This window comes from Flavobacterium sp. UBA7682, assembly GCF_002482945.1.
Taxonomy (GTDB): domain Bacteria; phylum Bacteroidota; class Bacteroidia; order Flavobacteriales; family Flavobacteriaceae; genus Flavobacterium.
On sequence record NZ_DLGY01000006.1, the window covers coordinates 1 to 45,211 of the forward strand.

The 45,211-nt window shown below is 36.3% G+C and carries 32 protein-coding genes; 8 read left to right on the top strand and 24 right to left on the bottom strand.

Annotation, left to right across the window (positions count from 1 at the left end; all coding sequences use genetic code 11):
• From B3C16_RS00865 to recR, 8 genes are all read right to left on the bottom strand, one after another.
• The coding region (locus B3C16_RS00865; RefSeq protein ID WP_291127682.1) for an immunoglobulin domain-containing protein at positions 1 to 1,314 on the bottom strand (1,314 nt) is incomplete at its 3' end.
• 404 nt (positions 1,315 to 1,718) lie between these two features.
• Positions 1,719 to 2,765 carry a dTDP-glucose 4,6-dehydratase gene (gene rfbB / locus B3C16_RS00870; protein ID WP_121312916.1) on the bottom strand — a complete coding sequence of 349 codons (1,047 nt, stop codon included), beginning with the start codon at positions 2,763 to 2,765 and terminating at the stop codon, positions 1,719 to 1,721.
• Positions 2,766 to 2,811: 46 nt separating this feature from the next.
• Positions 2,812 to 4,089, bottom strand: coding sequence for a nucleotide sugar dehydrogenase (locus B3C16_RS00875; protein ID WP_199717105.1), 1,278 nt, complete (start codon positions 4,087 to 4,089; stop codon positions 2,812 to 2,814).
• A gap of 77 nt (positions 4,090 to 4,166) precedes the next feature.
• Entirely contained in the window at positions 4,167 to 5,558 is a 1,392-nt protein-coding gene (locus B3C16_RS00880) for a UDP-glucose 6-dehydrogenase (RefSeq protein ID WP_121312915.1), read from the bottom strand.
• Between the two features lie 15 nt (positions 5,559 to 5,573).
• On the bottom strand, positions 5,574 to 6,593 hold the full coding sequence (locus tag B3C16_RS00885) for an SDR family oxidoreductase (RefSeq protein WP_291127692.1): 1,020 nt from the start codon (positions 6,591 to 6,593) through the stop codon (positions 5,574 to 5,576).
• On the bottom strand, positions 6,557 to 8,953 hold the full coding sequence (locus B3C16_RS00890) for an exopolysaccharide transport family protein (protein ID WP_414655246.1): 2,397 nt from the start codon (positions 8,951 to 8,953) through the stop codon (positions 6,557 to 6,559). Before B3C16_RS00890 ends, B3C16_RS00885 begins: the two co-directional genes overlap by 37 nt.
• An 86-nt stretch (positions 8,954 to 9,039) precedes the next feature.
• Entirely contained in the window at positions 9,040 to 9,828 is a 789-nt protein-coding gene (locus B3C16_RS00895) for a polysaccharide biosynthesis/export family protein (protein ID WP_121312912.1), read from the bottom strand.
• Between the two features lie 77 nt (positions 9,829 to 9,905).
• Positions 9,906 to 10,526: a recombination mediator RecR gene (gene recR, locus B3C16_RS00900; RefSeq protein WP_291127698.1), complete on the bottom strand. Its 621-nt coding sequence runs from the start codon at positions 10,524 to 10,526 to the stop codon at positions 9,906 to 9,908.
• 165 nt (positions 10,527 to 10,691) lie between these two features.
• Between recR and B3C16_RS00905 the strand changes: the two genes are divergently transcribed.
• Entirely contained in the window at positions 10,692 to 12,188 is a 1,497-nt protein-coding gene (locus tag B3C16_RS00905) for a sodium:solute symporter (protein ID WP_291127701.1), read from the top strand.
• 109 nt (positions 12,189 to 12,297) lie between these two features.
• Here the strand turns inward: B3C16_RS00905 and B3C16_RS00910 are convergent, their stop codons facing one another.
• Positions 12,298 to 12,663 (bottom strand): CoA-binding protein, encoded by a 366-nt coding sequence (locus B3C16_RS00910; protein ID WP_121312909.1) that lies wholly within the window; start codon positions 12,661 to 12,663, stop codon positions 12,298 to 12,300.
• An 88-nt stretch (positions 12,664 to 12,751) separates the two neighbouring features.
• Here B3C16_RS00910 and B3C16_RS00915 point away from each other — a divergent pair, with 88 nt between their 5' ends.
• A complete protein-coding gene (locus B3C16_RS00915) occupies positions 12,752 to 13,387 on the top strand; it encodes a MarC family NAAT transporter (RefSeq protein WP_121312908.1) in 636 nt (211 codons plus the stop codon).
• A gap of 78 nt (positions 13,388 to 13,465) precedes the next feature.
• On the opposite strand, the gene ctlX is transcribed toward B3C16_RS00915, so the two are convergent.
• The 9 genes from ctlX to B3C16_RS00960 all read right to left on the bottom strand — a co-directional run bounded on the left by ctlX (position 13,466) and on the right by B3C16_RS00960 (position 27,421).
• The gene (gene ctlX, locus B3C16_RS00920; protein ID WP_291127707.1) at positions 13,466 to 14,401 is read right to left on the bottom strand and encodes a citrulline utilization hydrolase CtlX; all 936 of its coding nucleotides are present in this window, start codon (positions 14,399 to 14,401) and stop codon (positions 13,466 to 13,468) included.
• Between the two features lie 80 nt (positions 14,402 to 14,481).
• Entirely contained in the window at positions 14,482 to 14,850 is a 369-nt protein-coding gene (locus B3C16_RS00925; RefSeq protein ID WP_291127710.1) for a four helix bundle protein, read from the bottom strand.
• 42 nt (positions 14,851 to 14,892) lie between these two features.
• On the bottom strand, positions 14,893 to 15,807 hold the full coding sequence (locus B3C16_RS00930; RefSeq protein WP_121312905.1) for a dimethylarginine dimethylaminohydrolase family protein: 915 nt from the start codon (positions 15,805 to 15,807) through the stop codon (positions 14,893 to 14,895).
• 81 nt (positions 15,808 to 15,888) lie between these two features.
• Positions 15,889 to 17,856, bottom strand: coding sequence for a T9SS type A sorting domain-containing protein (locus B3C16_RS00935; protein ID WP_291127713.1), 1,968 nt, complete (start codon positions 17,854 to 17,856; stop codon positions 15,889 to 15,891).
• 1 nt (position 17,857) lies between these two features.
• Positions 17,858 to 20,047 carry a beta strand repeat-containing protein gene (locus tag B3C16_RS00940; protein ID WP_291127717.1) on the bottom strand — a complete coding sequence of 730 codons (2,190 nt, stop codon included), beginning with the start codon at positions 20,045 to 20,047 and terminating at the stop codon, positions 17,858 to 17,860.
• A gap of 417 nt (positions 20,048 to 20,464) precedes the next feature.
• A complete protein-coding gene (locus tag B3C16_RS00945; RefSeq protein ID WP_121312902.1) occupies positions 20,465 to 21,748 on the bottom strand; it encodes a citrate synthase in 1,284 nt (427 codons plus the stop codon).
• Positions 21,749 to 21,932: 184 nt separating this feature from the next.
• Positions 21,933 to 24,515, bottom strand: coding sequence for a DUF7619 domain-containing protein (locus B3C16_RS00950; RefSeq protein ID WP_291127723.1), 2,583 nt, complete (start codon positions 24,513 to 24,515; stop codon positions 21,933 to 21,935).
• A gap of 109 nt (positions 24,516 to 24,624) precedes the next feature.
• Positions 24,625 to 25,383, bottom strand: a complete 759-nt coding sequence (locus B3C16_RS00955; RefSeq protein WP_121312900.1) for a LytR/AlgR family response regulator transcription factor — start codon at positions 25,381 to 25,383, stop codon at positions 24,625 to 24,627.
• 76 nt (positions 25,384 to 25,459) lie between these two features.
• Complete coding sequence (locus B3C16_RS00960) at positions 25,460 to 27,421, bottom strand: tetratricopeptide repeat-containing sensor histidine kinase (protein WP_291127727.1); 1,962 nt, start codon at positions 27,419 to 27,421, stop codon at positions 25,460 to 25,462.
• Positions 27,422 to 27,674: 253 nt separating this feature from the next.
• On the opposite strand from B3C16_RS00960, the gene B3C16_RS00965 reads away from it, so the two are divergent.
• Both B3C16_RS00965 and B3C16_RS00970 read left to right on the top strand, forming a co-directional pair.
• The gene (locus B3C16_RS00965) at positions 27,675 to 28,403 is read left to right on the top strand and encodes a methyltransferase domain-containing protein (RefSeq protein WP_291127731.1); all 729 of its coding nucleotides are present in this window, start codon (positions 27,675 to 27,677) and stop codon (positions 28,401 to 28,403) included.
• A gap of 2 nt (positions 28,404 to 28,405) precedes the next feature.
• A complete protein-coding gene (locus tag B3C16_RS00970; RefSeq protein ID WP_291127734.1) occupies positions 28,406 to 29,161 on the top strand; it encodes a glycosyltransferase in 756 nt (251 codons plus the stop codon).
• Between the two features lies 1 nt (position 29,162).
• On the opposite strand, the gene B3C16_RS00975 is transcribed toward B3C16_RS00970, so the two are convergent.
• Positions 29,163 to 30,509 carry a glycosyltransferase family 39 protein gene (locus tag B3C16_RS00975; RefSeq protein WP_291127737.1) on the bottom strand — a complete coding sequence of 449 codons (1,347 nt, stop codon included), beginning with the start codon at positions 30,507 to 30,509 and terminating at the stop codon, positions 29,163 to 29,165.
• A 126-nt stretch (positions 30,510 to 30,635) separates the two neighbouring features.
• Positions 30,636 to 31,829, bottom strand: a complete 1,194-nt coding sequence (sucC, locus tag B3C16_RS00980; protein ID WP_121312895.1) for an ADP-forming succinate--CoA ligase subunit beta — start codon at positions 31,827 to 31,829, stop codon at positions 30,636 to 30,638.
• A 184-nt stretch (positions 31,830 to 32,013) separates the two neighbouring features.
• Here sucC and B3C16_RS00985 point away from each other — a divergent pair, with 184 nt between their 5' ends.
• The 4 genes from B3C16_RS00985 (at position 32,014) to B3C16_RS01000 (ending at position 35,204) form a co-directional block, all read left to right on the top strand.
• Positions 32,014 to 32,418: a hypothetical protein gene (locus B3C16_RS00985; protein WP_291127741.1), complete on the top strand. Its 405-nt coding sequence runs from the start codon at positions 32,014 to 32,016 to the stop codon at positions 32,416 to 32,418.
• A gap of 86 nt (positions 32,419 to 32,504) precedes the next feature.
• Positions 32,505 to 33,710 carry a diaminopimelate decarboxylase gene (gene lysA, locus B3C16_RS00990; RefSeq protein WP_291127744.1) on the top strand — a complete coding sequence of 402 codons (1,206 nt, stop codon included), beginning with the start codon at positions 32,505 to 32,507 and terminating at the stop codon, positions 33,708 to 33,710.
• A 111-nt stretch (positions 33,711 to 33,821) separates the two neighbouring features.
• Positions 33,822 to 34,328, top strand: coding sequence for a phosphoglycerate mutase family protein (locus B3C16_RS00995; protein WP_291127747.1), 507 nt, complete (start codon positions 33,822 to 33,824; stop codon positions 34,326 to 34,328).
• 84 nt (positions 34,329 to 34,412) lie between these two features.
• The gene (locus B3C16_RS01000; RefSeq protein WP_121312891.1) at positions 34,413 to 35,204 is read left to right on the top strand and encodes a DUF3667 domain-containing protein; all 792 of its coding nucleotides are present in this window, start codon (positions 34,413 to 34,415) and stop codon (positions 35,202 to 35,204) included.
• Between the two features lie 84 nt (positions 35,205 to 35,288).
• On the opposite strand, the gene pafA is transcribed toward B3C16_RS01000, so the two are convergent.
• The 4 genes from pafA to B3C16_RS01020 form a co-directional block, all read right to left on the bottom strand.
• Positions 35,289 to 36,899 (bottom strand): alkaline phosphatase PafA, encoded by a 1,611-nt coding sequence (pafA, locus tag B3C16_RS01005; RefSeq protein ID WP_291127751.1) that lies wholly within the window; start codon positions 36,897 to 36,899, stop codon positions 35,289 to 35,291.
• 163 nt (positions 36,900 to 37,062) lie between these two features.
• Positions 37,063 to 38,946, bottom strand: coding sequence for an OmpA family protein (locus B3C16_RS01010; RefSeq protein WP_291127755.1), 1,884 nt, complete (start codon positions 38,944 to 38,946; stop codon positions 37,063 to 37,065).
• Between the two features lie 7 nt (positions 38,947 to 38,953).
• Positions 38,954 to 39,919: a PorP/SprF family type IX secretion system membrane protein gene (locus tag B3C16_RS01015; protein WP_291127758.1), complete on the bottom strand. Its 966-nt coding sequence runs from the start codon at positions 39,917 to 39,919 to the stop codon at positions 38,954 to 38,956.
• Between the two features lie 5 nt (positions 39,920 to 39,924).
• Positions 39,925 to 45,066, bottom strand: a complete 5,142-nt coding sequence (locus tag B3C16_RS01020) for a beta strand repeat-containing protein (protein ID WP_291127762.1) — start codon at positions 45,064 to 45,066, stop codon at positions 39,925 to 39,927.
• Positions 45,067 to 45,211: the final 145 nt, after the last annotated feature.

The following is a 45,211-nucleotide window of genomic DNA, read 5'->3' on the forward strand; positions in this document are numbered from 1 at the left end:
CGATAAACAAGTGCCTCCTGTTACCGTGATACTAACACTAACCTGATTACCATTGGCCAAGTTATTCTCATTGGCTGTACTAACAGTATAAGTATTAGAAGCACCATTTTGAACCGATACGCCATTTACCTTAAAATCATAACTGGCAGTGCCGCCACCTAAATTTCCGGCATTGGCCGTGAAAGTAACGCTTGTACCATAAGCAAATGTATTATCGCCATCACTGCTGCTTAAGGAAACTGTTGGGGTTGCTAGTGGTGTTACTGTTACAGTTACTTGAGCACAAGTCGTAGTGTTACAGTTACCCGAATATCTAACATAGTAAATGGTATCAGCTAGCAAACTTGTAGTGTTTAAAGTATCTCCTGTTCCAACTAAGGTACCACCACAAGAACCTGTATACCATTGCGTCACCGCACCGGTTCCTTTTGTCCCTCCGTTTACGGTAAGTGAAGTACTTGAGCCCGCACAAATAGAAGTATTTCCTAAGATTCCAGTTGGCGCAGTCGATAAATCACAAATTGTTACATCACCTGTAGCATAATTAAAACTAACAGACTTACTACCAACTAAATTACTGGTTAATGTTCTCGAGGTATTCCCTCCAAGTTGTCCCGGTAAAAAATCGTAAGTTCCTGCAGCTTGTGTAGTAGACGCAAAAGTAAAAGCAATCGCCCCTGTAGTTATATTGGCCGAATGACCTCCTTTTTGCACAATCAATGTCCCTGATTCAACAGTGGTAGATCCGGTGTAAGAGTTCGTTGCATTAGACAAAGTCACAGTAACATTTTGTTTTACTGTAAATCCACCATTCCCGGATATCGCTCCAGTAAAAGCCACGCTCCTACCACTGTTACCATAAACGTCTATCCAAGACCCCATGTTGTTCATAGTACCGTTGAAGGTCAAATTTCCATCATATACATAAATTTCCAAAGGATCGGCAACATCTCCATCACCTTCAATGTTATTGTTGATAACGTGTGTTGCAGTAGATGTATTTGTAATGGAAGGATTCTGTGTGGTAAAATCAAAAAACCTCACTTTATTTCCAGAAAAAGTATGCGCTGCATTGGCACCGCCCTTGAATAAGAATCGCCATGTGCTAACATCCGAAGTAGATTGCTGAGAAGTTTGATGGTTATTATCCCATTCTTGTTGCCCAAATACTATAGGACTTCCATTTGGAAAATTCCACCAATTATCATTGGTTTGCCAAATGTTGTTAGTAGCCTCAGACCTCCAAGTTTGATAAGTTTGACCAAAAAAAGGAGAACTGATCAAAATCAGTAAAAAGGGTAAAATTCTTTTCATAAAGTAATTTTTAAATTAGTAAAAGTTAAAAATGACAATAACATTCAAATGACTTAAACAAGCCAAAAGGAATTAAGAAGTAGTAGAATTTGGGTCAATAAAACTATAAAATTAACCAATCCAAATTACAAAACTAAATTTAACCATACGAACGAAAACGTTTGCGTGTTAATAAATTGTTGATTTTTAGTTAATATACTACACATTCTAAAAAAAATGCGCCCCTAAATTAACAACTAAACAATTACCCTGTTCAGAGTAAAAAACTACCATACTAAATCATTCTAACCCAATTGCCATTTTAAACTAAAAAGAAACCAATTATTAACCGTTTATCTTCTTGATTAAAAACAAAAAAGCCTTGCAAAAACAAGACTTCATTTTATAAAAACTAAGATTGAACGCTAAGAATACTGCTTCTCATAATACTTCGAATATTCGCCCGAAGTTACATTATGCAACCAAACTTCATTGGCAAGAAACCAATCTATAGTTTGTTCCAAACCTTCTTCAAAAGTAACTGAAGGCTTCCAACCCAATTCCGAATTGATTTTAGAAGCATCAATAGCATACCTCAAATCGTGGCCAGGTCGGTCTTTTACATAAGTAATCAACTTCTCGGAAGTCCCGGAAGCCCTACCTAATTTACCATCCATTTTTTGACAAAGTAATTTCACCAAGTCAATATTTCGCCATTCATTAAAACCACCAATATTGTAGGTCTCGTGATTGCGTCCTTCATGGAAAACCAAGTCAATTGCAATAGCATGATCAATAACATACAACCAATCGCGGGTGTAATTTCCATCACCATAAACAGGCAAAGACTTGTTATTAATAATGTTATTGATAAAAAGCGGGATTAACTTCTCCGGAAAATGATTTGGTCCGTAGTTGTTTGAACAATTCGTAATGACATAAGGCAAACCATAAGTTTCTCCATACGCACGAACAAAATGATCTGAACTTGCTTTAGAAGCCGAGTAAGGAGAATTCGGGTCATAAGGCGTAGTCTCTGTAAACAAACCCGTTGCACCCAAACTGCCATAAACCTCATCGGTACTGACATGGTAAAACCTTTTGTCTTCAAACTTAGCTGCCCAAATGGTTTTTGCGGCATTCAATAAATTCATCGTGCCAAAAACATTGGTTTTAACAAACGCTAAAGGATCAGTTATAGAGCGATCTACATGGGATTCTGCAGCCAAATGAATTACGCCATCAAACTGGTGTTTTTGAAACAAATCATTGATAAAATCTGCATCAACTATATCTCCTTTAATAAAAGTGTAATTAGGTGTTTGCTCGATATCTGCAATATTTTCTAAATTTCCGGCATAAGTCAAGGCATCCAAATTAAATATTTGATACGCCGGATACTTAGTCACAAAACGACGAACTACATGAGAACCAATAAACCCTGCGCCACCCGTTATTAAAATCTTTTTCATTTTTTAAATCGTAATTCGTAATTCGTAATTTATAATTCGTAATTCTTTACAATCTCCCATCTGCCTTTTCATTCAAAACACCTTTGACATCAAACAAAACACCATTGGCTTTTTTCAATTTAGACAAATCAATCGTTACAAATTCTTGATGCGCTACACCCAAAACAATAGCATCAAAAGTATCGGCAGGCAAATCATTTGTCGTTACCAATTGGTACTCATGCTTCACTTCAGAAGGTTTGGCCCAAGGATCAAAAATAGTAACAGCGATACCATAATCTTCCAGAGCATGCACCACATCAACTATCTTCGTATTGCGTACATCGGGACAATTTTCTTTAAAAGTAATGCCTAACATCAACAATTTGGCCCCATTTATAGCAACGCCTTTTTTAATCATTAGCTTAACTACTTGAGAAGCTACATATTCGCCCATACTATCATTCAATCGTCTTCCGGCCAAAATAATTTCGGGATGATAGCCTTTTTCTTGTGCTTTTTGTGCCAAATAATAAGGATCAACTCCAATACAATGTCCACCAACCAATCCCGGTTTGAACGGCAAAAAGTTCCACTTAGTTCCGGCAGCTTCTAAAACGGCATGGGTATCAATTTCCAATAAATTAAAAATTTTAGCCAACTCATTTACAAAAGCAATATTAATATCACGTTGCGAATTCTCAATCACTTTGGCGGCTTCAGCCACTTTTATAGAAGGTGCTAAATGCGTTCCGGCAATAATAACCGACTTGTATAAATCATTTACTTTCTGACCGATTTCCGGTGTAGAACCCGAAGTTACTTTTAGGATTTTCTCTACCGTATGTTCTTTATCACCCGGATTAATTCTTTCCGGAGAATAGCCTGCGAAGAAATCAATATTGAATTTCAAGCCACTCACTCTTTCCAAAACAGGAATACACTCTTCCTCAGTAACTCCCGGATAAACCGTTGATTCATAGATGACGATATCCCCTTTTTTCAATACTTTCCCAACAGTTTCACTCGACTTATAAAGCGGCGTTAAATCGGGACGATTGTTTTTGTCAACCGGCGTAGGAACCGTTACTATATAATAATTGCAATCTTTGATATCGGCAATGTTATTGCTGCAAAAAAGGCCGTTAGCATCATTACTTGAGGTAACAAGAACTGCATTTAAAGTTTCCTTATCTATTTCCAAAGTGGAATCAACCCCGGAGTTCAATTCCTGAATTCTATTTTGATTAATATCAAAACCAACAACCGGATACTTTGTAGCAAACAATCTTGCTAATGGCAAACCCACATATCCTAACCCTATAACAGCAATTTTAATATTCATTATTATATATTTTTTTTGATATCCTCTGTCTCCTATTTTTTATTCTACAAAACCAACAACTGACAATTAACTGACAATTAACTGCCAATAGATTGGTAAACAAATCCAATTGCTCTCAACTTATCAGCATCTAATAGATTTCTACCGTCAAATATAAAGGCAGGCTTCAACATGCTGTCATATATTTTTTCCCAATCGTAATCTTTAAACTCATCCCATTCCGTCAATATCGCTACAGCATGTGAGTTTTCGCAAGCGGTATATGGATTGTCGAAAGTCACAATGTGTTTTTCATTATCAGCAGGTTTTCTGGTATTCAAATAATCTAAATCAGACAACACTTGTTGGTGACCAACTTTAGGATCATAAAGCGCAATATTAGCTTGCTCATTAATCAAATCATCAGCAACATAAATCGCAGCAGATTCTCTGGTATCATTGGTGTCTTTTTTGAACGCCCAACCCAAGAAAGCAATCTTTTTTCCCGATACGGTATTGTACAAAGTTTGCACTATATTTCTGGAAAAACGTCTCTTTTGATGGTCATTCATGATAATGACTTGCTCCCAATAATCAGCCACTTCGTTTAATCCGAAAGCTTTAGAAATATAAACCAAATTCAAAATGTCTTTTTGAAAACAAGAACCGCCAAAACCAACGGAAGCCTTTAAGAATTTAGAACCAATTCTACTATCCATTCCGATAGCTTTGGCTACTTCATTCACGTTAGCCTCTGTTTTTTCACACAATTCCGACATCGCATTAATCGAAGAAACTCTTTGGGCTAAAAAAGCATTAGCCGTTAATTTCGACAATTCCGATGACCAAACATTGGTTTTCAAAATGCGTTCTTTAGGAACCCAATTCGCATAAACAGCTACCAAAGATTCGATTGCTTCTTGTCCTTCCGGCGTAGTTTCACCACCAATTAAAACCCTGTCAGGATTTAATAAATCTTGGACAGCAGTTCCTTCAGCAAGAAATTCGGGATTAGAAAGAATTTGGAACTGAACACCATTTCCGGTATTGTCTAGAATGCTTTTTAAAGCTTCTGCGGTCCTTACCGGTAAAGTAGATTTTTCAACAATAATTTTATCGTTTTTAGCCACTTTAGCAATTTGACGAGCACACAATTCTATATGTTTTAAATCGGCTGCCATTCCCTTTCCTGTACCATAGGTTTTGGTTGGTGTATTTACCGATATAAAAATCAATTCAGCTTCATCAATGGCTTTATCAACCTCGGTAGAAAAGAATAAATTTTTATTTCTGGTATTGGCTACAATTTCGTTCAATCCAGGCTCGTAAATAGGAATATTATTTACATCTTCATCATTCCAAGCCGCAATTCTGGCTTCATTTAAATCGACTACAGTCACTTTAATGTGTGGACATTTTTCGGCTATAACAGCCATGGTTGGTCCTCCAACATAACCTGCTCCGATACAACAAATATTAGTTATTTTCATTATCAATAGTAATTTTTAATCTTTTTTTAAATGCTTCCAATACCACGCAACTGCTTCTTTCAAACCATCTTGAAAAGAGAATTTCGGGTTATATTTTAGTAATTGTTTTGCCTTGTCAATACTGGCTAAAGAATGAGGAATATCACCTGCTCTGTTAGGGCCATACACCACCTCAATATCAGCTATCTTCGGGTCAAATTCCGACAAATATAATTTGAGGTATTTAACCATATCATTCAAAGTTGTTCTGTCTCCAAAAGCTGTGTTATAAACCGTATTCACCGCTTCCGGATTTTGAGTCAACATCGCCAACTCATTCATTTGAATCACATTATCTATATAAGTAAAGTCTCTTGAATAATTGCCATCGCCATTAATTACCGGACTTTCCTGTGCCATGAATTGCATAACAAATTTCGGAATCACAGCCGCATAAGCACCTTTGGGATCTTGTCTTCTGCCATAAACATTAAAATAGCGCAATCCGATGGTCTCTAATCCATACGTTTTACCAAAAATTTCCGCATACAATTCGTTTACATACTTCGTAATGGCATAAGGAGAAAGTGGTTTCCCAATCTTGTCTTCCACCTTAGGCAAACTCTCTGAATCTCCATAAGTAGAAGAACTAGCCGCATAAACAAATCTTTTCACACCGGCATCTCTTGAAGCCACGAGCATATTTAAAAACCCGGAAACATTCACCTCATTACTGGTAATTGGATCATTGATAGAACGAGGCACCGAACCCAAAGCCGCTTGATGTAAAACAAAATCTATATTTTTCACTGCTTCATTACAAGTCTCAATATTTCTAATATCACCTTCTATCAACTTAAAATTTTCATGGTTTAAAAATCCTGCAATGTTGTGTCGGTGACCGGTTGCAAAATTATCTAAGCAAGTAACCAAATAGCCTTTGCCTAAAAAATAGTCACAAAGGTTTGAACCTATAAATCCCGCACCTCCGGTTATGAGAATTGCTTTTGCATTATCTATCATGACTTGAATCTTTTTAGTAGTCTGTATTTCCATTTGGCAAAGAATCCGTTTGGTTCATCATCTTCATGATAACCACTACCGTAACCATAGCCATAACTGTAGCCGTAGCCATAACCATAGCCATAACCAACACCATATTTGGCTTTATTTTCATAGCCGTTAAAAATAATGCTCACATTGTTCAACTCACCGCGTTTGGTTCTGTTGTTTAAAAGTGTCAACATTTCTTTTTTGGTAAAATTTTGACGAACGATATATAAGGTAACATCACAAAACTGAGCCAACTCTAAAGCATCCGAAACCAAACCAACCGGTGGAGTATCCAAAATAATATAATCGTAATCCTCCTTGAGACGCGCAATCATTTCCTTCATGGAATCACCAAGAATTAACTCCGATGGATTGGGCGGAATTGGTCCAGATGTGATTACATCAAGATAAGGAATGTGTGTATGCTGAATAACTTCGTCTAATGTTTTTTGACCAATCAAATAATTCACCGCTCCGATATCATTTTGAATATTGAAATCATCAAAAATCTTAGGTTTTCTTAAATCGAGACCTAATATGATGGTCTTTTTCTCGCTCAAAGCAAAAACGGTCGCTATATTGATAGAACAGAATGTTTTTCCTTCTCCACTGACAGAAGAAGTCAACATCAAAGTTTTGGTTCCTTCTATGCTTTGCTTTTTGTATAAAAATTGTAAAGACGAACGAATGGCTCTAAAGGACTCCGAAAGTGCCGATTTTGGTCTTTCAAAAACAGATAAATTGGTTTCAGAATGTTTCACTCCCACAATTCCGATTAATGGCAATTGTGTTAAGCTTGAAATATCTTCAATATTCTGAATAGAGTTACTGATAAAGAAAATAAAGAAAACCAATACCAATGGAATTAACAATCCCATAAAAAATGCCAAAACATAATTGACACCGGTTTTTGGTCCTAATAAACCACCACCAACATCTTTGGCCGGATCAATGAATTTAATATCTGATAAATTGGCCGCTTTTACGATAGAAGCTTCACTCCTTTTTTGCAAAAAGGTGTTGTAAATGTTATCGCTTAAATTGTATTTTCTAGAGAGCTTTAACCATTCTTGCTTGTTTTCAGGAAGCGTACTGATTTCACCTTCTACCTTTTGAATTTTTTGATTGACAAGCCTTAAATCATACTCTAACGCAATTCGCAATGAATTACCATTTTCCAACAACACTTTTTTAACCGATTGAATTTCGTTGTCTATTCTTTCATAATAAACATCACCTTTGATGGAATAAGCTAACTGTGATCTTTGGATAGACAAATCAATTAACTTACTAACATTACCGGTAATATTTGGTTCCTCAATACCGGCAACTGTTGGCGCAGGTAATTTTGAAAAATCCACACTGTTTTTGAGGTAATTTTTTAATAAGTTGAGATAGGCTATCTTTCTTTCCACTTCATCTTTCTGCTTGTCATAATCTATCAACTGACTCTTATAAGTGACTCCGCCTTCTTCAATGTCAAGAATATTATTGGATTTACTGAAAGTTTTTAAGTCATCACCCGAATCTTTTAATTGTTCTTCCATTTTCACCAAGGTTTCATCAATAAAATTGATCGTATTCTCGGCAAATTGGTTTTTACTTTCAAGCTGTCTTTTGATTAAAACGTCTACGGTAGCGTTTAAGTATGCAACCATTCTGGATTTGTTAGTTCCTTCCATACTTAACCTAAGTATAGAACCGGCTCTTTCATCCACATCAACACGAACACCTTTTAAAGAAGAAACAGTATTGTCAAAGGAATTGAAACGAATTAATATCTCTTCCCCAAAGTTTTTACTAGGATCTTTGGACAAATTTAATTTCCAATGTAGGAAAGGCAGATTGACTTCTTGCCCTATTTTAAAAGTTCTTTTAAATTCAGCATTGGGAACAGGAACAACTGATTTAGTATTGTCTTTGTAACGAATCACTCCTGCATTACTTGCTTGAAACGGAATGGTAATTTGATAGGTGTCGTTGGACAGCATTTTTACTCTGACAAACTGTTCATACAATTGGTCTTTACTTTTATCTATTACTACTTCGAATGGTACTTCACCATAAACATCTTGTAAAAAATATTTCGTCTGTTTGAAATAATCGATATAAAATCCTAACCTGTCTACTACTAGTTCGTTGTGAGATCTTGATTTCAAGGTAGTAGAAATCATTTGTACTTTATCCGAAGTACCACCCCAATTAAATACTAAACTTGTATTGGCAGTAAAAAAGGGATTATTCTCTTCTTGAACAGCTATTGTAGTATCAATCCCGTAAATTTTTTGTTTTCTGACATTTACTTGGTGCGCAATGGAAAAAGCAATAATTAAACCAACAACAAACCATTTCCAATAGCTCATTGTTTTAATTAAAAAACCCTTAAAATCAAAGCTATTTTGTTTATCAAAAAAAGTAAAATCTTTTACGTCTAACATGAAAATAGGTGTTAATTATTAAGCAGCAAATAAGTAGTGGTTGCTAAAGACAATAAAGTTACTATAGTGGTCAAGGATTCGATTCCTGTTTTTCCTGTTCCCCATGTTTTTTGTTTCAGAGGTTTTACATAGATGTAATCATTGGGTTGAAGAAAAAATACAGGTGAATTTACCGCTTTACTATCGGTCAAATCTATGCTGAAAGTTTCACTACCCTGAGGAAAGCTTCTTATTACTTTTACATCTTTTCTATCTCCTGTTATGGATATATCTCCAGCATTTGCAATGGCTTCCATGATGTTAACTTTATCTTGGTATAAAGTTTTAGTACCCATACTGCCCACTTCTCCATTTATGGTATACCTGAATCCGGATAGTTTCACTATTACAAAAATTCCGGCTTCATTTTTAAAAAACTTTTCGAAAAGCAACTTCTCAATCTTAAGTCTAACTTCCTCAGTGGTATAACCTAAAACGTTTAGTTCACCTAAAACAGGCAATCTTATGTTTCCATGATCATCAACAGAATAACCATTCAAATAGTTACTTTGTTCTCCGACAGAGCCAACAGTTTGTCCTCCGGTAGGATTAAATATTTCAACCAATTTAGGATCTACGGCTCTGATAGCAATATTTACCAAATCATTGGTTTGCAAACGATAAGGTTTTTGATTTGAAGGAGTTACCGCCGCATTTGTACCATCGTTTTTATTTTGAAGATAAATCAAATCCTTGGTAGGAACGCAAGAGGTCAATAAAATACTAAAGAGAAAAAATAAATATATATTGGGTTTATTCATTAGTTTTTAGAAAAAATTAGCAAACAAAGATAGATTTTTCAAATCTAAATACAAAAATGTAGTATGCTATTATTTTTTTATAAATTTTTCAAAGAATTTTCAAAAGGAACCCTATTCAAAATACTTCTTCCTAAAGTCACCTCATCAGCATATTCCAATTCATCTCCTACCGCAATTCCTCTGGCGATGGTAGATGTCTTTATCTCTAAATCTTTGATTTGTTTGAATATATAAAAATTAGTTGTATCACCTTCCATCGTTGAACTTAAGGCAAAGATCAATTCTTCCGTTTGTCCCAATTTTACTTTTTCCACTAATGAATTAATGTTCAACTGACTTGGACCAATGCCATCAATAGGCGAAATCTTGCCACCCAAAACATGGTAAATCCCTTTGAATTGATTGGTGTTTTCAATTGCCATTACATCGCGTACATCTTCCACCACACAGATAATTTTGTGATTTCTTGCTGGATTATTACAAATTTCACATACTTCTACATCTGAAATATTGTGACAAGTTTTACAAAACTTAATTTCCTCACGCATGGTTGTTAACGCTTGAGACAAAAACCGGGTTTGTTCTACAGGCTGTTTCAGTAAATGCAACACCAATCGCAAGGCCGTTCGCTTTCCTATTCCTGGTAATTGCGCTATTTCGTTGACTGCTTTTTCTAAAAGTTTTGATGAAAATTCCATGGGGCAAAAGTAACAAAATAGTCCTGAACGTTCGAGATAGATTATTAGAATTTTAGATTGTTCGTCAGATAATTGTTATCAACATTTATTCTTTACAAATAACCCAATAACCAAATCAACTCATTGACATTTTTTAGTATTTTGGCTTACTATAAAATCCAACTTATGTCACCAACGACCATCTTAATTATCATCGTCATTTACTTCGGGTTACTGATTTTGATTTCCAATATTGTAAGCAAAAAAGGAAGTGATAATGACACTTTTTTTAAAGCCAATAAAAACTCGAAATGGTATTTGGTGGCCTTTGGAATGATTGGCACTGCGCTTTCGGGTGTGACTTTTATTTCGGTTCCGGGCGAAGTGGGCAATCCCGATTTGCAGTTTAAATATTTCCAATTTGTTTTGGGAAACGCCATTGGGTTTTTAATCATTGCCAAAGTATTGTTACCGCTGTATTACCGTATGAATCTAACTTCGATTTATAGTTATATTGAACAACGATTGGGCACAATAAGTTATAAAACCGCGGCTTCTATTTTCTTAATCAGCCGAACGATTGGCTCGGCTTTCCGATTGTATTTGGTGGTGATTGTATTGCAACGCTATGTGTTTGATGCTTTCAATATTCCTTTTGCTTTAACGGTTTTAATTTCACTCGGATTGATTTTCGCGTACACGTATCGTGGCGGTTTGAAAACGATTATTATTACTGATACTTTGCAAACTTTCTTCTTAGTTTCATCAGTATTTCTGACCATTATTTTCATTTGCAATAGTTTGGATTTATCCTTTTTTCAAGCTTTTGAAACGGTTAAAGAAAGTAACTATTCTAAAATTTTCTTCTTCGAAGATTATTTGAAAGGTAATTATTTTTGGAAACAAGTGCTTGGCGGCATATTTGTAACCATTGCCATGGTTGGTCTTGATCAGGATTTGATGCAAAAGAATTTAAGTTGTAAAAACATAGGCGAAGCACAAAAAAACATGTTCACTTTCACCGGAATATTTGTGCTGATTAATATTTTCTTTTTGAGTGTTGGTGCACTCCTTTATATGTATGCAGAAAAAAACGGTATCGCAGTTCCGATGGTTGATGGCGTAGCACGAACCGACTTTTTATTCCCTGAAATTGCCTTAAATCATCTGGGCGTAATTCCGGCAGTAGTATTTTTATTGGGATTGACTGCAGCGACTTTTGCCACAACCGATAGTGCTTTGACAGCCTTAACAACTTCATTTTGCGTAGATTTTTTAGGCATGGATAAAGCTGAAAACCAAAACAAACCCAACATTGTTAGAACGCGTCATTGGGTTCATATTGGATTTTCATTTCTGATGTTTTTGGTGATTATCTTATTCAATGCGGTAAACGACGCTTCGGTAGTAAAAATGATTTTCAAGATTGCGTCTTACACCTACGGACCTCTTTTAGGGCTGTATGCTTTTGGGTTATTTGTGAAATCAAAAACGGTTCATGACAAATTCGTACCCTTGGTTTGTGTGATTTCGCCGGCGATTTGCTTTTTTATCAGCAAATATTCTGCGGACTTATTGGGAAATTACACTATAGATAACGAGTTGATTATAGTGAATGGTTTAATCACTTTTATCGGATTGCTTTTGATTAGCAAACCGGCGACGGAAAACACCCGATATTAAAAAGGCTTCCCTTTTAGCCCCGGTTGTAGTGGAAATCATCTCGATTTATCGGGATATTGTAACGAAAAACGGGAAATACCATTCCAAATAAAACCCGAACCATTCGCTCCTAGTACTGATTTGTAGCTAACAAAACCAACGTACAAGCAACCTCAACCTTAATGCCATTGCCTTGCAACAATTGGTAAAACTCAGGATTTTCGGTTCCCGGATTGAAGATAACGCGTTTGGGTTTGGTTTCAATAATATAGTTGTAATAATCACGTTGGCGCACCGGATTTAAATATAAAGTCACCGTGTCAATATTCTTTAACGGAATATTTTTAGTTCTGATGGCAACTCCGGCTACTTCTCCTTGATTTTGACCGATTGCCAACACCGAATGTCCTTTTTCAACTAACATAGTGATGGCTTTGAAGGCATATCGTTCGGGTTTTGTCGTAGCGCCGAGCACTAGTGTTTTCTTGTTTTTCATAGCGCAAATTTAACGAATAATGTTTTTAATTTAACGCTTACTTTTATTCTTTACCTATCTTTGTTGCCGATTCGAATTATTAGAAAAAATGGAAATCTTTTTGAATACTTTTTTTGTGCTGTTGGGTGCTTTGTTTTCGGTTTTGAACCCCATTGGTGCCATCCCTTTCTTTGTTGGTTTAACGCAAGATTACAATAAAACCGAACGCTTTCGGGTATCGCTTTTAACCGCCGTAAATGTTTGTATCATTTTATTAATCTCCTTTTTTATTGGCGAATATGTTTTGAGCTTTTTTGGGATAACGATTTCGGCACTTAGAATTGCGGGCGGTATTTTGATTGCCAGCTCCGGATTTGGTTTGCTGAATGCCAATCCGAAAAAGCGAAAAGGAATCAGCAAAGAAGTAGAAGAAGATTTGCAAAACAGGAATTCAATTGCGTTAACACCGTTGGCGATGCCAATGCTGGCCGGACCGGGTTCGATTTCGCTGTTGATTGCTTTTAACCAAGACCACGATTCTACACCGGAAATTTTATCCTCTGTCATTTCCATTATCATAGTCTCTTTATTGATTTTTTTAATTTTGAGAAGCGCTCATTATTTGGCTAAATATCTTGGTGCTTCCGGGATTGTGGCCATTTCCAGAATAGTTGGTTTTTTGACCGTTGCTATTGGAATTCAGTACATTATTAGTGCGGTTTTGAGTATCATCAGAGGAATATAATCAATTAAGAATAACGAATAAAAAAAGCCCACAATCTAGACGATTTTGGGCTTTTTAATTGATTTTCTTTTTTAAGAATTATTCTTTAGGCAGGAAAATTTCCGCCATCATACAGCGCGCACTTCCGCCGCCGCAAGCTTCGATAGTATCTAAACTCGAGTGAATTATTTCGACATGTGCTTCAAGTTGTGCAATTTGCTTTTTGGTCAAACTTTTATAAGCTGACTCGCTCATTACTAAGAATCGTTCATCGTTTTTACCTTTTACTTCAAGCATGTTTCCGGCGAAGTTGTTGACTTGGTCTTCCGTAATTAAAATCACTTCTTTATCATCACCACGAAGGCTGTCTAAGACCATTTTGCGTTCTTTTTTGTCATCGATACAATCGGCACAAATGACGGCAAAGGTATCACCTAAAGTCATCATGACATTGGTATGGTAGATTAGTTTTCTTTCGCCGTTAACGGTTTGGAATGCTTCAAAAATGACCGGTGTGAATTCGAAATCTTCACAAAATTCAATCATCAATTCTTCATCGGCTCTTGGAGATAAAGCACAATAAGCTTTCCCGTTTTCACGGTCTAAAAGCAAACTTCCGGTTCCTTCGAGGAAAACATTGTCTTCTTCGGCCAAGGTATAATCCATGATTTCGTTGATTTCGAAGCCATCATCTTCCAAAATATCGAGGATATCTTCTCTTCTTTCGGCGCGACGGTTTTCGGCAAACATCGGATATAAAACCACATCACCGTTTTCGTGAAATGAAATCCAGTTGTTTGGAAAAATACTATCGGGCGTATTCGGTTCCAAAGTATCTTCGACTACCACAACGTTCACGCCTACTTTTCGCAACTTGTTTACAAAAGCATCAAACTCAGCCTGTGCTTTGGCGTTTACGGTTTCGGGCGATAGTCCATCGAGTACTTTTTGGTAATAATTGTTTACCGCCGTTTGTTCATTCATGCGAAACGCCACCGGACGAATCATTAATATGGAATTGGTAGTTTGTTTCATTTTTTTGGTTGTATGTTGTCGGTTTTCTGTTTTCTGTTATCGGTTCTCTGTTATCGGTTCTCTGTTTTCAGTAAAAAAAATCAGGTTTTCCAGTTTTCTTCGACGTATTTTATAAAGTTAAAAATTTTTGCTCCTAGTATATCATAATCATTGATAAATTTTAAATTATCAGGAATTAATCCTTCGTATAAATTATGTATTTTCTCCAAATGACCTTTTGTTTCCAGACAACTTGAATGGCTAAAAACTAAAAACCTGATAAAATCTGCTTTATATCTTTTTCGCCCGTAACCTTCAATAATATTAGAAACCACAGAATCAGATGATCTTCTTAATTGGCTTCCCAATTCATAAAGTTCATACTTTGGCAAAAGTAAAGTTACCGGATGAACTTGATAGAACAAATCTAAAGCAATCTTGTAAATGTCTAAATCTTTGTAACTATTCATTATTAGAATTTTAACAGACAACAGAGAACCGATAACAGAAAACTAATCTCTAATCAACGGCAAAGTCGAACACCTCAACAATCCTTCTTGTTTGGCAATCTCTGCGTATGGTATTTCTTCTACGATAAATCCGTTATCGCGAAGCCAATTGTTTAATCTGGTGAAGTTTTTTTCAGAAACCACCACATTGTCATCTATGGAAAACACATTGGAATTCATGTCGTACATTTCGTCACGCGTAATATGGAACAAGTTGTCTTTGCCAAATAATTTGACCAAAAAAACATAATCCGATTCTTGACGGAAACCACTTTTGTAAATGATGCCTTTGTTTTTACCAACCGGTTGAAAACAACAGTCTAAATGTAGTGCATTATCGCGAGCTTCCAACTTAGATTTTACCAAATCAAACTCTTTGACTATTTTGTTTGGAAATAATTCCTTGATATAATTTACACCTTGAATGTTGGTACGAGCAGTAATATAATCTTTATAATCGGAACCTTTGTAAGTGCCAATAAAAATATAATCGTTCCAAAGCATTACGTCGCCACCTTCGATATGCACTTCTTCGGGTGGACGAACTACTTTAGCCGGATTAATTTGGTCAATGACGTATTGAATGGCATCGAGTTCTCTTTCTCTATCCGGTAAGATATTAGCTTTGATAAAAATGTCGTCAATGACAAATCCGATGTCACGAGTGAAAATTTGATTGTAGTTTTCAATCATTTCCGGGCGGTAAACCTGCACATTGTATTTTTGGAACACTTGATTAAAGGCTTCCATTTCTTTGATCATGTCGGCTTCAATAGGATAAGTTCCGGCGAGAATGTGTTCTAATGATTTAGGATCATACGCTTCATCGGCGCTTGGTGTTGGACCATTGTTTACGGCTGAACCGAGCACTACGGCTCTTAATCTTGACGTTTCGTTTTTTACATTGAGTTGTAACATAAATTAGCTTTTGGCTTTTGACAAATATAAAAAAGCTTCCCGATTAGGAGAAGCTTTGTTTATAAGTATTTCGCAGTAAAATTAATTCTTGATTAACTTCTCGGTATGAATTCGTCCATCGTCTGAAGTTATGTTGATGATATAAACTCCATTAGCATATCTACTAACGTCTAATTGGGTTTTATCGGTCATTTCTATATTTCTTTCTAAGACTGTTTTACCATCTATAGAAGTAACATTTACCTTGTTGAATTGGGCATTTTTCATCACAATGTCAATAGTATTACTTGATGGATTCGGAATAATAGCGAAACCATTGGTCAGTTTGATTAAATTAACCACACCATCATCAACCGCTGATTTGGTTGTTGAAACATTTTGATTTTGTGCTTTATACTCAAAATCAGCTGTACAACCTTCGGGATAAGCGGCAAATTGCGACCCTAAAACGGCTTCAAAACCGGGATTTAATTCAACATAATTTGCGGCATGATAAACAACTCCATTGGCTAAAACGTTGTCACCGACTGACACAATATTAGCGGCTTTAATCCAATCTGATCTTTCCTTTTCTTTAGTAGTGGCAGTAGCCAAGTTATTGAGGTTATCAGCAGGTGATACTAAAGTTAATGTTGGTTGACAACAATTGTCAAAAGTGACATCTGGACCAACATTAGCCGAGTTATCTGAGATATCATAAATAAATGTTCCCGCCGGACAATTGACATTGAAAGTACCATTGACTTGGAATTCAAAATCGCCTGATGGACTGGCGCCAAACAAACTTGGATTAACGTTAAAACAATAAGTACTTGACGTTAATGTTGTTGGCGTCGCCATACTTCCTATCACCACGTTGTTTTGTAAAATATTTAATGAGATAGTATTTACTGTCGCATTCACCGGTGGTTGATAAGTACCACAAACTTGTATTGGCGTACTACCGGTCATATCAGGACAATTGATATTAGTTGGATCTGTACTTAAAGCGCCTAATTGAGGAACAGCACAAGTTAACCCACAAATATTATCGATATAAACAGTACCAAAGTGTGCTGAAGGCTCACAATCGCTTACCGTAAACTCGATTGTTCCCGGTTGGTTTAAAATATCTTGAACATTCAATCGGGCACAAATCCAGTTGGTATATAAAACCCTTCTGTTATTACTTACCACTAAAGTATTAAAAAGACAGTTGTCCGGATTCGCAATGATACAAATTTCATCTACTATATTATTGAATTGATCATAAACTCTTACTCTAAAAAATGGTTGTATAGGTTGACCGTGCGCCGGTTTATTGTCCATTATCAGCGAAAAATTAAAGTCAATTGTCGATTGATTAATGACCGGAAAGTATCTGGACATGGTAGTCACATCGGAAGAACCAAAACCATTAGCATTGTTTAACTTAATGGATTTTGTTCCTCCATTAGTATTTAACGTAGGCACATTTATTCCTAAACCTGCCAAAGTTGGATCGTATTGCTGATAACCTGCATTGGTACTGCTAATCAAAGTTATAGTTGAGCCAAAGTTGTTGGTACTCGGTGTCACCAAATTGGTTGCTGTTGCCGCTGTTGACATTGAACAAGACTGAAAAAATCCTGTACCGGTTGCCGGCTGTGGATAAGCATCAGACCAAAAAGTATAACCAGCAGTATTGGTTTCAAAATCACCATTGGTACAAGTTTGCATTACCGTTGGCGGTGGTGGTTTGGCAATATAACCGGATTTTTTATCCGGATTTTCAAAAAAGAATAATTTTCTAAGCTCGTAAATCTTAGTATTAATTAAGGCTTTTTGAAATTCTTCTTCTGTGAATTCCTCTTCTTCTCGCAAATGCTTTATCACATCATCAGTAACTTCTTTTGATAATTTGTAGTTTTTAAAATTATCATTTACAAACCGTTGGATTTCGATCTCCGTTTTTTGTGACAAAGAAATCCTGCTGTCTTCTTCAGCCAGATATTGATCGAGCTGAGCCGAGACTGTAGCTGAATTGAGCACAACACAGCTGAGTAAAACTATTTTAAATATCTTGTGCATATTATTTAGTTTTGGCAATTATAGCTTGCATTTGAGCTTTCAACGCTTCAATTTCTTTGTTGTTTTTTTCTATAGCTTTGCTTTGAGCTTCAATTTTTTTGTCTTGGTCAATAATGTAAAGGGTTAGTTCTTCTATTTTCTCCATTTGTTTAGATTGCATTTCTGCTACATCAAGACCATTTTTTGCTAATACTTCCGCCGAATCAATTCCCGGCAAATGTTTGTTAGTTTTAACAAATTTTTCTACTTCTGTTAACGGCATTAATTTGTAATCGCTAGCAAAAACATAATCTGCCCAATTGGCTGAACTTCTTAAAGCTACTTTTACTTTTTCGGTTAGAATTCCACCTTCAACAAACAATTTATAGTTTCCGGTTGTACTTGGATAAACGGAAGTTGAACCCAAATAAATTTTGCCATTCGAAGTACTACTGGCAGTATTGAACCAAATATTACTATTATTCATATCAACAACTCTGTTACCGCTTGTGGTTGTAGCTTGATTGATAACACCATTATTAGCATAAAGACTGGTATCAGCTGAACTTACTACATAAGGTGTCGCTGTTGTACCATTTCCGGTAACTGTTACATTATTACCTGCAGTTACGCTGGTTGTTGGCAATGTAAATGAGCCTCCACCATTAGAAAGCGTTACTGTATTTCCTGATTGAGAAACCGTTTGAAAAGTTTGGGCAGGCAATGTAATACTGTTTCCGTTAGAGATTGATAATGTATTTCCGCTTAACGTTAAAGATTGAGCGTCTGTATTGGTAAAGGTTGGTAATGTAAATGAACCTCCTCCATTGGAAAGTGTTACTACATTTCCAGTTTGTGAAATAGTTTGCGGTGTTTGAGCCGGCAAAGTCACGCTATTTCCGTTAGAAATTGAAAGCACATTACCTGCCAGAGCTAAAGATTGAGCATCAGTATTAGTATCTTCAAAAATCGGAATGGTTACTGAGCCACCACCATTGGATAAAGTTATGGTATTTTCTGATTGAGAAAGTGTTTGTATTACTTGAGGATTTGGTAAATTAACCGGATTACTCGCTACACCATTGACAATAGTAACCAATTGGTTATTGGAATTGATCATGTTTGAAATTGAGTTAACAATCGGAGCTGAGGCCGGAATATTGTTTACATTCGTAGTCATCAAATTCGCATTTGATGATAAAACATTGGTAGTATTAGCAAAACCTGCCATTTTTTGGAGCACGACATCACCATTGGCATTAACCGTTAAAAACTTATCTGATACTTGAGTAGCTGCCGGCAAGAATTGACTGGTAAGATTTGTAAATCGAAGACCTGAATTACCGCTTACACCATGTGTAATTTCAACTTTATTGTTAGGCGTTTTATTTCCTATCCCAACTTTTCCCTCTACCAACAATCCACTAGCAGGAGCTAAAGTGGTGTTATTTGTTGTGGTTGATGCATTTGGAACATACGTTTTACCGATTACCACACCACCATTTACATCTAATCTATTAGCCGGAATTACATTGTTTCCTAAACCAATTCCGGTATGTCCGTTTTGATTGATAAAAATTCTTTGGTTTCCGACTCCATCCGCAATAATAATGGCTTTATCTGTATTGTTTCCGGCTAATTTAGCTGTAGTAGGTGCTGATTCAAGAATCACATTCCCTAAAAAAACATTTCCGTTTCCGCTGATTAAATTTTTCGCTGTTTCGGCTCCAATAAAAATATTATAACTACCAGTTCTCAAATGTCTTGGAGTATTTACTCCCAAAGCGATATTATTATTTCCATTGGCGAATAACAAAGAAGCATATCCGACAGCCGTATTGTTACTACCGGTTGTATTCGATTCCATACTTCTATGTCCAATAGCAATATTACTTGCTCCGGTAATGTTGTACATTAAACTTCTGGTACCGAAAGCACTGTTTAAAGTTCCAAAAGTATTGTACCTCATTGACTCGTTTCCAAAAGCACTATTAAAACCCGCACTTGCAATACTTAATGCTCTAACTCCAAATGCATTGTTACTATTACTAGTATTGTTAAGTAGGGCATCTTTACCAAAACCGGTGTTAAAATCGCCAGTGTTGTTTACACCTGATCCTATTCCTGAAAAAGTATTATCAGTCTGTGCGCTAGTTTTTATAACTACGGCTAAAAGAGCTAACGTTGTAAATAAAAAGTATTTTTTTTTCATAATTAAAAAAATTTGGGGCATTAAAAAATCATTTAAAAACTCGTTAATTCAGGATTACTTAAGTTTGGCTTCAATACTTATTTTGTAAAAAAAACCATCTCGTTGCTTTATTGTAGGTTGTGCATTGAAATAGTTTATTGCTTAATTTTATTAAACCAAATTTATATTATTGTTTTTGAAAAATCTTCAAAATACATATTTAATCGATAAAATACACTTTTTTGAAAAATACTAATTAATTATTCTTACATTATAGTTATAACTTTACATTGTGTTAATTTTTAGGTCATTAGCCGTCGTTGCACGAGCATAAAAAAAAGGATATGAAAAACCCAAAACAGCATCATTTCATTCTTATAAACAAAAAACTCCTTGCTTTCGCAAGGAGTTTTTTAAAATAAATCCACTGATTTTATTTTATCTTTTGTCCATTGGTTGGAAATCTCTTAACGGATAACCCGTATAAACTTGTCTCGGTCTTCCGATTGGCTCTTTATTGATTCGCATCTCCTTCCATTGGGCTATCCAACCCGGAAGTCTTCCGATGGCAAACATAACGGTAAACATTTCTGTCGGAATACCTAAAGCACGATAGATGATTCCGGAGTAGAAATCAACATTCGGATATAATTTTCTGGATACAAAATAGTCATCTACTAAAGCAGAGGCTTCTAATTTTTTAGCAATATCTAAAATAGGATCATCAACACCTAAGGTATTTAAAACTTCATCAGCAGCCTTTTTTATAATTTTGGCTCTTGGATCAAAGTTTTTGTAAACTCTATGACCAAATCCCATTAAACGGAATGGATCATCTTTGTCTTTAGCTTTTGCCAAATATTTATCAGCATCTCCACCATCTTTTTGAATGGCTTCCAACATTTCCAATACTGCTTGGTTTGCACCACCATGTAATGGTCCCCAAAGTGCTGAAACACCCGCAGAGATTGAAGCAAACAAACCGGCATGAGAAGATCCAACGATTCTAACGGTTGAAGTAGAACAGTTTTGTTCATGGTCAGCGTGAAGGATAAATAATTTATCCAAAGCATCAATTACAACCGGATTTGCTTTGTAAGGTCCTGTTGGTAATTTAAACATTAACTGCATAAAATTATCCACATAACCTATAGTATTGTCATAATAGTTTAAAGGATAACCCATCATTTTTCTGTAGGTCCAAGTAGCAATCACCAAGAATTTACCCATGGTTTTGCATACTGCTTCATACATTTCTTTTTCGTTTTCAACATCCACCACTTTAGGATTAAATGCTGTTAACGCACTGGTAAGTGAAGATAAAACACCCATTGGATGAGCTGTTTTTGGAAAACCATCAATGATGTTTTTCATTTCTTCGTTTACTAATGTATATTTTCTAATATCATTTTCAAACTGTTGCAATTGGGCTTTGGTAGGCAGTTCTCCAAAAATTACTAAATAAGAAACCTCAAGGAAATCGGCTTTCTCTGCTAAATCTTCGATAGCATAACCACGGTAGCGAAGAATTCCTTCTTCACCATCGAGGAAAGTGATATCACTTTTACAAGAGCCTGAGTTTTTATAGCCCGGATCTAGTGTTATAGCACCGGTTAAGGCACGAAGTTTTTCAATATCGATGGCGGCTTCGTTTTCACTTCCTACAATTACAGGAAACTCGTACTTCTTACCATCAAATTCTAATATAGCTGTTTTAGACATGATATAAAATGGAAATAAATCTTGATAAATTAATAATTTAACAAAATTAGGGAATTCGAAATGAAATAAAAAAGAATTACAACAACGTTTTCGTTAATTATTTGATAAATTTTGCAAAATTGATATATAACCAAAAAAAGGCGCACTTTCGTACGCCTTTACCACAATTAATTTAACCCAAAATTTATTGCTTAATCAATTTATCAACTTTTATTCCTTTTTCTGTAATCACTTTCACAAAATAAATTCCATTGGATTGTGATGATAGGTCAATTACTGTGGTGGTATTGTTTACTATATTAGTTTGAATCAATCTTCCCTGAACATCAAACAATTGAGTTGATTTGATGTTAAAATCGCCATTAAGATTGACCAATCCCGAAGTAGGATTCGGATAAATATTTAATGAGTTATCAATCTCATAATCTGGATTACTCAAGGCTTGGAAAACCGTTTCCGCCTCATTAGTTTCCACAGGAAAATTATAATCAAAATAGATATTGGCTTGCTTGTTTACCATATCACCTTGCTGCAAAGAATTAGCAGACTGCAATTTAAGCAATACATTACCATGACCACCGGATTCTAATAAGATATTTTGGAAAACAAACTCGACTGTATTCCCATTTATTCTGGCATCTACTGCATGAGAAGCGTTTAATAATTGCAGTGTATTGATATCGAAATCTGCAGGATTTATTTCAGTTCTCACTACTATGTTCTCTGCTTGAAAAGTTCCTGTATTTTCAAATCGAATCATATAATGCAAATAGTTCCCTATTTCTGTTGGAGAAACGACATCGCCTTCTAAACAAGTAATGTCGTTTGGATCAAACGCACCGACTACGATTTGGTTGTAATCAAATGCATTGTCCTCCCAATTCTCATCTATTGACACATCAATAAATGAAGTGAAGGCTAAAATATCATCAATATTTACAGCCGGTGTATCCATTGGCGAATTGACGTGTAACGTTACTAGTATACTTCCGCTTTGAAACGGTAACAAATTGTTGATTTGCCAAGCCAAATTTCCTCCAGCAGAGGAATAAGGAACAGTTGAAGTAGAAACCAGCTGAAGTTTGGCAGCATCAAAATTGAAATTAACATAAACTGTTTCCGTTTGGTTTCCGTTATTTTTATAAACCAATTTATAGACAGCATCAAAACCAGGGCGCGCAGGTGTAACAGGCTCAATAACCATTTCTACATCTGAATGAACTCCGTTAGCAGTTATACAAAAATTTTGAGTAGCGGTGTTATTGTTGTTATCCGGGAAATTGATAGCGCCTATGGATGGTGTTGCAGTAAACCAACTCGGATTTTCAAAATCAGGAAGCCAAGTAAAAGTTCCTGTTTGAGTATAGAATGTATAGTCACCTGTTGTAGTCGTAAAAGAAGAACCTATTACTAATCCATCATTGATTTTAACTTTCATAAAAGGATGAAAAGTATCGTTGCTATCACAACCGTTATTATCAGCATCAAAAGTCAATACGCCGGTTATGGTATTATAATTTCCACCGGGAACAAAATCACAATAGCTGGTGATTGGCACTGTAGGCGTGCTTGAGATCAAACTATAAGTAAAATTATCACCTTCGTCTACACAGATATAGGTTAAATTAGGCAGATTGTAATAAGTACTTGTGTTATAGTTAATATTATTCACTACGCCACTTTTTAGATTGATGTGTGTCAAATTGGGATTGTTAAAATAACTTATATTTATTAAAGACGGACTGTTAGAAAAATCCATTTCTGAAAGTAAGGTCGAACCACCGGCAAAAGAAGTCAAGTTAGGAAGATTTGAAAAATCGGCTGTAGCAATTGGATTATCGGACATAATCAATTGTTGCAACAAAGGAACATTAGACAAGTCTAAAGATGTAATCGTATTATTGTTAACAGCCAAACCTCTAAGACTTGGATAACCTGACAAATTAATTGTTGGAAAACCATTAGAACCTACATATAAATATTTCAGCAATGGCAATGAAGTTGGTAAAACTAAATTTGAAATTTGGTTTCCTTGTAAATTGATTTCTTCTATTGCGTTTATGTTTGTAAATCCTGAAGTATCGGTAATGTTATTTCCTGAAAGAATTAAGACTCTTAATGATGGGTAATTGGTGATTGAAATGGATGTCAGGTTACTATTCGCCAAATTGATTTCGGTAATTGCCGGTGAATTCGTAATAGCCAAATTACTTATCGCACAATCATTAGCAGTCAATCTGTTTAAAGAAGTTAATCCAATCAAATTCAAATCAGTCAACTGTGAATCGCCCCAAACACCAATAACAGTAACGTTTGCCAGATTTGTCAACGTCAACGAAGTGATATTGGAATAATAAAAATTGAAATGCGTCAAAGCCGGAAGATTTGAAAACGAAAAAACAGTAGTAGCGTTATTGCTACCTGAGATACTAATCGTTTGCAAATTGGTCAATCCGTTTAAATGGAAATCACTCACACTGTTACTATAACTACCAAAGTAGGCAAGATTAGTGAAATTTTCTAACCCAGAAAAATCATTAATCCCTTCAGATTGAAACTGTAATCCTGTTATCGCCAAAGCTTCAGCCATCTGAATTTCACCATCAGCATTCGTATCAACTGCTACATTTCCGGCACTACCGGTTGCAGTTGTATTGGAAGGACTTGCATTCAATAAGGCAGCTTTGAAATTTGCATCAGGAAAATTAATGATCTGAGCATTCGTTAATCCTGAAATTAAGAATAATAAAAAGTATAGTTTTTTCATAATATAGAGTATTCGTATTTGATTGATTTATTAGCCAATATAAATTTAACGGATGTTGCTTTACTAATTCTTCTTAAATGAGTAACGACCTATTTTGATTTAGAATTCGCTACAACATTTTCAATAATTCTTGTAATCTGTCTTTTTTTCTTTGCGAAATAGGAAGATTGCTGTTATCAGCCATAATCACATAACCGCCATCTTTCTTGATGTAGGATTTCAAATAAGCCAAATTGATTAAATGACTTTGGTGAATCCTTTCAAACCCATGTTCGGTTAACAATTCTTCGTATTCTTTCAAGGTTTTTGAAATCAAAATCGGTTTGTTGTTTTTGATATAAAACTTAGTATAATTGTCTTCGCTTTCGCAACGAATAATGTCGCTTACCTCAAAAAGATGAATTCCATCTGAGTTCGACAATGCGATGCGTTTGAAATTATCAACTTTCTTTCGGATATTTTCCAACAACAAATCGATGTGCGCCACATTGTCGTTTTTATCAATGACATTTTTCAGTTTCCCGATTACTTTCTCCAATTCTTCAGGATCAACCGGTTTTAGCAAAAAATCCAAAGCACTAAAACGAAAAGCCTTTATAGCGTATTGTTCATGAGCCGTGATAAAAACAATTTGAGAATTCAACTTCCCTTTTTTATTCACTTCTTCTAACAAATCAAAGCCGGAACCGTCACCCAAATGAATGTCTAAAAACAATACTTGCGGCGGATTTTGCAACAACAAAGCCGTACCACTTTCAACACTATCAGCTTCGCCAATAATATTAATTTCCGGAGCATAACGTGATAACAGACTTTTCATTCCGTTTCTTAAATTGGTGTCGTCATCAATTAATATGGCTGTAATCATTTTTTTTTCTTAATGTCAAATGCCTCAATGTCAAATGCCAAATATTCTTTATGACTTTCGACTTTATAACCTTCGACTATTTAATATATTGTATTGGCAGATGTAAGGTTACTTTGGTTCCCGAAATCTCTTCCGGATTGTTTTTAACTTCTTCGATTTTGAATTCTGTTTTTTGCTTGGTTGTCGATTCTATCATTTCCAAACGCTTTTTGGTGATGTCCAACGCCATCGATTTATGAGCTACAACCGAATGCTCTTTTTGAGCTTTCGACTCACTAAAGCCAATGCCGTTGTCTTCCACCGTACAAAACAAACTGTCTTTTTCAATGGTAAAACGCACTGAAATACTTCCTTTTTCTTTTTTGGGAATTACCCCATGAATTATCGCATTTTCTACAAAAGGCTGCAACAATAATGGCGGCAAAGCCATATCATCTTCAATCGCATCGCTTTTAAAAATAGAAAACGTAAATTTATTATTAAAACGCAATTGTTCCAACTCTAAATAGTTTTGTAAACTCTCAATTTCTTTGTCTATCGGAATTAATGTTTCTTTAGAATATTCTAAGGTCAAGCGCATTAATTTAGAGAATTTGGACAAATATTTGATGGCCGAGTCGGTTCCGTTTTGCACTATAAAACTCGAAATCGAACCCAAACAATTGAACACAAAATGAGGATTCATTTGTAAATGCAAGGCTTTTTGTTCATATTCTGCGAGTTCCTTTTGCAACGTAAGATTCTTTTTAAGCTGAATTCGATTGTAAATTAAAAAAGCCATTCCGAAAAGCAACAACCCAAAAATCGCGGCAAAAAAGAGCTGTAATGTATTTCTCTTAGATTCTTCTTTGAGCAATAAATCTCTTTTTTCGATTTCCTTTTGCTGAATGGCTTCACGCTTTTCGAAATCAAAATTCAATTCTTCTTCAACACTTCTACGAATATTTTCCTCATTGGTCAAACTGTCCTTGGCTTGGCTGTACAATTTAAAATGTCGTAACGCCAAAACGGAATTATTTTGCTTTTGGTAAATATCACTCAACAATTTTTCTGAAAGCACTACTTGTTCTAAAACTTTGATTTCTTTGGCTAAAACCAATGATTTATCAGCCATTTGCGTCGCTTCTTCAAGCTTATTTTGTTCCAAAAATAATTGGCCCAAAAGAAGGTAGCTATCGCCTATTCCAAATTTATCTTCAATGGTTTCAAAAGTTGAAATGGCTAATTTCCAGTGTTCAATGGCTTTGTTCGCTTGCTTAGTAACTTTATAATATAACCCGACATTATTGTACCATTCGCCCAATGCTCTCGGATTTGGATGCTGCTCCAAAGCTGTTTTGGCTTTAGAATAATAATCAAAAGCTTTGGATAAATTATTTTGTTTTAGGTAACCGTTTCCAATATTAGTATAAGTGATTCCGATGTTGGCATCCTTAAGTTTTTCTTGGATTTTTTGGGTTTTAATGAAGTATTCGAGTGCTTTAAAATCGGCTGATTGTGATTGATAAACGACACCGATATTGTTATACAATTTGGCACATTTTTCCTCATCTTTGATTTGCTCATAAATCTTAACCGCTTTCAAGTAATATTGTAGCGCTTTGGCATAATTACTTTGTTCCGAAAAAACAATTCCGATACTTCCTAATGCTTTCGCCAATCCATTTTGCCTTTCAATATCATTTTTAACAACCAAAGTTTCAAAAAGATGTTGGGCATCCGTAAAATGTTGCAATGCCTTAGGGTAATTTCCACTGATAATATTCGCATTACCTAAATTCAATAACGCATTTCCTTCAGCCAATTCGTAGTTGATTTTTTGGGCCAAATCATACGCTTTTTGAGCATAATCCAACATTAACTTTGGATCACTCGTTTTGTATTGGTCGGCAATGGCATTGAGTAATTGTGCCTTATCAATATCATTTCTGGTTTTATTTAAAAGAGAAACCAAACTGTCTATCTTCTGATTTTGTGACCAACTCACCATTGAAAAAAGCAACAAAAAATATAGAGGAAAGTATTTTTCTATCTTCATTCGTACATTTATATAATGTTCAAAACAAAAATAGCATTTCCTTTTGGTTGAAATATATTAAATGAGTATTTGACTGTTTTGGACGAGAATTTGCAACATTAGGCTTCGATTTTTTTGGGGCAATACAAAAAGTACTCGTGTCAAAAAGATAATTGAGCACTTTCAAGATTGGTTTTCAAAAATGATTGACAACTAAAAACTATCTTATGCTAAAAATATTATATTTACAACGTTTATAAATCAATCAGAATAAATGGATATTAAAGAGATTTCGAGCGGTGTTGACCAAAATACGCATTGGTACTACCAAAGCAAAAAAATTCCTTTACTCAATTACTTTGAAAGTTTATCAACTGACATTAAATATGACATCATCGACGTTGGTTCCGGGACCGGTTTTTTTGCGGAAGAAATTTTAAATGCCTTTCCTCAGAAAATAAACAATTGCTATTTAATCGATACTGAATACACCGAAGAAGAGATTCAAAAATCCTCCGGCACAAGACTAATCAAGCAAAACAAGATTCCTGATGTGATTTCAAATTCATTAGTGGTCATGATGGATGTTTTAGAACACTTAGAAGACGACAAAAAAATGCTTGAGGAGATTAAGGCCAATGCCAAAGGCCAAAATTATTTTTTCATCACTGTTCCGGCTTTTAAATCTTTGTGGTCCGCTCATGATGAATATTTGTGTCATTATAGAAGATATACTATTCCATCGCTTAAAAAAGTGCTAGTGGAAAGCAACTATAAAATTACCTCAACTTATTATCTGTACGGAATCTTATTCCCGTTGGTTTGGTTAAGCAGAAGAATTTCCAACTTAGTTCCCAGTAAAAAAGTCAAATCAGAAATGAAACCGCTTCACCCTATTCTCAATAAAATCATATTTTCTATATGCCGTTTTGACGCAAACTATTTGACTAAAAATAAATTGATGGGTGTAACTTGTATTGCTTTCGGAAAAATCATAAAATAAAAATGGAGGAAAAGGAAAATACATTTCAAATCGGTATTGTGGTTCCCTGTTATAATGAAGCCAAAAGAATTCATTTAGATGACTTTGCCCAACACATTCAATCCCATTCAAATCATTTTTTCTGTTTTGTAAATGATGGTAGTAATGACGGTACTTTAGCATTATTAGACCAATTTTCAAAACAATTTCCCAATCAAGTCTATGTGCTTGACAATGACAAAAATTTGGGAAAAGCGGAAACCGTCAGAAATGGCGTCAACCATTTATTCTCTTTAAATAAATTTGACATCATCGGCTTTCTTGATGCCGATTTGGCCACACCATTGTTTGAAATTGAACCAACAGTCCAAGTATTCGAAAACAATAACAAACTAATCGTATTCGGCTCAAGAATTAAGCACCTTGGCGGTAATGTAGAAAGAAGATTTGTTAGGTATTTACTAGGTAGAATATTCGCAACCATAGTCAGCAATTGGCTATTAAAAACTCCGGTTTACGATACCCAATGTGGTTTTAAGTTTTTCAAAAACACTATAATTGAAGCTATTTTTGCTAAAGAATTTAAATCTAAATGGTTTTTTGATATCGAATTATTTTGCAGAACCCTTCAAACCTATAAAAACACAGACATCAATGAAATAACCCAAGAAAGATTTCTAACTACTTGGAGAGATGTAAAAGGCTCAAAAATAAAACTAAGTGATTATTTCAAAGTGCCTTTTGAATTAATTAAGCTGAAAAAACACTACAAAATATAATTTATTTCAAGAAAACAAACTTTGAAATGAAGTTGACTTTTCGTTGTATCCAATTGATACGGTACAAACCGACAGCACTCATAATATACAAAGCCACGCGTGCCGGGAACATGTATCGCGGTTCCATATAAGTTAATCCGTGAAAAATTAACAGTGCTACAATTACACCCCAAAAAAGCCAATAATTAATTCGGTTCTTTTCTTTCCACAAAAACAGAGTTGCGCCTAAAATGATGATGATATTGATGGAGTTTATCAGTAAAATAATAAACCAATATCCTATGACACCTTGAATTGGTCCAAGATGAAATTGCTCCGGCTTTACACTATTGATGAAATACATATGGCCATAAAAACATTTGACAAAAAATTGTCGGGCAAACAAGAAAGGATGTTCAAGCGCATCTTTGATTAAGAATTCTCTATAAACTTCGGTGGAAGAACGTTGAGTCTCATTCATAGTCTTTTCTAACTCTTGACCACTTTTTCCCCAATTCTGATAATCTTTACTGTCCGATCGGATATCGCTTTCCCAAAAACGAAAATCAGTTGGTTCTTCCCTGAATTGAAATCTGCCTTGATGGGCCACATAATACAAAAGTCCTTCCTGATTGTCGCCTGATTTTTCTCCTGTTATTAACTTGGCCAATTGAAGCGTACCCAATCCCATGAAACCAATACAAGCAAAAGCGAAAGCCAATTTCTTTCCATAAATTCTAAAAAATGCCTTGTTTTTAAAGAAAGAATAGGCAATCACCAAAAACCCTATCATCAGTAATAACATTGTATTAGGTCTGTTCAATATCAAAAACCATATCCCAAGCGTTAGTAATAACCAGCCGGTTTCTTTTGCGGCATTCTGAGTTATTTTAGACCAACCGTATAAAGCCAAAGTCAGCGAAAAAAAAGCAGGCACTTCGGCCAAAATCCCTAAAGAATAGTAGCAATGAATCGGAAAAATAAAGAACAGCAAAACACTCAGTAGTCCAACTTCTTTGGAAAAGAGACTGGAACCGATTTTAAAAATCAAAAGCAAACTGATGGTAATGGTAATAAAAGTAAACACCACGCCGTAAACCCAAAGTTGGTTGTCCGTAGCATCGGAAGGCGCGACCAAATAAGCCGGCGTATAGAAAAAAACCGGTCCGGGCGCTTTGGTTATCATCACCTTTTCATAACCAACATCCCCTTTGAGATATAACGCTAAATTCTTAGCTTCTTCATGAAAAGTAATGTCTCCAAAAGGTTTTGCTTTAAAAGGCAAATTGAGCACTACAACCATCATTAACGAGGAAATCAAAATAATGAGTAGATTAATCCTTTGGGTGAAAAAATACTTGATGTTCATTTACAGATTAGCTTGGTGATAAAATTAAGGTCGAAAAATAATAAAAAAACCCGAGCTTTCACTCAGGTTTTTAATTCTATATTCAATTTAGCTTCGCTCGATTCGGCTAAGCCTAGTGTTGAATTTTTAAGACAATGCGGCTTTCACTTGATCCGCTGCTTCTTGGAATTGTACTGCGGATAAAATCGGCATTCCTGAATTATCGATTAATTCTTTTGCAATCTCTGCATTGGTACCTTGTAAACGAACAATGATAGGCACTTTAATAGCATCACCCATGTTTTTGTAAGCGTCTACAACTCCTTGTGCTACTCTGTCACAACGAACAATTCCACCGAAAATATTGATCAAAATGGCTTTTACGTTTGGATCTTTTAAGATAATTCTAAACGCAGTTTCCACACGTTTTGCATCAGCCGTTCCACCTACGTCCAAGAAATTAGCCGGTTCAAAACCTGCATATTTTATCAAGTCCATAGTAGCCATGGCCAAACCTGCTCCGTTTACCATACAGCCAACAGTTCCGTCAAGATCAACGTAGTTTAAACCAACTTCTTTGGCTTCCACTTCAATTGGATTCTCTTCACGAATGTCTCGCATGTCAGCATATTTCGGTTGTCTGAACAAAGCGTTGTCGTCGATATTTACTTTGGCATCAACCGCCATGATTTTGTTATCAGAGGTTTTTAACACCGGATTGATTTCAAACATTGAAGCGTCGCAACCAATGTAAGCATTGTATAAAGAATCAACGAACTTCACCATTTCTTTGAAAGCATTTCCTGAAAGACCTAAGTTGAAGGCAATTCTTCTCGCTTGGAAACCTTGTAAACCAACAGCCGGATCAATTTCTTCAGTAAAGATTAAATGTGGTGTGTGTTCTGCCACTTCTTCAATATCCATTCCACCTTCAGTAGAATACATAATCATATTTCTTCCTTTAGCTCTGTTTAACAAAACCGACATATAAAACTCCGAAGTTTCGCTTTCGCCAGGATAATAAACATCTTCAGCGATTAAAACTTTGTGCACTTTTTTACCTTCCGGTGGTGTTTGCGGTGTAATCAATTGCATCCCGATGATTTGTTCTGCAATTTCTTCCACTTGTTGCAAGTTTTTGGCCAATTTCACTCCGCCACCTTTTCCTCTTCCACCAGCGTGAATTTGAGCTTTGATTACATGCCAACCTGTTCCGGTTTCAGCAGTTAATTGTTTTGCCGCCGCAACCGCTTCTACAGGATTATTAGCCACAATTCCACGTTGAATGCGAACGCCGTAACTGGCTAAAATTTCTTTCCCTTGATATTCGTGTATGTTCATAATAAATAGTTAGTTTGTGAAGTGCTGAAAAATGAATTCAGCTAAATGTGCCACAAAAGTAATTAATTACAATCAAACCTAAAAGAAATGTATACCAATTTAGTATATTTCTTGATCTGCATTTTTTTTCCTCAGCCACGCAACCGTTTTTGAGTTAAAGCATCTAAGTTTTAAATCAAAAGACATGAAATCAATCTTATCCCTAACCATCTTATTGCTGGTTTTACTCCCAAGTTGCAGTAATGATTCCAACCCAAATTCCGATGCCGTTCAAGGGCAATGGAAACTTACCAATGTAAGCGGCACTTTTGCCGGAATCGACAATAATTTTGCTCCCGGATTAATCACTTGGAACTTTAATCCAACGACGCAGACAGTGACTGTAGTTAATAACAACACCGATCCTGACAAATGGGATGTATTCGAAACCGGTGTTTACAATTATCTAATTGTTGATAATCCCGAATTTCCTTGTGGAGAAATCATCAAAATAGACGGAATAGAGATGGGCTGCTTCTCAGTAACTGATAATGAATTTGTTATAGACCAGTCTATTGCTGATGGTTTTAGACTTAAATTGGTACAATAGCTTTCAAAAAGCATGAATTCTGCTATTTTTTCCTTTGGAATTGCGAGTGTTGCGACTTAGCTTTGCAGCTAAATTAAATAACAATTATGCAACCGACAGAATTAGAACAATTGGCCCGTGAATTCGGGAATCCACTTTATGTGTATGATGCTGAAAAAATTGAGTTTCAGTACAATCGTTTAACCAATGCTTTTGCCAAGGTGGAGAAGCTTCGCATCAACTACGCGATGAAAGCCTTGTCAAACATTTCTATTCTGAAGCTACTGAAGAACTTGGGCTCAGGTCTTGACACCGTTTCTATTCAGGAAGTACAATTGGGCTTGCATGCCGGATTTACACCGGACAAAATCATCTTTACACCCAACGGCGTTTCTTTCGAAGAAATCGAAGAAGTAGCGGCACTCGGCGTTCAAATCAATATTGACAATCTTTCCGTATTGGAACATTTTGGCACAAAACATCCGAAAGTTCCGGTTTGTATTCGTATCAATCCGCACGTAATGGCTGGTGGAAACGAGAATATTTCCGTGGGTCATATCGATAGTAAATTCGGAATTTCTATTTATCAAATTCCGCATATTTTACGCATCGTAGAAAACACTAAAATGCACATTAACGGAATCCACATGCATACAGGATCTGATATTTTGGATATCGAAGTATTCTTGTACGCTGCCGAAATTTTATTTGATGCTGCCAAACAATTTAAAGATTTAGATTTCTTGGATTTCGGTTCCGGATTTAAAGTACCTTATAAAAAAGGAGATATCGAAACCAACATCGAAGAATTAGGCAAAAAATTAACCAAACGCTTTTTGGCTTTTGAAAAAGAATACGGTCGCGAATTGACTTTGGCTTTCGAACCGGGAAAATTCTTGGTCAGTGAAGCCGGCTATTTTTTGGCTAAAGTCAATGTCATCAAACAAACCACTTCTACCGTTTTCGCCGGAATTGACAGTGGCTTTAACCACTTGATTCGCCCGATGTTTTACGGTTCACAACATACTATTGAAAACATTTCTAATCCAAAAGGAAAAGAGCGTTTCTACACTGTTGTTGGTTACATTTGTGAAACGGATACTTTTGCCAGCAACCGCAGAATTACTGAAATTCATGAAGGCGATACTTTGTGTTTTAGAAATGCCGGAGCGTATTGTTTCTCGATGGCTTCCAACTATAACTCGCGTTTCAAACCTGCAGAAGTATTGTGGAAAAACGGCAAAGGTCATTTGATAAGAGAGAGAGAATCTTTTGAAGATTTATTACAGAACCAGATTTTGGTTGAAGTATAAAAAACAGAATGCCGATACGTCGGGATTTTTTTATGGATGAACATTGCTTAATCTCGCTATTGAATTTCCTAAAAAGATTTATCTTTGACTATAACCTAAAGGTAAACTACTATGAAAAATTTTGGCTTAGTTATAATTTTACTATTTTCTTTAGCTTCCTATTCCCAAAACTCAACAGCGTTCATCGTTTTACGACATGCTGAAAAGGCGGATAATAGCAAAGACACCAATCTTAGTGCCGATGGTCTGTTAAGAGCCGAGGAACTTAAAAAAACATTGAACAATGTATCTGTAGATGCTATTTATTCTACACCATATAATCGAACAAAACAAACGGTAACACCATTGGCCACCGAAAAGAGAATTACCATCACGGAATATCCGGCTGATAAACCTTATCAAGATTTTGTTACTGAACTAATGGCTTCCCATCGTGGAAAGACAATTGTCATTGTTGGGCATTCGAATACGGTTCCCGAAATTTTAAAAGTGCTTACCAACAATACTTTTAACGTAAGTATTAGCGAAAGTCAATTTGACAATTTGTTTGTTGTAACGCTTGTAGATGGGAAACAACCTGAAGTAGCTCCAATGAAATACGGAAAAAGCACACCTTAATTCTTCTGACAGAAAATTTTTAAAACTCCGTAAAAATTTTGTGGTATTTTTTGTAGTTTTGGTTGGCTAAAAAACTAATCAAAAATGGAAAACACCTGTCAGAACTGTGGCACTGCAATAACTGTGAACTTTTGCGGCAATTGCGGTCAAAAAAAATTCAAGCGAATTGATAGAAAATATTTGATTGACGAATTGCAATATCTTTTATTGCATACCAACAAAGGTTTTTTTTATTCAATAAAAAAAATTCTAAAAAATCCAGGTAAAACTGCCAAAGAATTTATTGACGGTAGCCGAGTGAATCATTATAAACCGATAATGTTAACTTTTGTATTAAGTGGTATTTCTACATTTATTTCATTTAAGTTTTTAAAAATGGAAAAAATCATGAAAGCGTACTATGCTAGTTTAGATATCCCTGAAAGTACTGCAAACAATATGATGACATTCTTGTCGAGCTACAATTCATTATTAATGTTACTTTCTATACCTTTTATATCTATAATAACTTATTTATTGTTTAGAAAATGGAAGACTAATTTTTATGAACACATTATCATGAATTCTTATATTCAGTGTTTTTATCTATTGTTCACCATACTTCTGCTCTATCCTATTTTATTCTTTTTAAAAGATGGAAATGTTGGTTTGTTTATAACCATTACATCTCTTTCAATGCTTTCTATACCAGTAATTATGGTTTGGTTTTATAAAGATTTTTTTCCGGAGAAAAGTATTGGCGATGTTATAGTGAAAGTAGTTTTCTTTGTTCTTATTGGTATAGTGCTTTATGTTGTCTTGATTTTTGCTTTTGTAATTGGAACATTAGTGATGTATGGACCAGAATCACTAAGAGAATTAGCTCCGAAGAAATAAACAAAATCAATTGTCAAAACTTTTATAAATAAAAAATATATTCCAACCAAAAACATAAAAAGACTGCTTAAGCAGTCTTTTTTATTAGTTTTCTAAAATCTCTTCCAAAACCTCACTATCTGTTGCGTTAGGCAACGTGATTTTTAATTTTTGTGCCAATGTTGGAGCGATTTGTGTGATTTCTTTTTTATCGTGGGTTTCGCCTTTTTTGATGTTCCAACCATAAAATAATAAAGGCACATTAGTATCATAAGTATAAGGAGAGCCGTGTGTTGCACCAGTAGCTGAATACTCAATAAATCCGGGTTTATAGACAAAATACAAATCGCCGTTTTGAGTTGGATCATAGCCTTTTTGAACAAAGCTTAACAACTGGTCGGAACTTGAAGATGTCAGTATTTCTTCTTCGGTGTACACTCTTTTTACATAATTTTTAGTGTATAAAAAGTCTTTGAAACTTTGTTTTACTTTTACTAAATCCAACCCTTTTGTTTTGATTATTTCTTTGTCGAAATGAACATTATAACTGTCATACTTCAACAATAAATTAGTCCCAAAAGTTTGTTCTGAAAACGCTACTAAATCTTTCGAAACGTCTTTATAACTGATGTTGTCTACATTATATTTGTGGTCTTTTAAGTGCGTTGGGTTTTCGGAGCAAGCATGATCGGCAGTCATAAAAATCAAATAATTTCCTTTACCAACAGTTTTATCTAAATAATTTAAAAAATCAGCTATCGTTAAATCAAGGCGCAAATAAGTATCTTGGATTTCAATCGAGCGCGGACCAAAAGTATGTCCGATATAATCGGTTGAGGAAAAACTAACCGCTAAAAAATCGGTGATATCATCTTTACCCAATGCTTCTTTTTCGATGGCTCTTTTAGCCAAATTGGCTAAAACATCATTTCCAAATGGTGTAACTCTTAATACTCCGGCATCGTTACTTTCATACATTTCTTTTAAATTGTATGGAAAAACCGGAGCCTTTTTATACAACTTGCCTTCATAATTGTTGTCGTCCGTTAAACTCTCATTATACGTTTCGATAGGTTTTAGCAAAGGCCAACCACTATTCATATAAGGTAAATATTGCTTCTCCTTATTGAAGTCATCCACCCATTTGGGTAAAGCATTTCCATAAAAAGAACTTGAGATAAACTCACCTGTTTTAGTATACCAAAAAGCCCAATCCGCAAAATGTCCGGCCGGAAGAATGGCGCCTCGGTCTTTGATGCTCATTCCAATGACTTTTCCTTTGAAGTTGGTGGCTAGTTTCAACTCATCAGTGATAGTCGTTGCTTGAAGGTTTTTAGGCGACATTTTACCTTCTTTCTCTGTTCCCGGAACCAAAGTAGTCACACTTTCATCGTCTGTGCAATACACCTCTTTTTTTAAAGTTCGGTGAAACCATTCGTTACTGACGATTCCGTGCATAGCCGGAGTTGTTCCGGTATAAATAGACGCATGTCCGGGCGCGGTATAAGTTGGCATATAATTGTAATGCATATTGTGAAAAGTATAACCATCTTTCATCAATCGCTTAAAACCATTTTCGGTAAAATCGCTTTGAAAACGGTATAGGTATTCCATTTTCATTTGGTCAATCACTATGCCGACTACTAGTTTTGGTCTTTCCTGTGCCGAAAGATTAGAAAAAATCACTAAGGAAAATAAGGAAAATATTTTTTTCATTGGAGTTAACTATTGAACAACAAAAATAGCGATTACAACCGAATTCATTCTGAATATTTATGTTAATCTAAAGTTACGTTATAGCTAAAAAACAAATGCACGCTTGGTAAAGCATGCATCTGAGTTCAAAAAATCCAATTTATAACAACATTCAACAACTAACTTATTTCAGAATCATAAATGTACATCTACGATTGGTGGCATGTTCACTTTCGGTACAATCGTTTTTCGGACAAATGATCAATGGTTTGCTTTCACCATAACCTACAGATTTCATACGTTTTCTGTCTATTCCGTTTTGCACCAAATATTCTAAAGCCGAAGCCGCTCTTCTATTTGACAATCTCAAATTATACATCTCAGAAGCTCTGGTATCGGTATGAGAACCGATTTGAATTTCCATGTATGGGTATTTTTTCAATAAACCAACCAAGACATCTAAGACTTGTGCGGCTTGTGGTTTGATATTCCATTTGTCTAAGTCGAAGTAAATATTCTCTAGTTCGATTAAAACCGTTCCGTCTTCTTTTTTGTTGATGATGTCTTCTGCATCGTAATAGGACTCGACTTTCATTTGTAAATCGATATAAACTTTGCCTTTCACGCTCGTATCAAATTCGGCTTCCGCCGGAATATAGAAATCTTTAAAAGCCATGATTTTGTATTTCGTATTCGGCTCCGTATTGAATGTAAAATCGCCATCTTTACCCACTAAAACTTCTTCGAGCAATTCGCCTTTTTCGTTATACAATTTCACTGTTGCACCAGGCAAAAGCTCCGATGATTTCATATCACGCACTTCACCTTCGACTAAATATTGCAGTTTATTATCTTCACGCACGAAAGTGTATAAATTGTCATCTCCGGTCCGATTAGAAGCAAAATAACCTTTATCATTAGCTTCATCCAATATGAAATTGAAATCGTCCATTTCGCTGTTGATTGTTGAGCCTAGATTTAACGGTTTGTCGAATTCTGTTTCGTCCAATTTATAACTCATAAAAATATCCAGATTTCCGTTGCCTTGATGACCATCGGACGCAAAATACAAGGTTCCATCTTCGGTTAGAAAAGGAAATTGTTCGCGGTGAATGGTATTGATGGTTTCGCCTAAATTTCTCGGCTGACTAAAAGTACCGTCTTGCAAAATATCAACTACAAAAAGATCCATCGAACCAATCGTTCCTTTCATATCGCTGGCAAAGTAGAGTTTCTTTCCGTCTTTCGTTAAAAATGGATGTTCCACTGAATATTCATCGCTTGAAAACGAACACATTTTGACATTGGTCCATTTGTCACCAACATATTCTGCTTTATAAATTTTTACCGTGGCTACTCTTTCGTTGTTTATTTCTACTTGTTTGTCACCGGTTCTGTTGAAATACATGATTTTACCATCGGCACTGAATGTTGCATTACTTTCATGTTTTTTGGTATTGATACTTTCCGGAAATGGTTCCACTTTGACCAATTGTCCTTTATCATTTACAGAAGCCATGAACAAATCGAGATAAGGTCTGTCATTCCAACCATAGGCTTTTTCATCGGCATTTCTTAGCGAGGCAAAAGTTACTTTATCTCCATAAAACGCAATTCCGAAATCACCATTGGTTTTGTTCTTCGACATCATTTCGAGTTTGAAACTGTGTGGTGTATTTCGCGTCACATTCTTCATGAACTTAGGCGTATTTTGGTCGAAACCTAAATATTCCGACATGATAACATCGCCTTTATCAAAATCTTTGGTGCCTTTTAAAGCATTGGCATAACGGAAATAAACTTCTTTTTTTACACTGTCTTTGTAAGTAAAGAACAACTGTCCATAGGCGCGAACAGCATTATTCATTTGGAAATTGAAATAGTAGCAATCGCCTAAATTCTGTAACACTTTTTGTGACTGTTCACATTGCTCATAAGCCTCTGCGGCTTTGACATAGGATTTTCTGTCAAACAAAGAATGGGCTTGTTTGACACTAACTTTTTTTTGGGCAAAAAGAGTGGTGATACTGCAAAAAATAAAAAGTATGTAGAAGATTTTTTTCATCATATCCATTTTAAAAGAATCTTGGTGATTTATCATACCCTTTTTTCGAAAGTCGGCCCAAATCAAGATCGAACAAAACAAACACTTCATGTGAACCTGAGTTAAAACTTCTCAAATTGGAAAGTGTATAATCATAAGAATAGCCAATTCTTAAGGTTGGTGTAACATAAAAACCTACCAAACCGCTAACAGAATCATCCACTCGATAACCTACTCCGGCTTCGAATCGGTTGTTGATTAAAACATTAGTCGTTAAATCTATTGAAACCGGTGCGCCTTCTACGCCTTTCGCCATGAAAGCCGGTTTCAATTTGAAATTATCGTTGCCGTTAAACGTAAACACATAACCACCGGTCATAAAGAAATGGATGGACTCAACACCACTACCTACCAATCCGTTATTGGTTTCTAAATGCCTTGATGTCATCAAGTTTGGAGCAGACAGTCCGAGATAATAGTTGTCGCCAAACAAATAAGTTCCGGCGCCAATATTTGGAAATGTTTCGCTGATGTTATTCTGAAATGCCGGATCGAGCACCGGATCGGTGTATTGAAAACCGTTAAAATTGGCACTAAAAAGCGTTACTCCGGCTTTTACCCCAAATGACAATCTTGTTTTTTCGGATAGCGATAATACATAAGCGAAATCGGCAAAAATATTACTCTCTTGTACAACGTCTCCGATTTCGTCATGAACAATAGAAATTCCCATTTCGACTTTTTTAGATAAAGGTTTGTGGGCAAAAAAAGATTGAGTTGTTGGAGCGCCTTCAATACCAACCCATTGGGCGCGATAGATTCCACCCATATTAATGACATCTTTATTCTCTGTCGCATATGCCGGATTAATGACACTCATATTATACATATAATGCGTAAACTGAGGATCTTGTTGCGCAACCACAGCAGAAGAGCTCAACACGATAAGTACCGCTGAAATATATTTTAAAAGACTATGTTTCCTATTTGTACTCATCTTCCTTATCTGTTTAGATATACTCTTCCTTGGATAGCTTCTCTTATTCCGTCATTGAAATTCAATATGTAGAAATAAACGCCTACCGGCAAAAGATTGTTTCCAAGATTTAATCCGCTAACGGTTGTTGTTCCGTCCCAATTTGGCGTATTTCTATTTCCTGTATAGATTAAATTTCCGTAACGGTTATAGATTTCCAATTTGAAATTCGGGTATAATAGCGCTAAGTTCGGAATTTCAAAAGTGTCGTTAATGCCGTCATTATTTGGCGAATAACCATCCGGAATAAATAAGTCATCACATACGGTTGTATCTACAGTTACTTCTAATCTAATGGCTCCTTCACAACCACTGGCCGCGATTAAAGCTGCATAATAGGTTGTACCGTTAACCAGTAAATCTGTACTGGCGTAAGCCGTTCCTCCGGTTGGAGCATTGTACCAAATTACGGTTGGGAATCCAATCAAATTAGCGGTCAAAGTCTCAATCGTTGGGTTATCATCTTGACAGAAAAGATTGCCATCCTGAATAATTTGTGGAGTTCCAATTAAGGTGACGTTGAAATTAATCGGATTGACAACATTCCCCGCGACACCACAGTTAGTTACTATAGAATTCAATTGGTTAATGGTTAATATGGTACTTCCATTATTAATTAAATCGGTTGCCGGAATGGAAAAGGTTGCTGTTCCACCCGTGAATGTAACTGTAATAGTATTCAACGCCGTATTGGCTCCAGTTAATTGATAGGTGATGGTGTAATCGCCATTTGGTAAGTCAGTCGCTCCTGAAATGGTAACTAAGCTGGTAAAATTAGCACAAGTGTCTTGAACGGTGACTGATGCGGTGGTTAAACTTGGGATTGGATTAATTACAAAACTAACGGTTGCATTTTCATTGGCATTGGTACAACCGGTTGTGGCAATAATTCCAATAATAGTTAAAGTGTAATTTCCTGCTACTGTAAATATCGATGCCGGAACAGTGAACTGTCCTATTCCACCGGTAACTGTTACATTTCCGGTAACACCGGTCGTAGGCGTTGCATTGGGAATAGAGTAATTGAATTGGTAAACGCCATCCGGTAAGTTTACTGCATTGGCAATATTAACTACAAGACTATTTCCGAAACAAACATTGGCTGCAGATAAATTCGCACTGTCAATATCGGCTAAAGGTCTCACTTGGATTTGGGTTGCTACATTGGTTAAGCTGGTTGAACAATTCGTAACTGTGTTCAATATATTAGTAAACATGATTACAGTGGTTCCAATATTAGGAAGTGAAGCTGTTGGGATACTGAAATTGCCAATTCCTGAAGTAATCGTAACTGTTGCGGTTTGTCCGGACAAAATATTGGCACCGGATAAATCGTAGCTCAAAGTATAAGTTCCATCCACCATTCCGTTTAGATTCACAATTGCATTCGACCCTAAACAAGCCGGAGAAATCGTAACATTAACAGTGGAAATTATTGGATTGGCTAAAATCGTAAACTGAACCACTTCGGTATCGGTTGTACAAGCGTTGGTCACTGAATAAGTATAGCTGTAAGTTCCCGGAGCAAAATTGATAATGGTGATTGGTGAAGTTACCACTAGTGCACTACTGTCTGTCCATACACCACCAGAATTCTGACCCGTTAATAAAGTCGCCAAATCTAAAACGCCTACACTTGGACATAGCGATACAATTCCTGTAAATGTTCCTGCATTGGGTTGTGGATTTACAATTACTGTAACGGTAGAACTTGAATTTGCACAAGGCGAAGTACCAACTACAGTATAAGTAAAATTATAGGTTCCAACACCAACCGTTGAAGGATTGAATACATTGGCTATCATAGCGCCTGTTCCATTATCATCATTCCAGGTTCCTGTTCCTTGTGTTCCGTCTAATCCAGCAAATAAATCTACTGAAGTTGAAGTTACGCAGACATTCAAAGTCTGACCAACTCCACCGGAATTTGCTGCTTGGATTATAGTAACGATTACATCTGCAGTATCCGTTGAACAGAAACCACCACCAACGCTGTAAGTATAAGTTCCGGCCACATCAATAGTCGGATTGAAAACTCCTGTTCCGCTAGCTAAAGCCGGAGACCAAGTTCCGCCTGCTTGTGCATTGACACCTAATAATAGGAATAAATCTTGAGCTGTACCATTGGAACATACAGCAACCAAATTGTCATTTCCTGCATCCGGAACCGGATTTACGGTTACTGTAATCACTGCAAAATCATTATCACAAGGTTGGGTTCCTGTAAGTGTATAAGTATAATCGCCTTGCGGATCAACTGCCGGATTAAAGACACCGGTTCCACTTGCCATAGCCGGAGACCAAACTCCGCCGGGTTGTGAATTAGGACCTAATAACAAAGCTAAATCTTGAACCGAACTATTGACACAAAGCGTAATGGAGTTGTTACTTCCTGCTTCCGGTCCGGGAGTTACAGTTACGCTTACTGTTGCTATATCATCCACACAAGGAGCAACACCAGTGATTGTATAAGTGTAAACGCCTGAAGCATCAACTGCCGGATTAAAAATTCCGGTTCCGCTGGCTAAAGCAGGCGACCAAGTTCCTCCCAACTGAGGCGTTCCTAACAAAGAGGCAAATAAATCAACTGAATTTTGATTCGAACAAATAGTCAAAGTTCCATCGCTTCCTGCATCCGGAATCGGATTAACAATTACTTCTACAGAAGCTGATGCAGGCGGACAAGGAGTTGTTCCTAAAATGGTATAAGTATAAGTTCCGGCGGGATCGACTGTAGGATTAAACACTCCGGTTCCACTAGCCAATGCCGGTGACCAAGTTCCACCCAATTGAGCCGTCGGCCCTAATAATGGGAATAAATCAAATGATGGATTTAAAATACAAATTGTTGTACTTGCATTTGCACCGACTATTGGAGGTTCAACCACTGTTAGCGTTGTACTACTCGTTTGTGGATTTACACAACTAGGCGTACCTGAACTCGCCACACTTACAATATTTACAGTTGTATTAGCGGTATAAGTTCCGGTTAAAGTGGCTGTACCTGTTCCGTTTAAAACGATGGTTTGATTCGCACCGCCATTGATATTATAAGTAACCGTAGCATTTGGTGTACCGGTAAATGTAAAAGTAGCCGAATCTCCCGAACACAATGTCGTCGGACTCACCGAAACACTCACTGTTGGCAATGGCAAAACAGTTAATGTAACACTGCTCGTTTGTGGATTGACACAACTTGGTGTACCTGAACTAGCCACACTGACAATGTTTACAGTTGTATTAGCGGTATAAGTTCCGGTTAATGTTGCTGTGCCTGTTCCGTTTAAGGTGATTGTTTGATTCGCACCACCATTGATATTATAAGTAACTGTCGCATTTGGTGTTCCGGTAAATGTAAAAGTAGCGGAATCGCCTGAACACAATGTCGTCGGACTTACCGAAACGCTCACTATTGGTAATGGCTGAATGGTTAAAGTAACACTGCTCGCTTGTGGATTGACACAACTTGGTGTTCCTGAACTTGCCACGCTTACAATGTTTACTGTGGTATTCGCGGTGTAAGTTCCGGTTAAGGTTGCTGTGCCTGTTCCGTTTAAAATGATAGTTTGATTCGCACCGCCATTGATATTATAAGTAACTGTCGCATTTGGTGTACCGGTAAATGTAAAAGTTGCGGAATCGCCTGAACACAATGTCGTTGGACTAACCGAAACACTAACCGTTGGCAATGGCTGAATGGTTAAAGTAACACTACTGGTTTGCGGATTGACACAACTTGGCGTACCTGAACTAGCCACACTGACAATATTTACAGTTGTATTCGCAGTGTAAGTTCCGGTTAAAGTGGCTGTGCCTGTTCCGTTTAAAACGATGGTTTGATTTGCACCACCATTGATGTTATAAGTAACCGTTGCATTTGGTGTTCCGGTAAAAGTGAAAGTAGCCGAATCTCCCGAACACAATGTCGTCGGACTTACCGAAACACTTGCTGTTGGCAATGGTTGAATGGTTAAAGTAACGCTACTCGTTTGCGAATTGACACAACTCGGCGTGCCTGAACTTGCCACACTTACAATATTTACTGTGGTGTTCGCGGTGTAAGTTCCGGTTAAAGTGGCTGTGCCTGTTCCGTTTAAAACGATGGTTTGATTCGCACCGCCATTGATGTTGTAAGTAACCGTCGCATTTGGCGTTCCGGTAAATGTAAAAGTGGCGGAATCGCCTGAACATATTGGAGTCGGACTCACCGAAACACTTGCTGTTGGTAATGGCTGAATGGTTAAAGTGATGCTACTTGTTTGTGGATTCACACAACTTGGCGTACCTGAACTCGCCACACTAATAATGTTTACTGTCGTATTCGCAGTGTAGGTTCCGGTTAAAGTGGCTGTACCTGTTCCGTTTAAAACGATAGTTTGACTCGCACCGCCATTGATATTATAAGTAATCGTTGCATTTGGTGTACCGGTAAATGTAAAAGTCGCTGTACTTCCTGAACACAAGGTCGTCGGACTCACCGAAACACTTACCGTTGGTAATGGCAAAATGGTTAAAGCACCACTGCTCGTTTGTGGATTTACACAACTAGGCGTACCCGAACTCGCCACACTTACAATATTTACAGTTGTATTAGCGGTATAAGTTCCGGTTAAAGTGGCTGTGCCTGTTCCGTTTAAAACGATGGTTTGAGTCGCACCACCATTAATGTTATAAGTAACCGTTGCATTTGGTGTTCCGGTAAAAGTGAAAGTAGCCGAATCTCCCGAACACAATGTCGTCGGACTTACCGAAACACTCACTGTTGGCAATGGCAAAACAGTTAATGTAACACTGCTCGTTTGTGGATTGACACAACTTGGTGTGCCTGCACTCGCCGCACTAACAATGTTTACTGTCGTATTCGCAGTGTAGGTTCCGGTTAGTGTTGCTGTCCCGGCACCGTTTAAAACGATAGTTTGATTCGCACCACCATTGATGTTGTAAGTAACCGTCGCATTTGACGTACCTGTAAATGTAAAAGTTGCTGTACTTCCTGAACACAATGTCGTCGGACTTACCGAAACGCTCACTGTTGGCAATGGCAAAACAGTTAATGTTACACTACTAGTTTGTGGATTGACACAACTTGGTGTACCTGAACTCGCCACACTAACAATATTGATTGTCGTATTTGCGGTCTAAGTTCCGGTTAAAGTTGCTGTCCCGGCACCGTTTAAAACGATAGTTTGACTCGCACCACCATTGATATTATAAGTAACCGTTGCATTTGGTGTACCTGTAAATGTAAAAGTC

Coding starts and splice junctions, on each gene's coding strand:
- B3C16_RS00880 (WP_121312915.1), bottom strand. CDS start 5,558: ATGAAAATAACTAATATTTGTTGTATCGGAGCAGGTTATGTTGGAGGA.
- B3C16_RS00895 (WP_121312912.1), bottom strand. CDS start 9,828: ATGAATAAACCCAATATATATTTATTTTTTCTCTTTAGTATTTTATTG.
- sucC (WP_121312895.1), bottom strand. CDS start 31,829: ATGAACATACACGAATATCAAGGGAAAGAAATTTTAGCCAGTTACGGC.
- pafA (WP_291127751.1), bottom strand. CDS start 36,899: ATGAAAAAAATATTTTCCTTATTTTCCTTAGTGATTTTTTCTAATCTT.
- lysA (WP_291127744.1), top strand. CDS start 32,505: ATGCAACCGACAGAATTAGAACAATTGGCCCGTGAATTCGGGAATCCA.
- B3C16_RS00970 (WP_291127734.1), top strand. CDS start 28,406: ATGGAGGAAAAGGAAAATACATTTCAAATCGGTATTGTGGTTCCCTGT.
- B3C16_RS00930 (WP_121312905.1), bottom strand. CDS start 15,807: ATGTTACAACTCAATGTAAAAAACGAAACGTCAAGATTAAGAGCCGTA.
- B3C16_RS00965 (WP_291127731.1), top strand. CDS start 27,675: ATGGATATTAAAGAGATTTCGAGCGGTGTTGACCAAAATACGCATTGG.
- ctlX (WP_291127707.1), bottom strand. CDS start 14,401: ATGAAACAAACTACCAATTCCATATTAATGATTCGTCCGGTGGCGTTT.
- B3C16_RS00985 (WP_291127741.1), top strand. CDS start 32,014: ATGAAATCAATCTTATCCCTAACCATCTTATTGCTGGTTTTACTCCCA.
- B3C16_RS00945 (WP_121312902.1), bottom strand. CDS start 21,748: ATGTCTAAAACAGCTATATTAGAATTTGATGGTAAGAAGTACGAGTTT.
- B3C16_RS00915 (WP_121312908.1), top strand. CDS start 12,752: ATGGAAATCTTTTTGAATACTTTTTTTGTGCTGTTGGGTGCTTTGTTT.
- B3C16_RS00925 (WP_291127710.1), bottom strand. CDS start 14,850: ATGAATAGTTACAAAGATTTAGACATTTACAAGATTGCTTTAGATTTG.
- B3C16_RS00975 (WP_291127737.1), bottom strand. CDS start 30,509: ATGAACATCAAGTATTTTTTCACCCAAAGGATTAATCTACTCATTATT.
- B3C16_RS00955 (WP_121312900.1), bottom strand. CDS start 25,383: ATGATTACAGCCATATTAATTGATGACGACACCAATTTAAGAAACGGA.
- B3C16_RS00950 (WP_291127723.1), bottom strand. CDS start 24,515: ATGAAAAAACTATACTTTTTATTATTCTTAATTTCAGGATTAACGAAT.
- B3C16_RS00995 (WP_291127747.1), top strand. CDS start 33,822: ATGAAAAATTTTGGCTTAGTTATAATTTTACTATTTTCTTTAGCTTCC.
- B3C16_RS00940 (WP_291127717.1), bottom strand. CDS start 20,047: ATGAAAAAAAAATACTTTTTATTTACAACGTTAGCTCTTTTAGCCGTA.
- B3C16_RS00910 (WP_121312909.1), bottom strand. CDS start 12,663: ATGAAAAACAAGAAAACACTAGTGCTCGGCGCTACGACAAAACCCGAA.
- B3C16_RS00890 (WP_414655246.1), bottom strand. CDS start 8,953: ATGAGCTATTGGAAATGGTTTGTTGTTGGTTTAATTATTGCTTTTTCC.
- B3C16_RS00960 (WP_291127727.1), bottom strand. CDS start 27,421: ATGAAGATAGAAAAATACTTTCCTCTATATTTTTTGTTGCTTTTTTCA.
- B3C16_RS00935 (WP_291127713.1), bottom strand. CDS start 17,856: ATGCACAAGATATTTAAAATAGTTTTACTCAGCTGTGTTGTGCTCAAT.
- B3C16_RS00885 (WP_291127692.1), bottom strand. CDS start 6,593: ATGGAAATACAGACTACTAAAAAGATTCAAGTCATGATAGATAATGCA.
- B3C16_RS01015 (WP_291127758.1), bottom strand. CDS start 39,919: ATGAGTACAAATAGGAAACATAGTCTTTTAAAATATATTTCAGCGGTA.
- rfbB (WP_121312916.1), bottom strand. CDS start 2,765: ATGAAAAAGATTTTAATAACGGGTGGCGCAGGGTTTATTGGTTCTCAT.
- B3C16_RS01010 (WP_291127755.1), bottom strand. CDS start 38,946: ATGATGAAAAAAATCTTCTACATACTTTTTATTTTTTGCAGTATCACC.
- B3C16_RS00875 (WP_199717105.1), bottom strand. CDS start 4,089: ATGAATATTAAAATTGCTGTTATAGGGTTAGGATATGTGGGTTTGCCA.
- recR (WP_291127698.1), bottom strand. CDS start 10,526: ATGGAATTTTCATCAAAACTTTTAGAAAAAGCAGTCAACGAAATAGCG.
- B3C16_RS01000 (WP_121312891.1), top strand. CDS start 34,413: ATGGAAAACACCTGTCAGAACTGTGGCACTGCAATAACTGTGAACTTT.
- B3C16_RS00905 (WP_291127701.1), top strand. CDS start 10,692: ATGTCACCAACGACCATCTTAATTATCATCGTCATTTACTTCGGGTTA.